The organism is Serratia inhibens, assembly GCF_003591175.1.
Classification (GTDB): Bacteria; Pseudomonadota; Gammaproteobacteria; order Enterobacterales; family Enterobacteriaceae; genus Serratia; species Serratia inhibens.
In genome coordinates this window covers 112,233-169,903 of record NZ_QYYG01000006.1, presented here as the reverse complement: position 1 = coordinate 169,903, position 57,671 = coordinate 112,233, and the positions used below count along the sequence as shown (strand labels likewise).

The following is a 57,671-nucleotide window of genomic DNA, read 5'->3' as shown; positions in this document are numbered from 1 at the left end:
GCTTTTTCTTCGCCTCCTGGGGCGTGCTTAATCTTGGCATTATCTGGCGACTGGATGATGTCATGCTGATCGTGCTGATGCTCAATTTGCTTTATGGGTTCGCCATTTACCGGCACGCATTAACCTCGCATGCCTTTTTTATTCAGCAAGCCCTGCTTGAAGAGAAAAGCTCGCGCCTTGCGGAACAATTTCGGCAGGCCAAAGAAGAGGCGGAACAAGCCTTACTGGATAAAAACCAATTCCTGACCACCGCCAGCCATGATTTGCGCCAGCCGGTACACGCGATGGGTTTTCTGATCGAGGCCATCATCCATAAGAATCGCGACGCCACGCTGATCCCTCAGTTGTTGGATCTGCAACAAAGCGTGCGATCGGTGCACCTGATGTTCAATTCGCTGCTCGATCTCAGCAAGATTGAATCCGGCAACGTCAGCACGGCGACCACCCATGTGGACATTGGAACGCTACTGGATTCGGTGATTACGCTGTTCCGCGAAGAGGCCAACAGCCGGGCATTATCATTGCGCACATGGCGGCCCAAACGGCGGGTTTGCGTGATGGGCGATCAATTACTCATCCGGCAATCGCTGATCAACCTGATACAAAATGCGCTGCGCTATACGCAAGCAGGCGGCGTATTGATCGCGATCCGCCCACGGGGCGAGGAATGCTTGATCGAAGTGTGGGACACCGGCGTCGGTATCGCCGACGAAGAGAAAGGTAAAATCTTTTCCCCTTATTATCGCCCCGAGCTGGCGTGGAAAATCGACAGCGCCGGCCATGGATTGGGGCTGGCGGTGGTGGCGCGCTGCGCCAAATTGATGAAGGTGAAATACGGCATGCGCTCTATTGAAGGCAAAGGATCGCGTTTCTGGATGCGCTTTGCCCTGTATACCGGCGAAGAGCACCCGCCGGAAAGCGTTAATACCTACGCCAACACCGGTGCCCCAACCCGCTATGAGTCATTGCGCGGCGCCTGCCTGGTGGTGGACGATGACCCGCTGGTGACCTCCGCCTGGGAGAGTTTGATGAGCACCTGGGGGATCACCGTGCGCTGTGCGGCTTCCGCAGAGGAGGCTTTTGCGATTATCGACGAAGGCTTCACGCCTTTCGCAGTGCTGTGCGATCAACGGCTCCGCTCCGGCGAGAGCGGCTTCGATATCTTGAAAGCGCTGTTTGAGCGCCTGCCGGATACCAGCGGCGCCATGGTCAGCGGGGAATTCAACTCGCCGGTTCTGCAAGAGGCCGAGCAGGAAGGTTACCTGGTATTGAGAAAGCCGCTGGAGCCGGCGAAATTGCATGCGTTGTTGAGCCAGTGGGCGAGTAGTTAGCGAACACAAACTGGCCCCCGGCCCCGTCGCCAAAACGCCTTAAACGCCAAGCCCGCGCAGCAGGCCCTCGAGGTTGCGCTCACCCTCTTTAGTCTGGGCACCGGCCTTAAGCCCACCGCGAATCAGCTGCTCCGCTGCCGGGCGGGCAAACAAACCCGCCCAGGCTGCGTGCTCGCGCTGAAAGCCCGCCCGCAGGTCCGGCGCGGGCATCGCCTGCTTGGCCGCCGCGATAACCCCGCAGGCAATGCCGCGATGTTGCGCGCTAGCCGATCGACAAACTCATCAAGCTCGGCGGCGGGCAATGCGCGATTAATCCAACCGTAGCGCTCTGCGGTTGCCGCGTCGATAAGATCGGCACCCAGGATCACTTCAAGCGCGCGGCCGCGCGTCATGCGGCTCGTCAGATATTGGGTCGCGCCGCCGCCGGGCGTAATGCCCATCAGGGCTTCGCACTGGGCAAGCCCCGCCCGCCCTTCTGCGGCGAAGGCCATGTCGGCCGCCGCAACAAATTCTGCGCCGCCGCCGCGTGCCAGCCCGGCCAGCTTAACGATGGTGACCTGCGGTTGACTGCGCATCAGTTCGCCAAAGGCCTGGAACGGATTAAGCCCCTCCGGCACGTTGCGCGCCAGTTCATCGAAGGCGTGCGGTTCATCGATTAAGGCCATGTCGACATGCGCAATGAAGAACTCGGGATCCGCACTCTGGAAAACCAGCACGCGCGTGTTCGGATCCTCGCACACGGCATGCAGTAAACGGCTAACTTCCGACATCAGAGCCACATCAAGCACGTTTACCGGCGGATTATCGATAGCGATCGTCAATACGCCATTTGCGTGAGACAGCCTGAGCTTGCTGAAACCTGTATCTGTCATATCAATGTCCTTTCTGCCTGGGGATAGCGGTGCTGGATTTTCGCGCCGTTCGTCGAATGGTATACTTTGCATACCTGGCGTCAATTACGCACCTTAAGCATCCCAGGGATGCTGGAGAATACCTATGGACAAGACTGACCCGATCTACCGCGCAGACTGCCCGAGCCGCATCGTTCTCGACCAGATCGCCGACAAATGGTCAATGATGGTGCTGGAGGTGCTGCGTGAGCCGCAGCGTTTTAACGCCATCAAGCGCCGCCTGGATGGCGTCACTCAACGCGTACTGACCCAGACGCTGCGCAAGCTGGAACGCAACGGCATGGTGAAACGCAAGGTGTTGGATGGGCGGGTGCTTGGCGTCGAGTATTCACTGACACCGCTTGGCGAATCCTTGCAGGAGCCGTTCTCGATACTGTTCAACTGGACGCTGGGAAATATGGAGGCGATTCAGGACTGCCAGCGGAGGTATGATGAGCAAAACGAGTGATGCTATTGCCATAAAAATAGAAAAGATAATTAAGGAATGATTTAAATAAAAATATTATTTAGCATATCAATTAGATGACCGTCTAAACGGCCATCATAAAAAATTCTTATAGAACAGAAAGCATCACCGCACATACTTGGAATTAACAAATTTTTTTATGAAAGCATTAAGCCCATCACCATTTTCGGCAAGCCTCTTCATCGCCTCTACATTTTCAGCACCAGCACTTGCGTAACTATCAATTCAATTACCAAGATAATTAATTAAATTTAAACTTATAACCTATCAAAACGCATTCACACGATTGATTAAAAATATGAGAATAAAGAAATATGACACTAGTCAATTCCTGACTGGATTTTTATCCCTCATAAACCCAGTCAGGAACACTGATACATGTTAATAACGAGATGGCCAGATTTCATCAGGGCGTTTATCTAACGCCGCGGCTATGAGCCGCTCCCCCTTAGGCCAGTGCCTAACTAATGCATTTGCTAGTGTCGAGGAAGCGAGCCCTGCCTCTCTGGATACAGCTGCCAATGAAGTCCCTTTCTTCCTCAAACTTGCAATAATATCAGCCGGATGCCAGTCATTTGTTTCCATACAAACCTCACCTTTAGTTGACTATGAGTCACAGTTATAGCACAAAAACTAACGATTGTGACTAATAGTCCGTGGACCTATAGTCATCAAAGAAGAATCATTGCTGGATGAAAGCATCCGATTCCATCAAAGTCCACTTAGGACAGCGTGTTAAGTTACTCAGATTGCAGGTAGGCCTGTCCCAGGAAGCTTTTGCCGATAGGTGTGGGTTAGATCGAACCTATATCAGTGGTATCGAACGCGGGGTCAGAAACCCTACGCTGGAAGTGCTCTATATCATTGCCACTGGTTTAAGTATTGATCTGCCTACACTGTTTGCATTTGATCATTCCGTCTAATTTTTAGACTTTTAACCCCATCAACAAAAAAACATCATTTGTGACTCATCGTCCGTGGTCTGATAGGCAACAAAGAACAATGCTTATCGACATGAAAAAATCAAAAGAAATTACAGTTCTCTTTGGACAGCGAGTAAAAGCATTACGCTTACAGGCAGGGTTATCACAAGAAGCCTTTGCCGATAAGTGTGGGTTAGATCGCACTTATATTAGTGGCATTGAACGAGGGGTTAGAAATCCTACTTTAGAAGTGATTGGGGTTATTGCTGATGGGTTGGAAATAGATTTTAAAACTCTGTTTAATTTTTAAAGTTATACATGACACCCCCCAGAAAAATGGTGCGCTTATTATTATTTGGTTGTAAAATAAAAATATGAAATTTGAATTATCAGATTTTCTATCTTTAGCAGCCTTAGCAGTATCCACATTAAGTATGCTTTATACTAGAAGGCAATGTGACCTAGTGAATAAATCATTACACAATGATTATCGCTCACACCTATCAGAACATCATCCTTCATATATGAAATCGTTTAAAGATGGCATCCAAGGCTTTAATCAAAACTTTGACCATTAAGAGGTAGATTTTGGTAGCCTAAAGATAAACGTATAGCGTGGAGAAAAGGATATGCGATTTTTAGCCGACGGACCATCAATCCCTGATGACCTCCTGCTTGCACGAGATCAGGGCCGAGTAATTTTTTTTTGCGGGGCGGGTGTATCCAGAGCTCGCGCTCAATTACCTGATTTCTTTGGCTTAGCGAGTAAAGTAGTTACTAAACTTGGTGTCGTTCAAAACAGCCCTGCCTATAGACTTATCCAAGAAGCTAGAGAAATTGACCAACGTGTTGGTATCCCCGGTGTTATATCTGCTGACCGTGTTTTCGGACTTCTGGAAAGAGACTTTGCCTCACGCGACATCGAGGAGGCGGTGGCATCTGCCTTAAAGCCACCTGCGGATTGCGATCTGACCGCACACAGGATTTTACTGGACTTGGCGACAACGCCAGAAGGCACTGTTCAATTAGTCACGACGAACTTCGATAGATTGTTTGACGATTGCGGACGCAAACTTCAAGTATGGCAACCGCCAAGACTACCGGACCCTTTACGTCCAAATGAGATCAATGGAGTAGTATACCTGCATGGCCGATCTACGCCGGCTTATACCGGCGCTGAGGGTGATGGCTTTGTTCTCTCAAGTTCCGAATTTGGTCGCGCATATCTGTCTGACGGATGGGCAACTACATTCATTCGTGAAATACTTGGCAAGTACGTCGTTGTATTCGTTGGGTATACAGCTGACGACCCACCGGTTCAATATCTTCTTGAAGCTTTGCGTAGAACGTCGGGGAACCGCGAAAACGCTTACGCTTTTCAATCTGGTGACCACGACGACGCTGCTGCACGATGGCGGCATAAAGGTGTTGAGGCCATCCCATACAGTCCAGACAATGCACACGCTGCTTTATGGCAATCTCTTGAGGCTTGGGCAGCGCGAGCACGTGATCCTGATGCCTGGTACACAAAAGTTATTGAAGCATCCCAAAAAGGACCGGCAACACTTCAGCCCCATGAGCGGGGTCAGGTGACACATGTTATTTCAACCTACGAAGGCGTAAAGAAGTTCTGCGAGGGGGAGGTTCTCCCCCCTGCTGAATGGCTTTGTGTGTTCGACAAATACCGACGATTCGCGAGGCCGGGTAATTCAGTCTCACTTAGTAGCAAAGGGCCCTATGTTGATCCATTCGATCTATACGGCCTTGATTCAGACCCCTTGCCAACTAAACCTGACCCTGAAGGTAATTATGCCAAACGAGAAACACCTTCCAATGCGTGGGATGCCTTTGAACTTAATCATCTTGATAGATCAGCGATCCGTGATGAAAACCTTACTGCGTTTCGCGGATATTGGGCTAACCATTCCCCACGTATTGTCCCGCGGATAGATCAACTGGGAATATGGCTCGCAAAGGTCTGCGACCAGCCTGCCGCTGTATGGTGGGCAGCCCACCAGTCGTCACTTAATCAGAACATTCAACGGCACATCTCTTGGGGGCTAGAGCGAAGCAATCGCCCAATACGTCAGAACATTCGCAACTCTTGGCGGTTACTTTTTGAAACCTGGAACCACGTCGAAGACTTTCATCAAGAGTGGTATACCCTGCAAGGTGTCATTAAAGTTGAGGGATGGAGTAGCGCTATCGTTCGGCGGTTTGGAGAGGTGCTCCGGCCTCACCTTTTTGCGAGGCCCGCTTCTAGGAATACACCAAAGCAGCCCGAAGCAGAGACCGATCAAGAAGATGAAGATCACTTTCTGTGGATGGACGTGAAATATCCTGAAACGCACGAAACAATTGCTGTTCCTGACGAATGGTGTTCGGCAGTTGTTAAAACCCTACGACAAAATCTCCAACTGGCTCTTGCACTTGAACAAGAAATTGGTGGCTATGGACTTAGCAATATAAGCCCCTTAGTCCATGATAATATTGAAGATACCGACGACTATCATCGAACCCATGGGCTTTCAGCTTTAGTGATCCAATTTGCAGAGCTGTTCACACAGCTAGTTCAAATTAATAAATCAGCTGCTAAACGCGAATTTTTATCATGGCCTACGGAAGATGACACCATTTTTTCTCGGCTACGAATATGGGCATCAGGAAAACGAAGTACTGTCTCAGATAGTGAATTTGGACAATTCATATCGTCTTTAAGCAATACCGCATTCTGGGATAGTTATCATCAACGAGACCTATTACTGATCATTGCAGAGCGGTGGAAAAAACTCAGTGGTATATCACGAAAGTTAATCGAAAAAAAACTGTTGAGCGGGCCAAAGCGATGGCCACGGGAAAAAATTACAGCCTTCAAAAGAAGACATGCCTGGTCGATTCTGATTCGTATTCAGTGGCTTCAAAAATCAGGATGCAAACTTTCTTCCTCCACTCGTGGGTACATGAAATTATTCCGTACTACCGTACCTGACTGGAAAGAAGATTATGCCGAGAAGGCTGCTGATTCACTGGAAGGTCGCACAGGATTTGTAAGGACTAACACCAGCCATGAAGTACTGACGAACATACCCATTTCACGCGTGTTATTACAAGCCAAGGAACAAAGCGGTCGATCTGACGATTTTCTTGTCGAAAATGATCCTTTTGCCGGTTTTGTCACGCAACGCCCTATACGTGCACTTGCGGCATTGACTTATGCGGCTAAACAAGGGAATTTCCCAGAATGGGCATGGCAACGTTTCCTCAGTTCAGAAGCACGGAAGAACGATAAAGTTCGATTGGTCAGGTTAATCGCCGAGCGACTATCTCGTTATCCAAATGAGCAACTTGCAACGATCCTCCACCCTGTGACCGATTGGTGTCGTGATGCCAGTACGAAATTGAACATAGATTGCCTTCCTGTTTTTGATCGCATTTTGAGGAAACTGGTCTGTATCCTACGTGAATCGCCTAGCGAGAGAAATTCGAGTATCGTGCATAGTTCCAAAAAACCAGATTGGGCTATGGAAGCGATCAATTCACCTACGGGTAAAATCTCACAGGCACTTTTTAATGATCCCCGCAAGAATAACCTAATTCCAAACCAAGGATTTCCTTCTGAATGGCTTGCTAATGTTGAAGCTCTGTTGGCACTTTCAGACGACCTGCGAAGACACGCGCTTGTGATCTTGTTTCACAATCTCAACTGGTTCTTTGCTATTGATCCAAACTGGACAACTCAACATTTGTTGCCGGTTCTTCAGGGCAATGATGTAGATGATCACGACTCCGCATGGTCTGGATTCTTGTGGAAGGCTAAAATACCAAATAAAAAACTCTATATGCGTCTCAAGAACGATATGCTGGAATTCGCCACAAATCCTCTCCCGTCGCATCGCTCATATAGTGAAATTATTGCAGGCATGATCCTTGCCGGATGGGGAACTATAGACGAGGCAACAGGTGAACGTTGCATTTCCAATGACGAGATGCGCAGCTTGCTTTTAACGGTCAATGATGAATTTCGATCACGGGTCCTATGGCAAACTCAACAATGGTCTGAAAATAAAGACGAGGACTCACATGGCCGATGGAACAAACAGCTTTCCGAGCTGCTTCAAATTTGGCCTCGCCAACTATCAGCCAGATCGCCCAACACATCAGCTCGTCTTTGCGAGTTGGCTTTCTCCAGCGGAGAGCAATTTCCCACCATTGCAGCATTAGTTTTACCACTCCTAAGCAGAATCGAGCGAGACCATCTCATGTTACCATCACTCCGTAAGTCCGGAGACAACATCATAGACCGGTATCCTGGACAGGCACTGACGCTTCTCTATACGGTTTTGCCGGATAACACATCATCATGGCCGTACGGGATAGAAAAGATATTGAAACGTATTGAGGACGTTGATAGCGCGCTTAAAAGCGATAACAAACTAATCTCACTGAAACGCCAATGGGACGCAAGGTGATGGCTTACCAACGCGCGGTTAACCCACTTATAAGCACATACTGCCGTATAGAGTGTAGCGGAGTCCCTTATGTCATCAATGCTAAACAGATTCTATGAGCGATCTGCTCTTCTCAATACCTTGCTGAACAGTAATCCTGCCGAGGCAGTGAAACAGGCCAGACAGATCAATTTTGATCTTGATACAGGTGAACGATTCAATCTCATGGGACTGCGCGCAGCGATCTTGGTTGATGGCGGAGCGTTGACTGGACAGCAAGATGCGATTGAAGAAGGACTAATGCTATTTCGTGACCTCCACAGCTCATTTCCAACTGCCGAAGTCACCTATAACTTGGCCAATGGGCTAATCGCAGCGACAGGTTTCCCGCCGCGTAATGAAAATTGGTTGAGTCATCAAGAGTTATCCAGGGAACGCCGCGCAGAGGCACGAAGATGCTTCTGGAAAGTCGCTCAGGATGTAAATGCCGATTCAGCACTGAGAACCCAAGCCTGGACGAACCTCGCCAACCAGTTCAGCAACAGCTATCGACTTGGAGAAGCTCAAGATGGATGGCTTGCTGCTTTAAAAATCGATCCGGAGAACGGAGTTGCGGCAAGTTCCGCAGCCCGTAATCTGCTTTGGCTTTATGAGCGCGGTGGTTGCTCAGAATCGACGCGTATCGAGGCGCTCATGCTAGCCAGGATTGCGGATCGGTATAGGGATCGAGTCATCCAATACGCCGGCGTACAGGCTGCAGCACAGATCACGGCGTTTGCATGCGAATTAGAAGATCCGCCACCTCGTGATCCACATAAAAATTCGTTTATCGATTGGCTCGAACGTGAACGCCTGACGCTTGCGCCAGCTGTGGAACTCATCAACCCAGCCATGGACAAGCTAGACTGGCTCATGCTTCCCGGAATTCTAGAACGAGAATCCGGTGCTGCAGGTATACCCCCGCCTGTGTTTGCCATGTTCAACATGTTGAAGAGCGACTTCATTTTAGCTCGTGATTTGTTATGGCGGGTTATCGATGAAAACGACTGGCCTGCAACGGGCCGATTTGGCGATACTCTTGACTATGCTACCTATGGCCCAGATGCATCAGCGCTCATCTTGGCGCACCGGACAGCTCTCGATCTGCTCGACAAGATAGCTGTAACGGCAAATCACTACTTCGAGTTAGGATTGCCGCCAGATAAAGTTTATTTCGGCAAACTATGGCGAGGAATCCCTGACAAGGTGACAGGCACACGACCGCTCAACGCTAAGGTGGAGCAGACAATTCGTGGTGGGGTCAATGCCCTATATGGCCTTGTTGAGCTTGCTGAGGATTATGACAGTATCGCCGGAATCTTGCGTACCCAAAAGGACCTCCGTAACGCGGGCACACATCGATTCGTAGTCCTGCATGACCTTGGTGACCCAGCACAAAGCAGACAAGCACCAGAAATAGAACATCATCAAAGGGAGCCGTTTACTCAAGAGGTATTGCGCGCTTTACGTGTTACCAGGTCGGCAATCCAAATGCTTGCGCTTTCGATTTCACAGCATGAACAAGGTTTAGCACAGCGGACAGCCGGACTTGTTGGATCACTGCTCGTCCCCGACCACGACTTGATTCGCGGGCACGGCGAGGATACTTAAATTGTAGTAGTTTACTGAATTTGGCCACCTGAATAGAGTTGATATGCTCACCTCTATTCAGGTGCCCCAAATGATATAAATTGTATTAGCTCATGCGTGAACTGACAGTTTTCGCGGACAGAGCACAATCTAATCCGACAGTCGGCTTTGAGCGAGGAGCGGAAGTTCGCAATTGAGTCGCCATATATGTTGCTATCAATGCCGTGAATCAATTGGACTGACCCCACCACGGTATAGAATCCTGCTCTATAGTTTGGAGTGCCCCATGACAGTAAGCCTCCTTCGGGTGTTTTTTATTTGCCGCAGGTCTATTTGCGTGACCCAATGAATGGATCAGGTGTTTTATGTGCCTTCAGGGCTTCTTCTACATCGTTGAAGTAGTTTTTTAATATGTCCGTCATCGCCTGGAGAGAGCCAGATTTAAAGTTAACCTGCTCACCATCTTGTACTAATTCCTTAGAATAAGTATGCATCAGGTATTCCAACTCAGGGATGGGCCTACCATCATTTGAGACGAAACGCGCATCGTTGTGCGCACAAGCGTTACGTAACTTAGTTACTTTCTTCACCAAAGAGTAATATCTCGAAGCCTTCATGCCTATGATCTTTCTGGCATACAAGTCACAACGTTCAAAACCATTACCTTTAAGGTCTGACAACTTAACAGGCGCGTTGTGAACCCTTGCAAAGCCATTACATAGCTTCTCGAAATCGTGCTCAAGCATGCCGTATAACGTCAAAAAGACAGAGCGGCGTGTAACGCTGGGATAGTAGGATGTAAACATATCATCTAAATCAACAGATCCGCTATCCAGTCCCATATAGTACTCAACTAAATGATAAGCGTTATCTTCAGCAGAGATTTCATACTCTTCAGTTTCTGGCCCTTCGGTATGGTACTGGCTTACATTAGCTGCGATAGAGGCATCAGTTTGCGCATTTAGAGAGGAAATGATCTCAAACGTTAGGCTTACGTCATAGTGTGAAAATTGCATTGGAAGGTCCAGTAAAGCCTCGAATTTGAACATTTCATATTTCCTGTATAGTTTGTTCTGTTCATAAAACCCGAATGATATGCCCTACCAGTGTTGCTGTAATCATGGCAAACCAAATGTTTCGACCTAGTCCCAATTCATTATTATACCGTGATTTAGCAACGTCCGCTCCTGGCACATAGCTAACTTCCAAACCCAACTTTTCACAGGCCAACGAGAATGTCAGTTCAAATATGAGGCAACACAATCAAAGGCAAATACTCACAGAAATTTTAGCCGCTAAAATTTTCTTCTATCGCAATAAACGATGCCAAAACTTACCAATCACAAAAACAAAAAAACCCGCAATTACGCGGGTTTAGCTATTTTCAGTACCTGTCAGCGCCAGCTTAAGCCGGCAACCGGATCATTCCCACTCAATGGTAGCCGGTGGCTTGCCGCTGATGTCATAAACTACACGGGAAATGCCGTCCACTTCGTTGATGATGCGGTTGGAGACGCGGCCGAGGAAATCGTACGGCAGGTGCGCCCAATGCGCGGTCATAAAGTCGATGGTTTCCACTGCGCGCAGTGAAACAACCCAGTCGTATTTACGGCCGTCGCCCATCACGCCGACCGAACGCACCGGCAGGAATACGGTGAACGCCTGGCTGACCTTGTTGTACAGGTCGGCTTTATGCAGCTCTTCGATGAAGATGGCGTCGGCACGGCGCAGCAGGTCGCAGTACTCTTTCTTCACTTCGCCCAGCACGCGCACGCCCAGACCTGGCCCCGGGAACGGGTGGCGGTACAGCATGTCGTACGGCAGTCCCAGCTCCAGACCGATTTTGCGCACTTCGTCTTTGAACAGCTCTTTCAGCGGCTCGACCAGGCCCAGCTTCATCTCTTTCGGCAGGCCGCCCACGTTGTGGTGCGACTTGATCACGTGCGCTTTGCCGGTGGCGGAAGCGGCGGATTCGATCACGTCCGGATAGATGGTGCCTTGCGCCAGCCATTTCACTTCGTCTTGCTTGCAGGCTTCTTCGTCGAACACTTCAACGAATACGCGGCCGATGATCTTGCGCTTGGCTTCCGGCTCGTCAACGCCGGCCAGCGCGCTCAGGAAGCGGTTTTCCGCCGCGACGTGCACGATGTTCAGGCCGAAGTGGTCGCCGAACATATCCAGCACCTGGTCGGCTTCGTTCAGGCGCAGCAGGCCGTTGTCGACAAACACGCAGGTCAGGCGTTTACCGATGGCGCGGTGCAGCAGCATGGCGGTAACGGAAGAATCCACGCCGCCGGACAGGCCGAGGATCACGTGATCTTCGCCCACTTGCTCGCGGATACGCTCAACCGCATCTTCGATGATGGTCGCAGGCGTCCACAGGGCTTCACACTGGCAGATATCCAGCACGAAACGCTCCAGCATGCGCTGGCCCTGACGGGTGTGGGTCACTTCCGGGTGGAACTGCACGCCGTAGAAGCGTTTTTCTTCGTTGGCCATAATGGCGAACGGGCAGGTATCGGTGCTGGCGACGGTCACGAAGTCGGAAGGGATGGCGGTCACTTTGTCGCCGTGGCTCATCCACACGTCCAGCAGCGGTTTGCCGGCAGCGCTGAGCGCGTCTTCGATGCCGCGAACCAGCGCGCTGTCGGTGGTCACTTCCACCTGCGCATAGCCGAACTCACGCTCGTTGGAACCCTGCACATGGCCGCCCAGCTGCATCGCCATGGTCTGCATGCCGTAGCATACGCCCAGTACCGGCACACCGGCGGTGAACACGTATTCTGGCGCACGCGGGCTGTTATGTTCGGTGGTGCTCTCCGGGCCGCCGGAAAGGATGATGCCGCTTGGATTGAATTCGCGGATTTGCTCTTCGCTAACGTCCCAGGCCCACAGCTCGCAGTAAACGCCGATTTCGCGCACGCGGCGTGCTACCAGTTGAGTGTATTGCGAACCAAAATCCAGAATAAGAATGCGATGCTTATGGATATTATTTGTCATGTGAGGCGAATTCCAGCAACAGAGAAAAAGAGCGAAAAATAAGGTTTCGGGGCGAGGAGCCAAGCCCCCCACCCCGGCCTCTCCCGCAGGAGAGGGTCAAGCATTAACCCATGCGGTAGTTCGGTGACTCTTTGGTGATGGTCACGTCATGCACGTGGCTTTCCTGAATGCCGGCGCCGCTGATACGCACAAATTCAGCCTTGGTGCGCAGATCGTCGATGGTGGCGCAACCGGTCAGGCCCATGCAAGAGCGCAGACCGCCCATTTGCTGGTGCACGATCGCTTTCAGCATGCCTTTGTAAGCCACGCGGCCTTCGATACCTTCCGGCACCAGTTTGTCGGCGGCGTTATCGGTTTGGAAGTAACGGTCGGAAGAGCCTTTGGACATGGCGCCCAGCGAGCCCATACCGCGGTAGGATTTGAACGAACGGCCCTGATACAGCTCGATTTCGCCCGGCGATTCTTCGGTGCCCGCCAGCATGGAGCCGACCATCACGCAGGATGCGCCGGCCGCGATGGCTTTGGCGATGTCGCCGGAGAAGCGGATGCCGCCGTCGGCGATAACCGGGATGCCGGTGCCTTCCAGCGCTTCAACCGCGTCGGCGATAGCGGTGATCTGCGGTACGCCCACGCCGGTCACGATGCGGGTGGTACAGATGGAGCCAGGGCCGATACCCACTTTCACCGCGCTCACGCCGGCTTCGGCCAGCGCTTTGGCGCCGGAGGCCGTAGCGACGTTGCCGCCAACGATCTGCAGATCCGGGTATTTGGCGCGGGTTTCGCGAATGCGCTGCAATACGCCTTCGGAATGGCCGTGGGAGGAGTCGATCAGGAGTACGTCAACGCCTGCAGCGACCAGCGCGTCAACGCGCTCTTCGTTGCCGGCACCGGCGCCAACCGCAGCGCCAACGCGCAGGCGGCCATGTTCGTCCTTACAGGCGTTTGGCTTGCGCTCCGCCTTCTGGAAGTCTTTTACGGTGATCATGCCCAGCAGATGGAAGTTGTCGTCCACCACCAGCGCTTTCTCAACGCGTTTTTCGTGCATTCTTTGCAGCACGACTTCACGCGCTTCACCCTCTTTCACCGTGACCAGGCGCTCTTTCGGCGTCATCACGGCGGTAACAGGCTGGTTCAGATCGGTCACGAAGCGCACGTCACGGCCGGTGATGATACCGACCAGTTCGTTCTCTTCGGTCACTACCGGGTAGCCGGCAAAGCCGTTACGCGCGGTCAGTTCTTTCACTTCTTTCAGCGTGGTGGAGGGGGTCACGGCTTGCGGGTCGGTAACTACGCCGCTTTCATGTTTTTTCACGCGGCGGACTTCTTCAGCCTGACGCTCGATGGACATGTTTTTGTGAATGAAGCCCAGGCCGCCTTCTTGCGCCAGCGCAATGGCCAGGCCAGCTTCGGTTACGGTATCCATGGCTGCGGACAGCATAGGGATATTCAGGCGGATGGTTTTGGTCAGTTGGGTGCCGAGCTCAGCGGTATTAGGCAGAACCGTAGAGTGAGCTGGAACCAGGAGAACGTCGTCAAATGTTAGTGCTTCTTTCGCGATACGTAGCATGGGCAATATCTCACCAGAGTGGGCTGTGAAAAAGATAAAATATTGCCGCGGCATTATACAGAGCGTAATCGGTTGCCTCCAGCACTTTCTCACAAAAACTCTTGATTACCTTTTTCAGCCCTGTAGTATCGACCAATTAAGTGGTTGTTTTGGAATTTGATCTGGGTCACATGTCGCTACCTGTTTCGCCGTCTATTTTTACCGTAAGCCGCCTGAATCAGACGGTTCGACAGCTGCTGGAAATGGAAATGGGCCAGATTTGGCTCTCCGCCGAGATCTCCAACTTCTCCCAACCGGCTTCCGGCCACTGGTATTTCACGCTGAAAGACGACCGCGCGCAGGTGCGCTGTGCGATGTTCCGCAACAGCAACCGCCGCACCACCTTCCGCCCGCAAAACGGCCAGCAAGTGTTGGTTCGCGCCAGCATCACGCTGTATGAGCCGCGCGGCGACTATCAGCTGATTGCCGAAAGCATGCAACCCGCCGGCGACGGCCTGCTGCAACAGCAATTCGATCAACTGAAACAGCGTCTGAGCGCCGAAGGCCTGTTCGACCAACAGTTCAAGCAACCGCTGCCCAGCCCGGCCAAACGCGTCGGGGTGATCACCTCCGCCAGCGGCGCGGCGCTGCACGATGTGCTGCAAGTGCTGCAACGGCGCGATCCTTCGCTGCCCATCGTTATCTACCCGACCTCGGTGCAAGGCGCAGAAGCGCCATTGCAGATCGTGCGCGCCATCGAAACGGCCAACCGCCGCGACGAATGCGACGTGCTGATCGTCGGCCGTGGCGGCGGCTCGCTGGAAGACCTGTGGAGTTTTAACGACGAACGCGTAGCGCGGGCGATATTCGCCAGTCGCATTCCGATCGTCAGCGCCGTCGGCCATGAAACCGACGTCACCATTGCCGACTTTGTCGCCGATCTGCGTGCGCCAACCCCTTCCGCCGCCGCCGAACTGGTCAGCCGCAATCAGTTGGAACTGCTTCGCCAGTTGCAATCCCAGCAGCAGCGGATGGAAATGGCGATGGATTACTATCTGGCCCAGCGTCAGCAGCAGTTCACCCGCATCAACCACCGTTTGCAGCAACAGCATCCGCACCTGCGCCTGGCGCGCCAGCAGACGCTGTTGTTCAAGCTGCAACGCCGGTTGGAAGACGGCATGCAAAACCAGCTGCGCCTGTCTTCACGCCGCAGCGATCGGGTGCAACAGCGTTTGGCGCAGGTGCAGCCGCAGGCGCGCATTCACCGTTATCAGCAACGCGTGCAGCAACAGGAATACCGTTTGCAGCAGGCGCTGGAGCGCCGGCTCAATGCGTACCGCCAGCGTTTCGGCGTGGCCTGTAGCCAGCTCGAAGCGGTCAGCCCGCTGGCGACGCTGGCGCGCGGCTACAGCGTGACGCAAACCCCGCGCGGCGAATTGCTGAAAACCACCAAACAGGCACAAATTGGCGAACTGCTGAAAACCCGTCTGCAGGATGGCTGGGTGGAAAGTGAAGTGAAAACCGTCACTGTCGCCAAGAAGCCGCGCAAAAAGCGCGCGGCCGAATCTACCCGTCATACTTGAAGTTGCATCTGTGTTGGCTGCACCCGCTCACCCGAATCACTTACCTGAGTAAGCTCATCGGGATGAACGTTCTGGCCGCCTTGATGCAACTCCAATTATTTAGGGTATATAACGTTACCTCAGCGTAAAACTCTCGCCCGGCTCACCGTTGATCCACAGTTCCCGCGTTTCTCCGGCAGGCAGGCTGACCGTCAGCGTCCGCCATGCCGGTTTGAACTGCCCTTCGGTGGTGATGTTCAGCATGACGCGCCGATTATCGCTGTGCATCTCCCAGCGCAGCCACAGCGCGTTGCCCTGCTGCCAGCCATAACTTTCCCCGTCGTCTTCGAACAACAGCCCAGAAGCGCTGCCACAGCCTTTAAACGGGTACAGCTGCAACTCGCGCCGATCGTCGGCGGCAACGTCGACGTGCGCCAAGCGTGATGACAGCGGCAACGCCGCCCCGGCACGCACCAACAGCGGCAAACGCTCCAGCGGCGCATCCAGCACCACCGTCTGGCCACCGCTGAACCACTGGCCGCTGTGGAAGCAGTACCAGCCTTCGCCGTTATCCGGCAGATAGACCGAACGCGCACGCTGCCCCTGCTCCACCACGCTGGCCACCAGCAAATCGCGGCCAATCATAAAGTCATCGGTTTCGTTCAGCGTGCGTTCATCATGCTCGTGATCGAGGAAGGTCGGGCGCAACATCGGCTCATCGTCGGCGCTGGCCTGCCACAGCAGGGTGTAGAAATAGGGCATCAGGCGATAGCGCAGGTTGATCGCCTCGCGCACGGCCGGCGTGGCGGCCGGATACATCCACGGCTCGTTAACCGTCGCGTCGTCGTTCCAGGAGTGAATGGTGAAACGCGGGTGCATCACGCCGTTTTGCACCCAGCGCACCAACAGTTCGGCGTCCGGTTTGTCGCCGGAAAAACCGCCGACGTCGTGCCCCAGGTTATACAACCCGGACAGGCTCATGCCCAACCCCATACGGATGTTGTAGCGCAGGGTTTGCCAGTTGGTGCGGTTGTCGCCGCTCCAGGTCTGCACATAGCGCTGCATGCCGGCACAGCCGGAACGGGAGATCAGATACGGCCGCAGGTCGGGCGCGAAGCGCTGCTGGGCTTCCATCGAAGCGCGCATCATCAGCAACGGCATCACCGGGCGGATATGCTTGATGGCGATCGGCCGGCCAAAACCCTGGCAGCGCGCTTCCGCGTCCCACACTTCGTATTCGTTGTTGTCGTTCCAGGTTGAATCTATGCCCATCTCGAGCAGTTGTTGAGTGACACCCTGCTGCCACCAACGCACCGTAGCCGGATTGGTGAAATCGAGGTGCGAGCCTTCGTCGTCCCAAAAGCTGGAACGCTCCGGCTGGTCGCTTTCCGAATCGCGGATAAACAGCCCCTGCTCCGCTGCTTGCCGGTACTGAGGATGATCCTGCAACAGACAGGGTTTGATGTTGGCCGCCAGCTTCAGCCCGGCGGCATGGAATGCCTGGCTCAGTAGCTTCGGTTGCGGCACCTTGTCGTAATTCCAGTTGAACACATAACGCTTGTTGCCGATCGAGGTGTAACCCGAAGACAACTGGAACGAATCGCAGGGAATATCGTGCTGCTTGCACAAGGCGATGAACTGCTGCAGCTGTTGCTGGGCGTCCGGCGCGTCGGTGTAATGCATGGTCGATCCGCTGTACCCCAGGCTCCATTTCGGCCCGAAGTGGGTCTTGCCGGTAAGGCGCACAAAGGCTTTGGTCACGTCCAGCACCTGCGGCCCCAGGAACAGGTAATAATCGAGATCCCCCGCCTCGGCCTGATAACGGCGGTAGGCCAGATGGTAGTTATCGATCTCGTTGCCCAAATCCAGCCAACAGCTGCTCAGATTGTCGTAAAACAGCCCGAAACTGGCCTCTGCACCGCGGGTGATGGTAAAGGGCACATGTTTGTACAACGGATCGGTGCTGGCGGCGTTGTAGCCCATCGCATCCAGATTGCGCATTTCAAAGCGGCGGCCGCTACGCTCCAGATCGCCGGCCTTCTCGCCCAGGCCATAATAGCGCTCGCCGGCAAAGCGGCGCTGGTAGTGCGCCACGCCGTCCCCCTGCGGGTTGAGCAGGTAGGCGCTGGTTGGCCGATCGGCCGCCAGCGGCCGCCATTCACCGGCAGCGTTACAGTGCTCCCACTCCAGCCACAGCGGCTGATGCACGGTAACGCGCAGTGCGGCGCTGGTCACCACCAGCCGATCCTCATGCTGTTGCAGTTGATAACCCGGCAAGCTAAAACCGGCGACGCTCAGGCGATCGCGCCCTTCCCAGGGCACGTCAGCCTGCGGCGCAATGCTCCAGGTGCGATCCAGCGCCAGCTCGCCGTTGCGCTTGATCAGCACGCGGAACAGGTTGTCTTCCAGCACGTACAGGCAAAACAGGTGACGCTCGTCGACCAACAGCTCAATGCGATCGGCATACTCGCCAGCCAGAGTCCATTTTTTTAACGTTTTCATAGGTATCCAACTTAACTATTCAGTGTTTTTTTACCGCCGCGCTCGGCGATCAAGGCAATCAGGAACACGGCGCCGATCAGATCGAAGAAGCCCATGGCGATAAACAGCGGGTTGAAGCCGACGGTGTCGGAAACCGCACCGATCAGCAGCGTAAACAGGAAGCTGGCGATCCAGGCACTGGAGCCGCGCATGCCGTTGACCGTCGCCATCTGGTTTTTATCGAACGACTCCACCACCAGCGCGCTGAGCATGCAGGAGATCACCTGATGGCCGAAACCGCCGATCGAGATCAACGCGATCGCCACATAGGGATCTTTGGTCACCGCGACAAACGCCAGCGAAACCATCATGAAGGCACCGGTGACCGAGCTGGCGACCACCGAGTTGACGCGGCTGCAGCCGAACCATTTGCGGTACAGGGTGGTGAGATAACCGCTGGCGACGCTGCCGATATCCGCCGCCAAAAACGGCAACCAGGCAAACATGGCGATATGCTTTAAATCCATGCCGCGTTCGGTGGCCAGGTACAGCGGCACCCAGAAACTGAACACCGCCCAGGCCGGTTCGGCGAGAAAGGCCGGGATGGCGATGCCGTAGAACTTTTTGTTTTTACACAAGATTGCCAATGATTTTAAAAACGGCAGCCTCGGCAATACCGGCTCGTTATCTTCGCGGATCAGATCCAGCTCTTGTTGGCTCAGATTAGGGTGCTTTAACGGCTCGTGGTAGAACAGCCACCACAGCACCACCCAGACCAACGCCAACGCGCCGGAGAACAAGAAGGCACCCTGCCAGCCAAAAGAGACGTGGGCGATGACGATGATTGGCGGGGCCAGCATCGCGCCGATAGAAAAACCTACGCCCGCCCAACCGGCGGCAATCGGCCGTTCCTTTTTCGGGAACCAGTCGGAAATCGCCTTGGCGTTGCCCGGCGTGGCCGCCGCTTCCGCCCCGCCCATGAAGAAGCGCAGGATCGCCAACTGCAGCCAGCTCCCTGCCCCGGCATGCAGCATGCACACCACCGCCCAGATGCTGGCGCAGATCAAAAAGCCCATCTTCAGGCCGATAACATCGATCAGCCAGCCGCAGATCGGCTGAAATACCGTATAGGCCAGCTGGAATGACGCCACCACCCAGGAATATTGCTCGGTGGTCATGTTCAGGCTGGTTTTCAGCTCCGGCGCCAGGATACCCAGCGAATTGCGGGTAATGTAGTTGACCGTAACGCCGAGCAGAAACAGCGCCAGCATCCACCAACGCAGCGATTTAAACTTGCGCCGACTGCTGTGCGCGACCGTCTGATTAATTTCAACACTCATCTGTCTTCTCTCCACGGCGGCTGCCCGGTGAAACAGCTCGCTTTTTGGTAGGGCACGTTTTGGTATCGAAGGTATGGGTTGCGAAAATTTGGGATAGCGATCACGAAAAACCACTTATCACTCTCACAACCGCATGATTTATTTTCATTTTATTTATAATTCAGCCGGTAAATTGGACTGATAAGTCTATAAAATTGGTGTACCAATGCAGACTAGCCAGCCGGGAGCGTGAGCGAAACGTGGTTTTTTGCAAGAATTTTCATATGCAGCCTAAAAGCTCGCCATAATGGCGGCTCAAGCCAGACACTACGCTGAAAAAACGCGGTGAAAATATTTTCACCGGCAAATTTGAAGGAGATCACAGAATGAACGGAAAGCTGAAAATACAGGAAATCGCCCGCCAAACAGGGTTGTCGATCAGCACCGTTTCACGCGTACTCGCGGGCAAGTCCAATACCAGCGCCGAGGCACGCCACAGAGTATTGGCCTGCGCCCAGCAGAACGGTATCTTGCAAGGCCTGTCCAACGGCCGGCTGATGCTGAACAACGTCATGGTGTTTGCCCCGCAACGCGCCTTCGACGTGCGCACCGACATCTTTTATCACAAGGTGATCCAGGGGATCACCGCCGCGCTGGCGGAACATGAGGTGCGCATCCGCTATTGCGGGCTTGAAGAACAGCACAGCGACGGTGCGCTGTTCCTGGAAAAAATGAGCGATCCGCAGACCGAGGCGGCGCTGATTATCGGCATCGACGACGAACACATTCACCAGTTGGCCGCCGATCTGCACAAGCCCTGCGTGCTGATCAACTGTACCGATCGCCAGATGCGGCTGGACAGCGTCTCCCCCGACCATCAGCTGATCGGCGAGTTCTCCGCCAATTATCTGATCCAACAGGGCCACAGCCATATTCTGAACCTGCAATGCCTGCGCCGACACACCATGGAGCTGCGGCTGGCGGGCATCAGGCAGGCCTATGCGCAGCACAACATCGCCTTTGACGAAGGCCGCCATCTGGTCACCACCTCCGGCTTTGGCAGCGAAGAAGCCGAGCAGGCGCTGACCACCTTTATCAATCAGGTCAGCCAGCGCTCGCAGCTGCCGACGGCTATTCTCGCCGGGGGCGACTATATGGCGGTCGGTGCGGTCAAGGCACTGAACAAGCTGGGGCTGAACGTACCGGCAGATATCTCGGTCATGAGCACCGACGGTTTTAACCTGGCGGAAATTCATGATGTGCCGCTCACCTCGGTACATGTGCCGCGAGACGAGCTGGGCCATGAGGCGATCCAACTGTTGCAGCGCCGGATGCTGCGCGCCGATGCGCCGCCGTGCAACCTGCTGCTGCACGGGAAACTGGCGGTACGCGCCTCGGTCAAGCGCATCAGCCCGCACAAGACCAGCCCGGCGGTCAGCACCCACGATCATCGTCTTTACGATGTCTGAACTACACTTAGTGGTGGAATATTGACTTATTGAGGGTAATTTTTTGCCTAAGGAGAGCGACTATGCCGACCCTGACCGCACGTTCAGTCATCCCCCCGTATATGCTGCGCAGGATTATTGAACACGGCAGCGTACCGCAGCGCGACTGCGCATTGCACACCCTGAACCACGTCCAAAGCCTGCTCGGCAACAAACCGCTGCGTGCGCCCGGCGCGCAAACCGCCAGCGGCGGCGAAGTCATCCGCGATATCTACGACGCTCAAAACGGCACTCAGCTTCCCGGCAAGCAAGTGCGCAACGAGGGCCAGGCCAGCAACCATGACGTGGCGGTGGACGAAGCCTATGACTATCTTGGCGTAACCTACGATTTCTTCTGGCAGGCGTTTGAGCGCAATTCGCTGGACAACAAAGGCCTGCCGTTGACCGGCAGCGTCCACTACGGCCATGAATATCAGAATGCCTTCTGGAATGGCCAGCAGATGGTATTTGGCGACGGTGACGGCGAGATCTTCAACCGTTTTACCATCGCTATCGATGTCGTCGGCCACGAACTGGCGCACGGCGTAACCGAAAGCGAAGCCGGGCTGATTTACTTCCAACAGGCCGGCGCGCTGAATGAGTCTATGTCTGACGTCTTCGGTTCGTTGGTCAAGCAGTTCCACCTTCGGCAAACCGCCGACAAGGCCGACTGGCTGATTGGCGCGGGTCTGCTGGCCAAGGGCATCAACGGCAAGGGCCTGCGCTCGATGTCTGCGCCCGGCACCGCCTACGACGATCCGCTGCTGGGTAAAGATCCGCAGCCGGCCGACATGAAGGATTACATTCAGACCAAAGAGGACAACGGCGGCGTGCACCTCAACTCCGGCATCCCCAACCGTGCCTTCTATCTGGCGGCCACTTCACTCGGCGGCTTCGCCTGGGAGAAAGCCGGCTACGTCTGGTATGACACATTGTGCGACAAAGCGCTGCCGCAGGATGCCGACTTCGCCACCTTCGCCCGTACCACGGTGAAACATGCGCAGCAGCGTTTTGACCGCACCGTGGCGGACAAAGTGCAGCAAGCCTGGCATCAGGTGGGGGTGGAATAATGAAACCCTTGCCGTCGCTCAATCAGGACACGGTCATTGAGCTGGCGCGTGAAGGCGGTTTCGCCTTTATTCCCAAACTGGCGGGCCAGCGGCGCATTGCGCTGGCCGATATTACGCCGGAGCAGCGCCAACGCCTGAGTCAGTTATTGAATCAAACGCTACCCTACGCGCAGGAAGAGGGAAAACCGGGTTCCCCCGGCTGCGGCGACCAACGCTACTTCCGCGTTCAAATCAGCTATTACAGCCAGAATCTGTGCAGTGAAATCGTCTTGCTGATCCCGGAGACCAGCGCACCCCAGGCCTTGATCGATTTATGGAAAACCGGTCAGGTGGATGAGTGAAGGCTTACAACGGCTGATAATCAAATAGCACGCGCTTTTTGGATATCAGCCCGTGGCCGTTCTGACACAGGTAATCCACTGCGCCGCACGCCTTCAGCTCCTGCAACGGCTGCCCGCAATCCGGGCAATGGGCCAACTGCCGATAATCGCGTGCACAGGCTGTGCAATGGTAGTGACCATTCACCCACTCCATCGTTTGATCGCATTGCGGACAGTGCGCTTCCATACTGACTCCTGAATTAAATGACGCCCCACGAGCGCAAGAAGTAGATCCCCAGCGCGGTGGTAAAAAACGAACCGACGGTGGTGATGGCAATAATATTCGCTGCCAACGTGGCGTTGCCGCCCATCGCGCGCGTCATGACATAGCTGCCCGAGGCGGTCGGCGTGGCGGAAAACAGGAAGATAATCCCCAGCGCCGCGCCGTGAAAGCCCCACAGCCAGCCACCCAGCGTCATCAATACGGGTACCAGGAACAGTTTGGCCGAAGAAGACAGCGCAGCAACGTTGGATGAACGGAACATGGCACGCAGATCCAGGCTTGCGCCGGTGCACAACAACGCCAGCGGCAGCGACAGCCCGGAGATATAGCTGCCGGTCTGCCGGATCACCTGCGGGATTGCCAGGCCGGTTTGCGCGAACAGCAACCCGCACACCAGGCCGATAATCAGCGGATTGGTGACGATGCTGCGCAGCAGCGACAAACGGCCGATCTTCTTGCCGTGCCCGCCCTGCAGACTGCGCGTCAGGGTGATCACCGACAGCACGTTAAACAGGATCACCGTGACCGTCAGGTACAGCGAACCCAACGCCACCCCTTCGTCGCCATAGGCCGTCATGGCGTACGCGAGGCCGACAATCGCGGTATTGGCGCGGAACCCGCCCTGCACGAATACGCCCCGTTCACGCGGTTCCTTAACCAACCAGACCGCCGCCACCTCCAGCAGCAGGAAGGTGGCGATGGTGCCGATCGCGCCATAGAGAACCAGCGGCAGGTTGCCCAGCAGTTGCGGATGATTGGTGGCGATACTGAAGAACAGCAGGCAAGGCAGCGCCAGATTGAACACCAAGCGTGTGGCGCCATCAATAAAACGATCGTCCATCAGCCGCCAGTGGCGCAGCAGTATGCCCAGCAGCATCATTAAAAGATTAGGTACGGTGACGCTGAACGCAAAACTCCAGGTTTCCCAGGACATGGTGTTCCTTCAACTGGCGGTGACAATATGCAGATAATAGAACGACTTCGGGTCAATAAAAAAGAGCGCGGTATTGCTACCGCGCTCTTTTTGAAGATTATTTGCTTTTCTTCAGGTGGCTCATCAGGCGTTTACGCTTGCGCATCTGGTTTGGCGTCAACAGGTTGCGCTTGCCGGCGAACGGGTTGTCACCCTCTTTGAACTGGATGCGGATTGGCGTACCCATTACCTTCAGTGAACGACGGAAGTAGTTCATCAGATAACGTTTGTACGAGTCGGCCAGATCGCTCACCTGGTTGCCGTGGATCACCACAATCGGTGGGTTATAACCCCCGGCGTGCGCGTATTTCAGCTTCACGCGGCGGCCACGCACCAACGGCGGCTGGTGGTCTTCGGCAGCCATCTGCATGATTTTGGTCAGCATGGAGGTGTTCACGCGACGGGTCGCGCACTCGTAGGCTTCCTGCACGGATTCGAACAGGTTGCCGACGCCGCTGCCGTGCAGCGCAGAGATGAAGTGCACGCGGGCGAAATCGACAAAGCCCAGGCGCAGATCCAGCATCTCTTTCACATGCTCGCGATCTTCCTCGCTCATGCCGTCCCACTTGTTGACCGCAATCACCAGTGAGCGCCCACTATTGAGGATAAAGCCGAGCAGCGACAGATCCTGATCGGAAATGCCTTCGCGCGCGTCAACCACCAACAGCACTACGTTGGCGTCTTCGATCGCTTGCAGGGTTTTGATTACCGAGAATTTCTCTACGGTTTCCGTTACCTTGCCGCGTTTGCGCACCCCGGCGGTATCAATCAGCACGTATTCGCGCTCGTCGCGTACCATCGGGATATAGATGCTGTCGCGGGTAGTGCCCGGCATGTCGTACACCACCACACGCTCCTCGCCGAGGATGCGGTTAGTCAGTGTGGACTTACCCACGTTAGGACGGCCAACGATCGCCAGCTTGATCGGCAAATCTTGCGGGTTGAAGTCGTCTTCCGGCTCTTCGTCCTCCGGGATTTCGTCTTCCTGCTCAGCCCAGTAAGCGGCGTTGGCCTCTTCTTCGGTCAGCTCGACTTCTTCGGGTTTTTCACCGACAAACGGCACCAGCACGTGTTCGATCAGCTGTGCTACGCCACGGCCGTGCGAAGCGGCGATCGCATACACGTCGCCCAGGCCCAGCGAGTAGAAATCGGCGGTGGCCATGTCCGGATCCATGCCGTCGGTTTTGTTGGCGACCAGGAAGGTAGCCTTCTGACGGTTGCGCAGATGCTGGGCAATGCCCTGATCGGCCGGCATCAGGCCGGCACGAGCGTCGACCATGAACAGCACGATGTCCGCTTCTTCAATCGCCAACAGCGATTGGCCGGCCATGCGCGTTTCAACGCCGTCTTCGGTACCGTCAATGCCCCCGGTATCGACGATAATAAATTCATTACCCTCAACTTCGGCACGACCATACTTGCGGTCTCGCGTTAGCCCGGGGAAATCCGCCACCAGCGCATCGCGCGTATGTGTTAAACGGTTAAATAAGGTGGATTTACCCACATTCGGGCGCCCAACCAGCGCGACGACAGGTATCATTGTGAAGCCTCATTACTTAATAATCAATGCGTTACTACACCATGGATAGACACCAGAAGTGCAGCTTATAAAAATACGAAACGGCCCCTGAACACTCAGGAGCCGTTTGCAAACCGTGCGATGACCGGCAGCGTTAGCGGGTGAAAGCGTAAACTTTTCCGCCTTTAGCCTGGATAACCAGCTTATCGCCGGCCACCATCGGTGCAGACAGGAAGCCGGAGCTATCCACTTCCTGCTGGGCAACAAAACGGCCGTCCGTGGTGTTAATCCAGTGCAGGTAACCTTCGGAATCGCCGGTCACCAGATAACCATTATACATCACCGGCGGGGTCAGGTTGCGGTGCAGCAGATCGCTCTGCGTCCACACTGTTACGCCGCCTTCGGTGCTCAGCGCTACAACGCGATCGTTCTGATCCACCAGATAGATGCGGCCCGCGTCCACGATGAAGTCGTTCACGGAACCCAGTTCACGCTTCCACATGATCTGGCCGGAACGCAGATCCAGCGCCGTCAGGTTGCCATTGTAACCTAATGCGTAGACAACGCCTTCAACAATCACCGGCGTCGTGTCCACATCGTTCAGGCGATCGATCTCGGTCGCGCCGCTCGGCTGGGAAATACGCTGTTGCCAGATCAACTGGCCCTGCTGCATCAGCACTGCGCTGACGCGGCCGTTATCACCGCCGACAATCGCCGCGCCAAAGGCAACGGCCGGTGCGGACTCACCGCGCAGTGACAGCGATGGCATGTCCAGGTTAACCGTCCACTTCACCGCGCCATCAGATTCGTTCAGCGCCTGCAGCAGGCCATTGGAGGTATGGATCAGCACCATGCCGTCGCTGATTACCGGGCGAGAAATCGCTTCGCCGGCGACCTTGGTCTGCCACGCCACTTTACCGTCTGCGGTATTCAACGCGTAAACCACTGCTTTTTCACTGCCGACGTAAACCTTGTCGCCTGCAACCGCCAGGCCGCCTGACAGCAGTGCCGGCCGGTTGCTGGAGAGGAAGCCGGTTTTCTCGGAGAGATCGACCTTCCACTTTTCGTCACCGCTGTCGGCATCCATCGCTTTCACGACGCCGTGGCGGTCAGCAGCATAAATGGTGCTGTCCTGGAAAGCGGGACGCAGATGAGAATAAAACTCACCGACACCGTCGCCTACCGATGTGCTCCACGCCTTGTTCGGCGTGAACTGATTTTCAACTTTTGGCAGCGGCGACATGGTAACCACGTCTTCTTCACTGTTAAACAGCGAGCAACCACTCAGCAAGGCGACGGAAACCAGTCCGACCAAGAGTGTTTTACGCAATTGCATGGGAATTCCCCTTAGCTGGACAAGTTATTCAATTTCATGCGCAGCAGAACCTGCAGCGCCTGAGAAGCGTTGGACTCAATGCCTTTGCTGTAAGCCTCACGCGCACCTTTGGTGTCGCCTTTGGCCAGCAACGCGTCGCCGCGTGCATCTTGCGCCATCGCCGCCCAACCTTCGCCTTTCACGCCATCCAGCGTTTTCAGCGCTTCATCCAGCTTTTTTTCCTGCAACTGGACACGCGCCAGACGCAGGTTAATCATCGCCAGCATATTATCGTCTTTGGTCTGGCCCTGAGCCAGTACCAACTGCTGCTCTGCCTTGGCAAAATCATTTTGCTCAACGAAGTGCTTCGCCAGCTCCAGCGAGGCCAATACGCCGTAGCTATTGCTGTTGGCCTTGGCAAACGCCTCCGCAGCGGACACGTCGTCCGGCTTACCGGCCGCCAGACGATCGCTGGCTTCCTGATAAGATTGGGACGCAGCCATCATGTTGGAGTTTTGGTGGCTCTGCCAGAAACGCCAGCCGACCAGGGCACCAATTCCGAGCACCACACCCACCGCCAGCGCTTTGCCGTTCTCGGCAAAGAACCGACGCACGGCGTCGACTTGTTCGTTTTCAGTGGTATAGACTTCCACGGTGTCCTTCTCCTTAACCTAACATCGTTGCCAGACGCACTGCGACTTCGCTTTGCGCCAGCGTTTCTTGTTCACCACTGCGCAGGTCCTTAACCACCACCTGCTGTGCCGCGACTTCGTTCTCACCGAGGATCAAAGCGACGCGCGCGCCCCATTTGTCCGCACGGGTGATCTGTTTCTTAAAGTTGCCGCCGCCGTAGTTGGTCATTAATTTCAACTGGGGTGCCGCATCGCGCACGTTTTCTGCCAACTGCATCGCCGCGCTTTGGGCGCCCGCGCCGGAGGAGATAACATACACGTCAATGGTCGCAGGGGCTTTGAAATCCGGATTAACTGCCTGAACCAGCAATACCAGACGTTCCAGACCCATCGCGAAACCGACCGCCGGCGTCGCACGCCCGCCCAGTTGCTCGACCAGGCCGTCGTAACGGCCGCCGGCACACACTGTGCCCTGAGCGCCCAGACTGGTGGTCACCCATTCGAATACCGTACGGTTGTAGTAGTCCAGACCGCGCACCAGGCGTTCATTGATGGTATATGGGATACCTGCCTGAGCCAAAAGTTCACACAGGCCGTCGAAGTGGGCTTTGGACTCGTCATCCAGATACTCGGACAGGCGCGGTGCGTCATTCAGCAAGGCCTGAACTTCCGGATTTTTGGAGTCCAGTACGCGCAGCGGGTTGCTGTACATGCGGCGCTTGCAATCTTCGTCCAGCTTTTCTTTATGCTGTTCCAGGAACGCTACCAGGGCATCGCGGTAATTGGCGCGCGCTTCCAGCGAGCCGATTGAATTCAGCTCCAGATTAACGTGCTCGGAAATACCCAGCGCTTTCCACCAGCGGGCGGTCAGCAGGATCAGTTCGGCGTCGATGTCCGGGCCTTGCAGGCCGAACACCTCCACACCCAGCTGATTGAATTGGCGATAGCGGCCTTTCTGCGGGCGCTCATAGCGGAACATCGGGCCGATGTACCACAGACGCTGTTCCTGATTGTACAGCAGACCATGTTCGATGCCGGCGCGAACGCAGCCGGCCGTCCCTTCCGGACGCAGCGTCAGGCTTTCGCCGTTGCGATCCTCGAAGGTGTACATCTCTTTTTCCACGACGTCGGTCACTTCGCCGATCGCGCGTTTGAATAACGGGGTCTGCTCTACAATCGGCAACCGGATTTCGCTGTAACCGTAGCTGCCCAGCACCTGTTTCAGTGTGCCTTCAATACGCTGCCATAATGCCGTATCTTCCGGCAGGTAGTCGTTCATGCCGCGAATGGCTTGAATGTTCTTTGCCACGTGATTTCTCTGTCCGTTGTCTATAAAAATGAACCCGATTATAGGGACTTTGCCGCCCCGTATTCAACGCGGGTGCCGCTTTCTGCCTCCCGGGTTCATAAACAAGCGGGCTAATCAGCCCGCCATGTAGCGATAACGCTTATTTTTCCAGCAGATTGACCGAGATGCGATTGCTTTCATCCATCATCGACGCCTTGGCGCGAATCTTCGCCTCCAACTGGTCAATCATCTGTTCGTTGTCAAAACGCTCTTTCTGACGCACGCCGTCTTCGTAAAAACCGCTCTTGTTATGGCCACCGGTCACACCCAGCGTGGAAACCAGCGCTTCGCCCGGCCCGTTGACCACACAACCGATAATCGAGATGTCCATCGGCGTGATGATATCTTCCAGGCGTTGTTCAAGCGCGTTCACCGTGCCGATAACGTCAAACTCCTGACGCGAGCAGGTTGGGCAGGCGATGAAGTTAATGCCGCGCGCACGAATGCGCAGCGATTTCAGGATATCGAAACCGACTTTCACTTCTTCCACCGGATCGGCCGCCAGCGAAATACGCAGGGTATCGCCGATGCCTTCCGACAGCAGCAGACCCAGGCCAATCGCCGACTTCACCGAACCGCTGCGCATGCCGCCGGCTTCGGTGATGCCCAAATGCAGCGGTTGATCGATACGCGCGGCCAGCAGGCGATAAGATTGCACCGCCAGGAATACGTCGGAGGCTTTGACGCTGACCTTGAACTGATCGAAGTTGAGACGATCGAGGATATCCACATGACGCATCGCCGATTCGAGCAGCGCTTCCGGCGTAGGTTCGCCGTATTTTTCCTGAATGTCTTTTTCCAGCGAGCCGCCGTTCACCCCAATACGAATCGGGATGTTTTTATCGCGCGCGCAGTCCACGACTGAGCGGATGCGCGACTCGTTGCCGATATTGCCCGGGTTGATACGCAGGCAGTCCACGCCGTATTCGGCAACCTGCAACGCAATGCGGTAATCGAAGTGGATATCGGCGACCAGCGGCACGTTAACCTGCTGCTTGATCAGCTTGAACGCCTCGGCGGCGTCCATGGTGGGAACTGAAACGCGGACGATATCTACGCCCACGCGCTCCAGCGCTTTGATCTGATTAACCGTTGCTTCAACATCGGTGGTACGGGTGTTGGTCATCGACTGCACGGCAATCGGCGCGCCATCACCAATAGGCACCTTGCCGACGTAAATTCGCGTTGATTTTCGACGGTTGATGGGCGCTTGGTTATGCATTACTTACTCTCCATTGTTGCTCTGGCTTCACGACAATGGCCGCGCAATCACTGCGCGGCAATGGTCAGACGAGCAACACGGTTTGATTTAACAAACCGGCTTAAATCCACCGGCTTACCTTGATATTGAATCTGTACTGCGGCCGGTGCGCCAATAGTCAGTTTATACGGCGCGGTACCTGCCAGGTTCAGCTTGCCACCGCTCTTTTGGGTGCCGCTGAACAACGTCTTGCCGCTGGCGTCGCTAACCTGCAACCAACAGTCAGAGGAGAAGTTCATCACCAACGCATTGGGATCTTCAGCCGGTGCTGCCATGCCCGCTTCGCCGGTCGGCAGCGGCGCTTGCGCCGTCGGAGCCGCAGGCGTGGTCTCTGGCAGCGGAGCTTGGCTTGGCGAAACCACAGCAGGTTGCTGTGCGGTTTCACTGCCGGTTGCGGCCGGAGCCGGTGCTGCCTGTTGCGCAGGTGCAGCGCCGGTATCTACCGGCGTTGAACCATTGTCAACCAAAGGTGCGCTGTTGTCGGCATTGCTGTCGGTCAACGGCACTGATTGGCCTTCATTGTTTTGTGAAAGCTGAGCGGAAGATTGATCGGCCATGGTGGCAATCTCTTCCTGCTGTGCCTTGTGGTTTTGCCACCACCAGGCGCCGGTCAGACCGACTACCACGAAAACAATCAGCCAGGTGAAGCTCATCAGCCAGCCGTCGCGTTTTTTGCGGCGTTTGCCTAACGAGAAACTCTGCATTGGCGCAACTTTTGCCACCTTCAGCGGAGCCTGCTTGGCCAGCATCGGCAGCAGTTCATCTTCCGGCAAATGCACCAGCTTGGCGTAGGAACGGATATAACCACGCACGAAAGTCGAAGCAAGGTCTGCGGAGAGATTGTCTTCTTCTATGTCGCGCACGGTAGACATTTTGAGGCACAGGCGTTCTGCAACGGCCTGTTGACTCAGCCCGAGCTGTTCACGGGCTTGACGCAGGCGTTGGCCTGTCGTCACGGGTACGGTTTTATCTTGGGAGGCTTCAGTATTCATTAGCTAAGAACTGCTGGTACTGTTTGGATTGTGGAAAACTTCGCGCCAGCTGCTTGCCATAGCGTTGAACGCTATCCGGGCGGCCTGCTAACGCGGCGAAACGAATCTGTAACCATAAGCTGTCGGCGCTAGCCGGCAGAACATGTTGATAACTATCCAATAAAAGTTGCGACTGAGCGCGCTTCCCTTCTCCAAATTGCTTTTCTGCCTCCACCAACAGTGGAGTGCCTTTGTCCGGATCGACCTTCAGGGCGCGCGTTAACAAGGTGCGTGCTTCATCGTTCTGTCCGGCCTTGAGAAAACAGTAACCTGCGTTTTCCAGGCTGTCGGCAACCTGACCATAATCCGGTGCCAGGGCCGCGGCGCTAAACTGCTGTTGTGCCGGTACATACTGCCCTAAACCGCAAAGAAACGCACCGTAATTATTCAGTACGGTGCCATTGTTTGGCGCAAGTTTGAGCGCCTGCTGATAACGCTGTTCAGCCGCGCCATTCTCGCCAATCCGCTGCTCGTAAAGCGCCATGCCCAATTGGGTACGGTAATCCTGCGGGGCGGCGTCCGCCGCTTTTTCCAGATTCTGCCGCGCGGCGTTCAAATCGCCCTGCTTCAGATATTCCAGCCCCAGTTGCAAACGCGTCTGGCCCGCTTCAGGTTGCGCGTCTTTTTCCGGTGACGACCCGGAACAGCCTGCCAGTAAACCGGCCGCCAGCAACATGCCCCACAGATTCAGCTTCATGCCCGCATTCATTTCCTTATCTGATGTCATCTTGACGTCTATTCACATAACAGACTGTTAGATAACAAAAAAATCATGCTATAGGATTCAGACCGCACGCACGTTGATAGGTTCCCCGGCCATTTTCTTTTTCAGGGTACGCTTGGTACGGTCGATCACTTCACCTGCCAGTTGCCCGCAAGCGGCATCGATATCATCACCACGGGTTTTACGAACAATAGTCGTAAAGCCGTATTCCATCAACACTTTGGAAAAACGATCCACGCGGCTGTTGGAACTGCGGCCGTAAGGCGCGCCGGGGAACGGGTTCCATGGGATCAGGTTGATCTTGCATGGCGTGTCCTTCAGAACCTCCGCCAATTGGTGCGCATCGTCGGTGCTGTCGTTGATATGATCCAGCATCACGTACTCGACCGTAACCCGGCCCTGATTGGCGTTGGATTTCTCCAGGTAGCGGCGTACCGCAGCCAGGAAGGTTTCGATATTGTATTTGCGGTTGATGGGGACGATTTCATCGCGGATCTTGTCGTTTGGCGCATGCAGCGAGATCGCCAGCGCAACGTCAATCATGTCGCCCAATTTGTCCAGCGCCGGCACGACACCGGAAGTGGACAGGGTAACGCGGCGTTTGGACAAGCCAAAGCCGAAATCGTCCAGCATGATTTCCATCGCCGGCACCACGTTGTTCAGGTTGAGCAGCGGCTCACCCATGCCCATCATCACCACGTTGGTGATCGGGCGTTCGCCGGTGACTTTCAGTGCGCCGATGATTTTCGCCGCACGCCACACCTGGCCAATGATTTCCGACACGCGCAGGTTACGGTTAAAGCCCTGCTGAGCGGTCGAACAGAATTTGCACTCCAGCGCACACCCCACCTGGGATGACACGCACAGGGTCGCGCGATCGCCGTCCGGAATAAACACGGTTTCGACCTGCTGATCACCTACCGTGATCGCCCATTTGATGGTGCCATCGGCTGAACGCTGTTCTTCTGCCACTTCCGGCGCGCGAATTTCGGCGACGCTCTGCAGTTTGTTGCGCAGCACCTTGTTGATATCGGTCATCTGCTCAAAATCATCGCAGCAATAGTGGTATATCCACTTCATGACCTGATCGGCGCGGAAAGGTTTTTCGCCCATTTTGGCGAAGAATTCACGCATTTGCTGACGGTTCAAATCCAGCAGGTTAATTTTGGCCGCAGCCGGGGTTTCCGCATTAACGGATTGAGTAGTCAGCGAATTATTTTCAGACACGATGTGCTCGGACGTGATGGGTTCTAACATGATGATCTCTGGCCTCGTTGTTACACGTTATGGCGCTAAAGAATGGAAAGTAAGTGTGCGTTTAAATCGCACTGAAAAACGCGCCCCTGACAAGACGACTCATCAGGGGCGCGGCATTGTACAAATTTTAGTAGCAGGTTGCCATGACTGAAAGGCATTCAGGGCATTTTTATTGTTTCAGCCGGTGAATGCCATGCCATGCAAACCACGACACGGAATACCCTATGGGTTTCAAGTTGCAGCCAACCACGCGGCAACTTGAAAGACGGCGGGTATTAACGTGGGCAGATTTCGCTTTCGTTGAAGAAATAAGCGATTTCGCGCTGGGCAGATTCTACTGCGTCGGAGCCGTGTACGGCGTTGGCAGTGAAGCTGTCCGCGTAGTCGGCACGCAGGGTGCCGGCCAGTGCGTTGTCCGGGTTGGTTGCGCCCATGATGTCACGGTTGCGCTGTACTGCGTTTTCGGCTTCCAGAACCTGAACCACGATTGGGCCGGAGGTCATGAACTCAACCAGACCGTCAAAGAATGGGCGGCCTTTGTGCTCAGCGTAGAAGCCTTCGGCTTGTTCGCGAGTCAGGCGCAGCATTTTGGATGCGATGATTTTGAAACCGGCACGCTCGAAACGAGCATAGATTGCGCCGATGTCGTTATTGGCTACAGCATTTGGTTTGATGATGGAAAAGGTACGTTCTACGGTCATGATGGCCTCTGTATGGCTTCCAAAACTGGCCGGTCTGCAGTTAAACGCGTGCCGGCCTTCTTAAGTGGCGCAGATTATATGTGCGCCGTTAACGCTTGCCTACGGGAAAATCAACATTTCATTAAAAATTATTATCTTCATTCTTCACTTTGCGCCCTGTGGGCCGAAGGTGAAAAACCGGCTTAGTCGAGGCTAAATCCGCGTAGCGCCACCTGGCCGCTTTCATCCAGCAGGCTGAGCTGATAGCGGCCCGGCTGCGTCAGCGTCTGCAACAGCGACTCCCCTTCCCCCACCAACCGGCCGTTCAGGAACCACCAACGCTGCCCGCTCCCGCCCTGGGCGCTGACCCGCAAATCAAGCGCATTTTTACCCGGCAGGCGCCGCAGTATCGCGCCGTCGCTTACGCCCAGCATCAGCAGAGGCGGTGCCTCTTGTTGTTGCAAGGGCGGGCACTGCGGATCGACGGCCGGCAAACGCTGGGCGCGACGTTCCGCCGGCGGCAACCATGGTTCCAGCGGCGTTGGCCACAACGCCAAACGATGCGCCACCGCCCCCGGGCAATCCGCCGCCACGCGCAGCCCGCGAGTATTCAGCCACACCAGGGGTTGGCTGCCCAACGCGCTTTCCTGGCCCGGTGCAGACAGCGTCGGCGGCAGGGTTCCGTCGAGGATCCAGCTCAGGCGCCGCTGGCGGCAGTTACTGTCACCGGCGGCAAGCGGCTGCCCGCCTGGCCAGCAGATCTCTGCCCGGCTGACGCTCGCGGGCCGCGGATCGGCCGGGATCCCCTGCCCGCGTTGGCGCAAAGAGGCCAGCAGCAAATTATTGACCTGGTTCAGCAGCGGTACCGCCGTGGCGAAGCCGAACTGCCCGGCCACCGGCGTACCGTCCGGTCGCCCAACCCAGATGCCCAGCGTATAACGGGCATTAACGCCAACCGCCCAGGCGTCGCGGTAGCCGTAACTGGTACCGGTTTTCCACGCCAGCGGCACGCTGGCAGGCAGCATGTCATCCGGCAACGGCCGCGCTTCTCCCGCCAAGATGCGCCGCACAATCCAGGCGGCACCCGGCGACAGCAACTGGCGATCGTAAAGCCCTTGCCGAGGCGTAAAACGCAGCGGTGCCACTTTGCCTTGCCGGGCCAATGCGCTGAACCCGGCGACCAACTGATCCAACCGCGCACCGGCTCCGCCCAAAATCAACGCCAGGCTCGGTTCGGCATGGGCCGGCAGCCGCAGTTCCACGCCCACGTTGCGTAAATTGGCGGTGAAGCGTTTTGGGCCGTAAGCCTCCAGCAGTTGCACCGCCGGCAGATTAAGCGAGCGTGCCAGCGCCTCGCTGGCGCTGACAGGGCCGTGAAAACCGGTATCAAAATTGCCGGGCCGGTAATCGCCGAAGCGACGCGGCACATCCTGCAACAGCGATTCAGCGTGGATTAGCCCATCGTCCAGCGCCAGTCCATACAAAAAGGGTTTGAGCGTCGAACCCGGCGAGCGCCAGGCGGCCACCATATCAACATGACCGAAACGGCCGTTGTCATTGAAATCCAACGAACCCAGGTAGGCGCGCACCTTCATATTGGTGTGATCGACCACCAGCACGCCGACCGAGGTTTTTTCGGGCAATTGGCTCTTCCAGCCGCGCGCCAGTTCTTCAAGCCGCCGCTGTAACGTGGCGTCCAGCGTGGTCGTTACGACCTGGCTGCGGTTACCCTGCGTCATGCGCCGCGCCAGCAACGGCGCTAACTGCGGCACCTGACGCGGTGCCAGCCACAGCGCTTCCTGGCGAATTTCATTCACCTGCTGTGCCGGCCAAACGCGGTAATGCGCCAACCGCTCCAGCACTTTGTCCCGTGCGGCCTGTGCCCGTTCCGGATAGCGATCCGGCCGCAAACGGCTGGGCGCTTGCGGCAATACCGCCAGCAACGCCGCTTCTCCACGCGTGAGCGCCGCAGGCGGTTTGCCCAGATAGGTCCAGCTTGCCGCGCCAATCCCCTGCAACGTGCCGCCATAGGGCGCCCGGTTAAGGTAGATTTCGAGGATTTGATCCTTCGATAAATGCCATTCCAACTGCGCGGTACGCCACACCTGCCGTAATTTGCCAGCCAGCGTGCGCGGATGGGGATCGATAAGGCGCGCCACCTGCATCGACAACGTACTGCCGCCGGAAACAATCTGCCCATTGCGCAGGTCTTGCCAGGCGGCGCGGGCCAGCGCCAGCGGGTTGATGCCGGGATGCTGATAAAACCAGCGGTCCTCATAGGTCAGCAACGCTTGCAGATAATAGGGCGACACCTGCTGCAAAGTCACCGGATAGCGCCACACGCCGTCATGGTCGGCATAGCGCCACAGCGGCGTGCCGTCTTCCGCCACCACCACTCGGGCCATCTCGACATCTTTCAGCGGCAGCGGCCACAGCCGGTCCGCCAGCCACAGCAAAGCGGGCGGCAGGAAAATCACCAACAGCCAGATTAACCAGCGGCGGCGCAAATGGGCGAGGAAGAGAGTCATAAGAAAAGCATCGCTCCCTTGCCCCGCCACCGGTTAAACCACCGGGGCGGGACAGGGTAGGTCATCGGGCAATCTCAAGTCGCGGCGGCGTAGTGCCCAACGCGCGCCAGGCGGGCACATACATCGACTCAACCTGCGGAGCCGGCACCAGATAGGCACCCGGCGTCACCGCACGCGCCAGATACAGCAGCGTGGTATGACGGTAGCCGTCGATATTCACCGCCGCCAGGTAGCGATCGTCGCGGAACTCCTGGTGTTTGATATCTGCCTGCTGCATATCCTGCAACAGTTCGGTCACGCTGCTGGCGCTTTCGCCCAGGCTGGCGCTGCTGTCCCCCAGATTCTGATTTTCCAGCTCCAGACCGGCCGGCAGCAAATCCACCACCAGCGCGTCCGGTACCGCGTTATCGCCCCAGACATCCAGATGCACCAGAATCAGCTGTCCGCTTTTCAACTGGGTCAGATCCACAGGTTTGCCGTCCAATCCCAGGAATTCGCGGCGAATGTTCAACACGTTGCTCTGCGGCTGCGGCGCCTGCTCCGGGTAACCCACCAGATCGGCGCGGCTGTACAGCGTGCCGCTGCCGGTATTGGTGAGTTGCAGCCCCGCGGCCGCCTGCTCGGCGGACAGGTTTTGCGTCAGTGCCTGGCTGCCGGACAGCGCCTTGCCCTGTGCCGTTTGCGCCTGCCACGGCGTTTCAGCACTGCCGATCAGGTTACGGGCAGCCAGGAACAGCGCGTTGCTCTCCTGCGTGGACAGATAACGCTCACCGTTAAGCCGTTCAGACAGCGACAGCAAGCGCTGGTCGCGTACCGCCGGCAGCAGATTATTTTCGGTCAGCAGCGCCAGAATCATCGCATCGTCGCGCAGCGGGCTGCCGTAATCTTCCAGCCAATAATCTTTGGCGTTGCGCTGTGTCGCCAGCCCTTGCTCGATCGCCTGGTTGGCGCGCGGCATATCCCCCATCAGTTTCAGCGCGACGCCAAGCTGCACCAGCGGCAAGCCTGAGCGAGCGTCGGCACGGCGTTCATACAGCTGCCGCAACGCGCCAAGCGGTGCCTGTTGTTGACGCGCCAACACCAACCCGGCATAGGCTTGCACCGCAAAACGGGTGTGATCAGGGAACGGGGTATAGGCAACGTCGATCTGGTTGCGGTCCTGTAAATAGCGCTGCAGGCGGTTATTGGCCGCGGTCAATGCCTCGGCCGGTACGCTGTAATTCTGCTCGCTGGCGCGGAACAGGAAGTCTGTGGCATAGGCGGTCAGCCAGAACTCTTCCTGACTGTCGCGGTTCCACAGGCCAAAACCGCCGTTAAAACGCTGCATGCTGAGCAAATGCTCAATGCCGGTATCGATGCTGCTGCGGCGGCTTTCATCACTGCCGGTTTTGATGCCCAATGCGCTCAGTTGCGCCCGATTGGTATACAGCGACGGATAAAGCCCGCTGGTCGTTTGTTCCAGGCAACCATACGGATAGGCGTAAAGTTCGCTGATATAACGCGCCAGATTAATCGGCGGCCGGCTGGTTAACAGCCATTGCCCCTCCAGGGTTGCCGGCACCAGGCCGGCGGCGGCATCTGCCGGCAGGCTCCAGCTTTCACCGGCGCGGATCACACTGGCGAACTGGCGGGTTTGCGCCGGGTAAGCCGGGCGCACGCCAATCTTCCAGGTATGTTGATAATCTTTCAGCGTTTCACCCGGCAGCGTCAGACCACTGACCCTCAGCGCCACCTCACCCTGGCCAAAGCCCACCAGCGCCTGCACCGGTATTTGCAGCGTGGTGCGTTCGCCGTTTGCCAGGCTGACCTGTTGTTCACCCGCACCTTGCAGCGCCACCAATCCGCCGGCGGCCAATTTCACCGTCAGCGTTTGCGGCTGGCCGGACAGATTGCTGACGTCCAGCGCCAACTGGGTGCTGTCGCCCCCGGCCAGGAAACGCGGCGTCGCCAGCTCTGCGACCACCGGTGCGGCGACCTGGGTTTTGGCCTCCGCCTTGCCGAAATCTTCGTCGCTCCACGCTTGCGCCATCAGCCGCAGTTCGCCGTTAAAATCCGGAATGGCGATCTGGATCTCGCCCTCGCCATTGGCGTCCAGTTTAACCGGCTGCGCCTGTTGGGCCACGATGGTCACCGTGGTAATAGGTTTTTTACCGCCGCGCGACAGCGCATCTTCGTCGTCGCCGTCACCGCCGTAACGCAGATTGGCCAGGCGCCCTTTGCCCTCGATCAACTGCCCGTAGACATCGTACTGGTCGGCACTGTAGCGCTTGCGGCCAAAGAATGCCTGATACGGGTCCGGCGTCGCGTAGTCGGTGATATTGAGAATGCCGCTGTCCACGGCGGAGAGCAGTACGTTGATTTGCTGCGGCGGTTTGCCTTCGCTATGGGCCGCCTTGACCTTCACCGTCAGCGTCTGATTCGGCCGCATGCGCTGCGGCGCATCCAGCGTTAACGCCAGTTTGCGCCCTTCATCCACCAGCGGCAGATGCAACAAACCCACTGCCCGCTTCGGCGTCGACTGCTGCTGTTTGTCGCCTGGGCGGATCACCAGCGCGCTGAGATACAGATCGTGGCGCTTCCAGTCCTGGTTAATCGGCACCTCGACATCGGCACCGCCGGCCGGCACCTCCAGCTCCTGCCACCACAAAGGTCCATCGCTGGATTCCACCAGCAGATACCCCTTGCCGGCGGCCGGCGTTTCAATATGCAATTTTACTTTTTCGCCCGGCTTATAGGCCGGCTTGTCCAGCTTCAGTTTCACCTGGTCCGGCCGCACCGCACCGCTGCCGTTGGTGTTGTCTTGCCAGCTGTAACCTGCCCAGAATCGCAGGCTGGTGATCAGGTTGCTCTGCGGATCCACCACTTCAATGCGATACGCGCCCCATTCCACCGGGAAACTCACCTTGGCGCTGCCGTTGGCGGCAATATCCAGGGTCTGTTCCGCCAGCGGCAGATCTTTCTTGTCATACAGCGACTGCCAGCCTTCCCCTTCCGACCATTGCCAGTAATAGTCACGGCGCTCGCGCACCAGCCGGGCCTTTAGCCCGCTGGCCGCCAGCTTCTCGCCGGCGGCATTGGCGTAAACGATATCAAAGCCGGCCTGGGTGTTTTCATCCACGACCGGTTGGGCCTGATAGCTGTCGCTGCGGTAGTCGTAAATCTGTTGTTTGTTGAACAACGGCCGAATGCCGGGCAGCGCATCGGCAGGCCAGATCGCCTGTTCGGCGCGACGCGTTACCGGACGGCCGCCGGATTCCAGCAGGCTGGCCTGCAGGATCGCTTTCAGCGGGGATTTCACCTCGGCCCAGCTGCTGTCTACCGCCACCTGCGCCTTGCCCGCATTGTCCAGCGCCTGATCGAACTCGTCCATGTTGCGCGACAGGCTTTCTTCCGTCACCGAACCAAATTCATAGCCCGGCAGGCTGCCGACCGCCTCACGCTGGGGCCGCAGGAACACCTGCCCTTGCAGGCGATTGCCGGAAGCCGGCGCACCGTACAGATAGCGGCCAGTGACGTCAAACACCAGTTGCGCGTCGGGTTGCAGCGGGGTTTTCTGTGCGGTGATGTCGAGCGCCATGCGCTCCGGCAGGAAATCCTCGACCTTGAAGCCGTAAAGCCGCGGCTGGTTATCCCCCAGGTTAAAGCGCAGCGACCAGTTGCCGGTCGGCCCGCCCTCGGGGATTTGATAGCGGTATTGATACAGACCATCCTGCGGCTGCCAGACAAAGCTACGAGCCACCTGATCGTCCGGCTTGACGATATCCACCTTCACCGGTTGGGCCGGCAGCGGCTTGCCGTCGGCATCGCGCAGCAAACCGTTGACGATCAGCGTTTCGCCCGGCCGATACAGATCGCGCGGGCCAAAAGCGAAGAACTGCTTGCTGTAGCCTTCCGGCCCGGCGATATCAAACTCGGCCAGATCCAGTGCCGGCGTCGAGAGATCTATCATGCTGGTCTGGCCCTGTTGGGTGGCCAGCAACAAACGCGCCTTGCTGCTTTTCGTCAGTTGAGCATGTCCTTGTTTATCGGTCGTGCCCTGCGCCAGGGTTTGGCCTTTTTCATCCAGCAGGCGCAGCTCAACCGCGCTTAGCGCCGCGCCGCCTTCCAGCCCCTGGGTAAAGATGTCCAGACGATCGTGGTAGCTGTGCAGCGAAACGCCGATATCGCTGAGAGTGAACAAGGTCGCCGGATTGGTGTATCCGTAATGACCGGCTTGCTGCATCACCGCCAAATAAACGCCGGGCTGCTGCAACGCCTCGATGCCGTTCAACGGCAGCAGCAGGCGTTCACGGGTGTTGCGTTGCGGGTTGAGATCGAAACGGCCGCTGTAGACCAGGTCGGCCATTTTCAACAGCTCTTCCGACTCCCAGCTGGAAAGCGCGTTGCGATATTCCCAGTTGGCCAGGAACGCCGGTAAGGCATCGGCCTTCACCCGGAAGAAGTTAACGTCCACGTTGTCGACGTTCAGCGCCATCACCGGTAACCCCTGCGCCAGCTTGGTCGGCAGCAGCGAGCCTTTGCCGGCAAAACCGACGCTGGGTTTGATATCGCGGGTGGCGAGGGTTTGTTGCTGTTGTTGGCCCAATTCGGCGCCGTTGACCGCTTTCAGGCCGCCTTCAACGGTCAGCACCAGCTTGCGGTTGGGTTGCAGATGACGCAACCGCAGCTCCATCAGGTTATCCGACAGCTCCCAGGCACCGTCGATTTTACCGCTGACGCTGTCGACCAGGTGCACCCGCGCGGCGAAATCCTGGTTCGGATCCAGCGGCAGAGAAAACGTCAGCACCATAGCGCTGGCGCCATCGAGTTGCAGTTCGGAAGCATCCAGCAACGTCAGCGGCTTGCCTGCGTCGCGTTTCGCCAGCACCGCCAGTGCGGCAGCATCCGGCCGTTTCGCCTGAGTAACGCTGTTCGTCGGCCCATCGGCTGGCACCGCGGTTGTTTTTTGACCGCCATCATCACAGGCGGCCAGCAGCAGCAAGCCCCCCGCCAATGCGATCCCCTGACAAAGTTTCTTGCCTGATGCGAATGCCCCTGAACGGCATGGTTTCATCGTTTAACTCCCTGGCAGCGTTTGCGCGGCTCGTCGGCGCACTATCCGGATATGGATGAATAATAGCAGCGCTGCTCCCCGGGCCGTGAAACATTTCAATCTGTGTCGGGCCTAATGACGAATCGCTATGCAAGGAACTGTTACGCCGATCACACTGCGTAACGTTACTTGTTACCATTAGAGTTATTTGTTTTTAAAACAATAAGATAGATAGATAAGCAACCGCAGCGCTGCTAGCATCAGATTCAACCCGATTGACCCCCGATACGAATAGCAATAATGAGGGCATGCAATGAACAGAGCAGTTAACGTGCTGCAGGATTTTGGCAAGTCGCTGTACGGACCGGTATTGATTCTGCCGATCGTCGGGCTGTTTATCGCCCTCGGCAACCTGTTTGGCAACGGCAATCTGGCGGGCTATATCCCCCTGCTGAATCACCCGCTGGTGCAAGACTTTGGTCAGTTGGTTTCCCGTTCCGCCGTCGCCATTCTGGCCAACCTGGCGCTGGTGTTTGCCGTCGGCATTCCCATTGGGCTGGCGCAGCGCGACAAAGGCTACGCGGCGCTGATCGGCCTGGTGACCTTTATCATTTTTATCAATGCCATGAACATCACCCTGCAGCTGCACGGCAAACTGGTGCCGGCAGAGCAGATGCGCGCGGCCGGCCAGGGCATGGTGCTGGGCGTGCAGGTGCTGGAGATGGGCGTGTTCGCCGGCATTCTGATCGGCGGCGTAGCGGGCTATCTCTATAACCGCTATTCCGGTGTGCAGTTTAACGGGGTGATGGCGATCTATTCCGGCCACTGCTTCGTCACCATTCTGGCGATCCCACTGGCTATTGCGCTGGGTTTTGCCCTCAGTTACCTGTGGCCGTACGCCCAACAGGGCATTACCCATCTGGCCTACGCGATTCACGGTGCCGGTGCGTTTGGCGTGCTGGTTTACGGCTTTCTGGAGCGCATTTTAATCCCGACCGGCCTGCATCACCTGGTCTATACGCCTTTCCTGTACACCGAACTGGGCGGCACGCAGGAGGTTTGCGGCACCGCTTACCAGGGTGCGCGCAATATCTACTTCGCTGAAATGGCCTGCCACAGCGTGAAGCAACTCAGCCCAACTGTGGTGTGGGACGCACGCGGCATCAGCAAAATGTTTGGCCTGACCGCCGCGGCGCTGGCGATGTATGTCACTGCCAAACCGGAACGCAAAAACGCCGCCAAGGCGATCCTGATCCCGGCGGCTTTCACTTCGTTCCTGCTCGGCGTTACCGAACCGCTGGAGTTTTCGTTCCTGTTCGTCGCCCCGCTGCTGTTCGGCGTGCATGCGGTGCTGGCCGGGGTCGGCATGATGCTGTTTTACCTGTTCGGCGTGCATGCCATCGGTGCCAACGGGGTGATCGACTTCGTGTTGTATAACCTGCCGCTCGGCATCGAAAAATCCAACTGGCCGATGTACATCCTGGTCGGGCTGATTATGGCGGCGCTGTATTTCCTGCTGTTCCGTTTCCTGATCCTGAAGTTCGATCTCAAAACCCCCGGTCGCGAGAGCGATGAAACCGAAACCCGGCTGTATTCCAAAGCCGACTACCAAGGCAAAGCCCCCACCGCCACACCGCCAGTTGCGGGTGACAGCATCGGCCAGATTATCATCGCCGGGCTGGGGGGCAAACAAAATATCGAAGTGGTGGACAACTGCTATACCCGCCTGCGGGTCAGGGTTCGCGATATCTCAACCATCAATGAGCAGCAGCTAAAAACCACCGGTGCCAAGGGCGTCATTCGCTCCGGCAACAATGTGCAGGTGGTGTATGGGCTGCACGTCAAGAAAATGCGTGAAGCGGTCGAAACCGCGCTTTAACAGGAGAATTACCATGACCAAACCCCCGTTCATTCTCGCCATTGCCGGTGGCGGCAGCACTTACACGCCGGGCATCGTCAAAAGCCTGATGGTACGTCTCGCTGATTTTCCGCTGGCGGAGATCCGCCTGTACGACATTGACGGCGAGCGGCAGGACATCATCGCCCCGGTGGTAGAGAAGGTGATCCGCGATCACAGCCAGAGCATCAAACTGACGGTCACCACCGACCCGGAAGTGGCATTCAGCCACGCCCACTTCGTGTTCGCGCAAATGCGCGTCGGTCAGTACAAAATGCGCGAACAGGATGAGAAAATTCCGCTGCGCCACGGCGTGGTGGGCCAGGAAACCTGCGGGCCCGGCGGGCTGGCGTACGGGCTTCGCACCATTCTGCCGATGGTCGAACTGATCGATCTGGTCGAGCGCTATGCAGACAACGCCTGGATCGTCAACTACTCCAATCCGGCGGCGATCGTGGCCGAAGGGGTGCGTCGTCTGCGTCCGCAGGCGCGGGTGCTGAACATCTGCGACATGCCGGTGGCGGCGATGCGCAACATAGCGGCGGTACTGGGGGTCGATCGCGAAGCGGTGACCGTAAATTACTTTGGTTTGAACCACTTTGGCTGGTTCACTCAGGTGCTGGTCGACGGCGTCGATCGCCTGCCGCAGTTGCGCGAACACATCGCCAGGTTTGGCCTGCTGACCGAAGATGCGGCAGCCACCGATCCGCAGCATTCGGATCCTTCCTGGGTCAAAACCTGGCGCAACATCAAGCCGCTGATGGATCACTTCCCGGAATACCTGCCGAACCCTTATATGCAGTATTACCTGATGCCAAATCAGATCGTGGAACATCAAAACCCGGACTATACCCGCGCCAACGAAGTGATGGACGGGCGCGAGAAAAAGCTGTTTGCCGCAGCGGCCGAGTACAAACGAACCGGCATTTTGCCCGATGCTTTCCACGTTGGCGTGCACGGCTCGTTTATTGTCGACGTGGCGCGCTCTCTGGCCTTTGATCTGCGTCAGCGTCATTTGGTGATCGTTGAAAATCGCGGTGCCATCGCCAACCTGCCTTACGATGCCATGGTGGAAGTGCCGGCCTACATCACGGCTAACGGCCCGGAAGCGGTGACGGTCGGTAAAATCCCGCTGTTCTACAAGGGGCTGATTGAACAACAACTGGCCTGCGAACAACTGCTGGTGGAAGCTACGCTGGAAGGCAGCTACGAGAAGGCGCTGCAAGCGTTCACTCTCAACCGCACCGTGCCTACCATGCAGCATGCCAAAGCGATTTTGGACGATATGATAGCCGCCAATCAGGATTATTGGCCGCAGTTGGAGCAAGCCTATAAAGAAGGCATCGCGCAATAATTTGTGCCTGGTTGCCGTCATCTTCTGCAGTACCCGGCCGGCCTTTCGGGGCTGGCCGCTCTCTTTTGCATTGAATCGCCGCCCTGCGCCCCCTAGGATAAGGCAACGCTTGCCACCGGAGGCACATTTCTTGGATAACCGTCTGGCTTCTTTGCTGCAACGCGGCGAGGATCTCACCCGCGCCGAATACCGGGTGCTGGCCTTTATCGCCGACCATGCCCTGCAAGTGGGTAAACTCACCGTGCGCGAGCTGGCGCGTGAAACCTTTGTCTCCACCGCTACCGTGATGCGCTTATGTCATAAACTGGGGTTCAGCGGCTACAGCGAGCTGCTGTTCACCATCAAACAGCTGCTGAGCGATAATCCGACGCTGGCGCTCGCCTCCCCTTCGCCCGGCAATCTGCCGGCGGCGTTTCAACAGTTTATCGCCAACTATCAGCGAACCTTTGCTTATGTCAGCGCGGAGAAAATCGCCGCATTCAGCGACCTGTTGCAGCAGGAAGAAAGTTTTTACCTGTACGGCACCGGCTTTTCGCACCTGTTTGCCGAATATCTGGAAAAGAAGCTGCAGATCCTCGGTAAAAGCGCCTTTGTCTCCGGCGGCGGCGACAGCCGCGGTATTTTCCTCAACAACGCGCCTAAATACCGGGTGCTGATCGTGATTTCACGCAGCGGGAAGACCGAGCAAGTGCTGGACAAGACGCGCATCGCGCGCAACATCGGCATGCAAGTGGTGGCTTTTACCCGTGCCTCCATCAACCCGTTAGCGCCGCTGGCGGATATCCACTTTCCGTTGTACGACGACGCCAGTGACGCGGCGGTCGATGCCGGTGAGATAACCTCGTTCGAATCGAATCTGGTGATGCTGATGGATTTATTGTTGTTGAGCGCTACCGGCGGGCTGCACGCCGCACGGTAGCAACAGAAGGGTTACTGCGTTTTGTCTGTGGAGGGAATGATGTTACGCAACCAACTGCCCCAACGGCGCTGATAGAAAGGTTGAGTATGGGTGATCAGATAATGGCTGACCCCACGCTCTTTTTCCGACACCAGACAAAAATCCACCGGTTCGTCGTTGGGCGCCGTTTCGCTGGCCACGCTGCCGGCTTCGTTGATCAAGGCTTCGATATCCCCTTGATCGCCATCCACCTCCAGCCCCACCAGCAGGTTAGGCTTTTCATCCACCGCCTGATCATGCATCAGCGCCAAAAACGCGCGGCGTACCGGTTTGCGCTGGCTGAACAGCGTGGTCAACGCATCCACCATCGCGGACGGATATTCTTCCGGCTGGCCCAGCAGGATCTGGGTATCTTTGTCGATGTAGCGTTCCGCAGGCTTGGCTACGCCGCCGGTAGCCAGCAGCATCGCGACTTCCTCGGGGTAGAACTCTTTGCCGTACTCGGCTTTCGGGTTAAGGAACAGATCCGCACCTTCGGTAATCTCAAACAATACCCGCGCCGGCATGGCGATAAACGGCTGTTCATCTTCGACGGCTTTCTGCAACGCTTCCAGCGAGGAGAAGAACGGAATGATGCTGCCGCCGTCCTGTTTTTCCCAGTGCTGGATATTCACCGGAGTATCGGCATTCAGCGTAATGTCGCCGTCTGGCTGAACCTGATCGCTGTCGCCGAGAATCAATACCGTAGCATCGAGCAATTCGCGGAAAAACGCCGGGCGATGGGCCGGCTCCGTCACCGCCAGCTTCAGCAGACGTTCAAGTTCGTTCTCGCCCGGGGCGGCATCGTGATGATGGGAACTCATGGCAAACTCCAGCAATTAAATAACGGGGCCCAGCATGCTGGGCCCCGACGATAAAACATATTCTACCGCCCGCTGCTGCGGGCTTTCAATTATTTGGCTTTGCTCAGCAGCAGATTAGCCAGAGTTCGCACACCCAGACCGGTCGCGCCGGCAGACCACTGATCCACCGCGCCTTTACGGTAGGTAGCGGAACAGTCGATGTGCAACCAGCCTTGCCGATAGTTTTTCACAAAATGCGACAGGAAGGCGGCCGCGGTGCTGGCACCGGCGGTGTAAGCCGGGCCGGCCACGTTGTTCAGCTCGGCAAAGTTGGACGGCAATTGGCTGCGGTGGAACTCGGCCAGCGGCAGGCGCCAGAAAGGTTCTTGCTCCGCCGTCGCGCTGGTCAGCAGTTCCTGTGCCAGTGCATCGTCAAAGCTGAACAGCGCATGGTAATCGTTACCTACCGCCGTTTTCGCCGCGCCGGTCAGGGTGGCGCAGTCGATAATCAGCTCGGGGTTTTGCTCGGATGCGTCAATCAGACCATCGGCCAGCACCAGACGCCCTTCCGCATCGGTATTCATCACCTCAACGGTTTTGCCGTTGCGGTAGCGGATGATGTCGCCCAGTTTGAAGGCATTGCCGCTGACCATGTTGTCTGCACAACACAGGAACAGCTTCACGCGCTGCTTCAGGCCGCGAGCGGCAGCCAGCGCCAGTGCGCCGGTAATGGTGGCCGCCCCGCCCATGTCGGACTTCATCGAGTCCATAAAAGCGCTTTGTTTCAGGCTGTAGCCGCCGGTGTCGAAAGTGATGCCTTTCCCCACCAGGCAAGCGAACACCGGCGCATCCGGGTTGCCGGTCGGGTTGAAATCCAGTGCCAGCAGCACGGGGGAACGGTCGGAACCGCGACCCACGGTGTGAAGGCCAGCGTAGTTTTGCTCGCGCAGATCTTCACCCTTGGTGATGCGGTAACTGACGGCATCGCAGCCGACATCACACAGCAGATCGACGGCGCGGGTGGCCAGTTGCTCCGGCCCCAGATCTTCAGCCGGCATATTGATGGTGTCGCGTACCCAGTCAACAATCTTCAGGCGCTGTTCCAGTTCTTTACGGTCGGCTTCCGGCAGTTCTGCCCACTCGACGCTGCGTTTGCCTTTCGGCCCACGGAACCCCTGCCAGAATGCCCAGCTGTTTTCCAGATCCCAGCCCTCACCGGCCAGTTTGACGTTTTTGATCCCCTGGCCGTCGATTTTACGCGCGGCGCGCTGAACGCTGCCCAGTTTGTCGTTGCCGGTCAGGTGAATCGTCATCCCTTCCGCATTGGTGCTCAGCAACGCTTTCTCGCCCCAGCGAGCGTCGGCAGGTTGGTGCGACAGCGTTACCAGCATAATTTCAGTTGTCATAGCCTTCTCACTCCGGATGTTCCCTTTATTATTTCATTAGGGCTTTATTGCATACCCTATGGATTTCAAATTGCAGCCAGGCGGCCAGCGATCTCATCCCCAGGAGCTTACTCAGGTAAGTGACCGGGGTGTGATCGTGCAGGTAACAACGCTGCAGTTTGAAAGACGACGGGTATGTCGGATACAAAATAAACGGGCCGCCAAAGGCAGCCCATTACGCTATTTACTCCGCTTCATCTAACCAGACCAGCAGAATCGCTTCCAGTATTTTTTCGTTGGAAGCCTTTGGATCGTCGTCGAACTCTTCCAGATCGCAAATCCACTGATGCATGTCGGTAAAACGTACGGTTTTCGGATCGGTGTCCGGGTATAGGTCGTACAGGGCTTCGCCGATTTCACGGCTGTCTGTCCACTTCAGTCCCATTCCTATAATCCTCTTACCCTTCACGCGCGTGGTTGACGGTATAACGCGGCATTTCTACCACCAGGTCTTCATCGGCGACCAGTGCCTGACAGCTCAGACGGCTTTCCGGCTCCAGACCCCAGGCCTTGTCCAGCATGTCGTCTTCCAGCTCGCTGCTCTCTTCAAGCGAATCAAAGCCTTCGCGCACGATGCAGTGGCAAGTGGTACAGGCGCAGGATTTCTCGCAAGCGTGCTCGATTTCAATCCCGTTGCGCAGGGCAACGTTAAGGATTGATTCCCCTTGTTCGGCTTCCAGTACTGCCCCCTCCGGGCATAAATCTTGATGGGGCAGGAAAACAATTTTAGGCATGATTAAACCTCATCCACAGAATGGCCAGCCAGCGCGCGGCGAATGGAAGCATCCATACGGCGTGCGGCAAAATCTTGCGTTTGTGCATCTAATGTTTTTATTGCGGCTTCAATGGCGGCGGGATCGGTGCCCTGCATCGCCTGTTGCAGGCCTTCCACCGCAGCGCTAATCGCCGTGCTTTCCGCTTCGCTCAACAAGGCGGCATCGCTGGCCAGGGCGCCCTGCAGGCTTTCCAGCACCCGCGATGCTTCTACCCGTTGTTCAGCCAGCATGCGCGCGCCAACGTCGCTTTGCGCATTGGCCATCGAGTCTTTGATCATGTCGGCGATTTCACCGTCGGACAGGCCATACGAAGGTTTCACCTGGATCGAAGCCTCAACGCCGGTGGATTTCTCCATCGCCGTGACGCTAAGCAGGCCGTCCGCATCCACCTGGAAGGTGACGCGGATATGCGCGCCGCCGGCAGGCATTGGCGGTAAGCCGCGCAGCGAGAAGCGCGCCAGCGAACGGCAATCCTGCACCAGCTCACGCTCACCCTGCAACACGTGGATCATCATCGCGCTCTGGCCGTCTTTAAAGGTGGTGAATTCCTGCGCGCGTGCCACCGGAATGGTGGTGTTGCGCGGGATCACTTTCTCTACCAGACCGCCCATGGTTTCCAGACCGAGCGACAGCGGGATCACGTCCAGCAACAGCATGTCGCTGTCCGGCTTGTTACCCACCAGGATATCGGCCTGGATCGCCGCGCCGATGGCGACCACTTTGTCCGGATCGATAGACGTCAACGGCGTGCGGCCAAAGAAGGTTCCCACCTGCTCACGCACCAGCGGCACGCGAGTGGAGCCGCCCACCATCACCACTTCCAGCACCTCTTCCGCACTGACACCGGCGTCTTTCAACGCCCGGCGGCAGGCCATCAGTGTGCGTTTAACCAACGGGGCTATCAGTGAATCGAACTGCGCGCGGGTCACTTCGCCTTGCCAGTTGGCCACGTCGACGCTGACGCTGTCGGCATCGCTCAGCGCAATTTTGGCAGCGATGGCCGCATCCAATAACTGGCGCTGGACGCCGTGATCGCTGCGATCCGCCACGCCGGCCTGCTCGCGCAACCAGTCGGCCAGCAGGTGGTCAAAGTCATCACCGCCCAGCGCAGAATCCCCGCCGGTGGCCAGCACTTCAAACACCCCACGGCTCAGGCGCAGAATGGAAATATCGAAGGTCCCGCCACCCAGATCATAAACCGCAATGGTGCCTTCCTGACCGGAGTCCAGGCCATAGGCAATCGCCGCAGCGGTCGGTTCGTTCAGCAGGCGCAGCACATGCAGGCCGGCCAGACGCGCAGCGTCTTTGGTGCCCTGGCGCTGTGCATCGTCAAAATAAGCGGGAACGGTGATCACTACGCCGTCGAGGTCCCCTTCCAGCGCCGTTTGCGCGCGAGCGGAAAGTGCCCTGAGAATGTCGGCGGAAACGCCTACCGGATTAACCAGGCCGGCGGCGGTGACGATCATTGGCAGACCGTTATCGCTGGACTGGAATTGGTACGGCAGGTTCGGGTAACGCTGCTGAACGTCGGCCAGCGAACGGCCCATCATGCGTTTGATCGAGCTGATGGTATTGGCCGGGTCCTGCGCCGCCTGCCGGCGTGCTTCCCAACCTACGCGTAACCCGTCAGCCTGATAGTGCACCACTGAGGGCAGTAAATCGCGCCCCTGTGCGTCGGCCAGCGTTTCCGCCTGCCCACTGCGTACCGTGGCGACCAGGGAATTGGTGGTGCCTAAATCAATACCGGCAGCCAGACGGCGCTGGTGCGGCGCGGCGCTGAGGCCAGGCTCGCTAATTTGTAATAAGGCCATATTGAAGCTTCCACAATCAGAATGTATTACTCAAAACCCAGCAGTTTTTCTTCGAGTTGTTCAACCTGTTGCTGGAGTTTGTCCAAAAAGCGCAGCTTACGCACGGTGTCGGCGGCATCAGGCCACTGCTGGCTATCCAGCTGCTGCACCATCAGCGCGCTGCGCTGTTTGACCGTCTCGTTCACCCGTGCGCCAAAATCGGCCAGCAGGCTTTCCGCATCCGCTTTGCGTTCAATGGCGTCGAGCTCTTCACGCAGTTCCAGCTGTTCCATCAGGAACGCGGTATCGCGCACAGTGTGCTGCTCGTTGCCCAAATCAAAACCGTGCAAAGATAGCATATACTCCGCACGTTTTAATGGGTGCTTCAGCGTCTGGTAGGCTTCATTGATGGTCGCCGCCTGCTGCAACGCCATCAGGCGTTCGCGCTCTGGCTGGAGGGCGTTGCGATCGGGATGGAATTGGCGCTGCAGATCCTGATAGCGAGATGCAAGCAGGCCGCCGTCCACGGAATAGCGAACTGGCAGCCCGAATAAAGTAAAATAATCCATAGCGTGCTCTGGGCGTTATCGGATGGAGTTCCCCCGCACGCTGCGGGGGAGCACGATGGGCTGTCAGACGTTGAAACTTTCGCCGCAGCCACACTCGCTCGAGACATTGGGGTTGTTGAACTTGAAGCCTTCGTTCAAGCCTTCCTTGACGAAATCAAGCTCGGTGCCGTCAAGGTAGACCAGGCTCTTGCCGTCGATGATCACCTTGACGCCTTTGTTTTCGAAAACGATGTCGTCATCGTTCATTTCGTCAACAAATTCCAGCACGTACGCCATCCCGGAGCAGCCGGAGGTTCTTACCCCCAGACGCAGGCCTAAACCTTTGCCACGGTTATTCATAAAAGCCTGAACACGCTGCGCAGCGCTGTCGCTCATGGTAATTGACATCACAACCTCACACTCAAAATCCCCAACCTCTTGCAAAACCGGTGTTGGGGAGCAAACCGGTGTAGGGGGCGAATAAATTCGCCCCGATCAACGCGGGCGCGGCATGGCGCCCCTACACAAAAACTACTTGGCGCTGTGCTTGCTCTTGTAGTCGGCGATCGCTGCTTTAATGGCGTCTTCAGCCAGAATAGAGCAGTGAATTTTAACCGGCGGCAATTCCAGCTCTTCGGCAATCTGAGTGTTTTTGATCGCTTCGGCCTGATCGAGAGACTTGCCTTTCATCCATTCGGTCACCAGCGAACTGGAGGCGATGGCGGAACCGCAGCCGTAAGTCTTGAAGCGAGCGTCTTCAATGATGCCCTCATTGTTGACTTTGATCTGCAGCTTCATCACGTCGCCACAGGCTGGTGCACCCACCATGCCGCTACCGACGGTAGGATCTTCGTTGTCAAACGAGCCCACATTACGTGGGTTTTCATAGTGATCGATTACTTTTTCGCTGTAAGCCATGACCTTGCTCCTGAATCCTGAGAATTAATGATGTGCCCATTCGATGCTGTTGATATCCACGCCCTGCTTGAACATGTCCCACAGCGGAGACAGGTCGCGCAGGCGGCCGATGGATTTACGCACCAGTTGAATGGTGTAATCGATCTCTTCTTCCGTGGTGAAACGCCCCAGAGAGAAACGGATCGAGCTATGCGCCAACTCGTCGGTCATTCCCAACGCGCGCAGCACGTAAGATGGCTCAAGGCTAGCGGAGGTACAGGCGGAACCTGAAGAAACGGCCAGGTCTTTCAGCGCCATGATCAGCGATTCGCCCTCAACATAGTTGAAGCTGACGTTGAGGATGTTCGGAACGCCGTGTTCCAGATCGCCGTTCAGATACACTTCTTCCATATCTTTCACGCCGTTCCACAAACGATCGCGCAGCGTACGCAGGCGCGCCATTTCCGTCGGCATTTCTTCTTTGGCGATGCGGTAGGCTTCACCCATACCGGCGATCTGGTGCACAGGCAGGGTGCCGGAACGCATACCGCGCTCGTGACCGCCGCCGTGAACCTGAGCTTCGATGCGAATACGCGGTTTACGACGCACGTACAGCGCGCCAATGCCTTTCGGACCATAGATTTTGTGGCCGGAGAAGGACATCAGATCGACTTTCAGCTTGCTCAGATCGATAGGCAATTTGCCCACGCTCTGGGTAGCGTCAACATGGTAAATGATACCGCGCGCACGGCACATTTCGCCGATAGCTTCGATATCCTGCACCACGCCGATTTCATTGTTCACGTGCATGATCGATACCAGAATGGTGTCTTCACGCATGGCGGCTTCGAGAGCCTGCAGACTGATAATTCCGTTGCTCTGCGGCGCCAGGTAGGTCACTTCAAACCCTTCACGCTCGAGCTGACGACAGGTGTCCAGCACGGCTTTGTGTTCGGTTTTGCTGGTGATGATGTGCTTGCCTTTCTTTTGATAGAAATTGGCCGCGCCTTTAATCGCCAGGTTGTCGGATTCGGTCGCTCCGGAAGTGAACACGATTTCACGCGGGTCAGCGCCAACCAGTTCAGCAATTTGGTTACGGGCGATATCTACCGCTTCTTCCGCTTGCCACCCGAAACGGTGGGAACGGGAAGCCGGGTTACCGAAAGTCCCGTCCAGGGTCAAAAACTGCATCATTTTCTCGGCAACGCGCGGATCAACCGGCGTCGTTGCTGAGTAATCGAGATAAATCGGTAATTTCATTGCTCTTGTGCTCCGTACATCACTTCCAAAAACTAAAAAAGTATCGCCAGCTGCTTATGCGCGCAGATTAACGTTGATAGTTTCTTGCGGACGACCGTTGGCCGTGCGACGGGTATCGTTGTTCTGACGGTCCGCCACCACCAGCACTTCCTGGTTGTTCACCAGTTCTGCCAGCGTAATGTTGTTCAGGAACCCGCTGATGCGCTCGCTCAGATCGCGCCACAAGGTATGAGTCAGGCAGCGATCGCCACCCTGACAGCCTTCTTTACCCTGGCAACGGGTTGCATCTACCGATTCATCGACGGCAGTGATGACAGCGCCAACGGCGATCTCACTTGCGTCTTTTCCCAGCAGATAACCACCGCCCGGCCCACGCACGCTGGCAACCAGGCCATTTTTACGCAGACGGGAGAATAATTGTTCCAGATAAGAGAGCGAAATCCCTTGGCGCTCAGAAATATCCGCCAGAGGAACGGGCCCTTCCTGGGAGTGCAATGCCACGTCAAGCATAGCGGTTACGGCATAACGGCCTTTGGATGTCAGTCTCATAGCTAAATGGTTACCTGTTGGTGAAACATGGCCGAAATTCTGACATTCCCGAGTAAATCAGTCAACTATTTAACCTAGTAATTTACTCAAGTATTAGCACGTTTTGGTCTTGGCCAGATCAAAAGCATATAAAATGCATGTTATAACCATTGGATAACTAATACTATTATTACCGGCCGTTACGCCACATCAAATTAATTACCTTGATGTTTATCCTGTTTCTCTATCGACGTCAGCATGCCGCGCAGGATACTCAGCTCTTGAGCTTCCGGGCGCGCACGGGTGAATAAACGGCGCAATCTGCTCATCACCTGCCCCGGATGTGCCGGGCGGATAAAGCCGCTGTGCTGCAGCGTTTGTTCCAGATGTTGATAGAAACGTTCGAGATCGTCCACCAGTGGATACGGCGTCTCTTCCAACGGCGGCACGCCCGCTTGTTGGCGATCGAGATAGGCCACGCGCACTTCATAAGCCAGGATCTGCACCGCCATCGCCAGGTTCAACGAACTGTAATCCGGGTTGGCGGGAATGGCGACGTGATAATGGCACTTTTGCAGCTCATCGTTGGTCAGGCCAACGCGTTCGCGACCGAACACCAGCGCAACCGGCGCATGCTCGCCTTCGTGCACGGCGCGTACGCCGCATTCGCGCGGTTCCAGCATTGGCCACGGCAAAGTGCGTGAACGCGCGCTGGTGCCAACCACCAGGCTACAGCCGGCGATAGCATCATCAAGGGTGTCAACTATAGTGGCGTTGCCGATTACGTCGCTGGCGCCTGCGGCCAGGGCAATCGCCTGCGAATCAGGTTTTATCAGCGGATTAACCAGATAAAGGTTGGTTAACCCCATGGTTTTCATGGCTCTTGCGGTCGAGCCCATGTTACCGGTATGGGAGGTTTCTACCAGAACAATGCGAATGTTGTGCAGCATACAAACTCTGAGCGTAGCGGAAAATCACAGCATCTTAACACAGTCGTAGGCATTTTGCCGAACAGCTGCTATACTTCGCGCCGTTTCCTGTTCTTTAACATCCTAGTTGGAAGATACCCATGCATCCGATGCTGACTATCGCCGTGCGCGCTGCGCGCAAGGCCGGTAACCTGATTGCCAAAAACTACGAAACCCCGGACGCTGTAGAAGCGAGCCAGAAAGGGACCAATGACTTTGTCACTAACGTCGATCGCGATGCAGAGCATCTGATCATCGACGTGATCCGCAAGTCTTATCCGCAACATACTATTGTTACCGAAGAACGCGGTGAGCTGGTCGGCGAAGATCAGGATGTGCAATGGGTGATCGATCCACTGGATGGCACCTCAAACTTCATCAAACGTTTCCCACACTTCTCCGTTTCCATCGCCGTACGCATCAAAGGCCGTACTGAAGTGGCTGTGGTTTACGATCCAATGCGCAACGAACTCTTTACCGCTACCCGCGGCCAGGGCGCACAGCTCAATGGCTACCGTCTGCGCGGCACCAATGCCAAAGATCTGGATGGCACCATCCTGGCCACCGGCTTCCCGTTCAAGGTTAAACAGCACGCGACCCCTTACATCAACGTGGTCGGCAAACTGTTTACCCAGTGTGCAGACTTCCGTCGCACCGGTTCCGCAGCGCTGGACCTGGCCTATGTGGCCGCCGGCCGCGTCGACGGTTTCTTCGAAATTGGCTTGAAGCCGTGGGACTTTGCTGCCGGCGAACTGCTGGTGCGCGAATCTGGCGGCCTGGTGACCGACTTTGTTGGCGGTCATAACCACTTCAGCTCCGGCAATGTGGTTGCAGGCAACCCGCGCGTAGTGAAAGCCATGCTTTCTACCATGCGTGAAGAGCTGAGCGAAGCGCTGAAGCGTTAATAGCGCCAAGTGAATTGAATACGAAAAAGCGCTGCATTTTTGCAGCGCTTTTTTTATGCCTGTCAGCGGGAGAAAGGCCGAATACCGCCACCGAATTCCGGCTGGGCGCTGGCATACAGCAGCAATCCGGCGAACAGCAGAATCAGGCCACCGGCCAATGCCAGTGCTCCCCAGGCAACGGCGCCCCAGGCGGCAGGCGTGCGCGAACGGCTGAGCCTCACTGCCAACCGGCGGCTGTAATGCACCAGCAAGGCCAACAATGAAATGGTCAGCGACGTGCCAAACGCCATCGCCAACGCCGAAATAACGCCCCAGGTGAATACACCAATCACCTTGGAAAACAGCAGCACCAGTATCGCCCCGGAGCAGGGGCGCATACCCATCGCCAGCACGATAGCGGTTTGCGTACGCCAGTCGCTGCCCGCCTGCAGTTCACTGTCGCTCGGTAAATGACGGTGCCCGCAGCCACAGTTTTCGCTGTGGACATGATTTAGCGGCAGCGGTTGCAGGCTGTTGATACGCAACGCCGGTGACGGGCGTAGCACTTTCACCGCGTAATACAGGCGTTTCAGCGCCCGCCAGCCCAGCAGCACGCCGAGCAACATGACCAGAATAAAACTGCCCTTCTCCAACCAGAAACTGCTTTGGTGCAACTGGCGAGAGGATAACTGCAACACCACCAGCATCAGGGTCACCAAGGCGATAGCCACCAGCCCCTGAACCAGAGAGGCGGCGAAGGTCAGTTTCAGGCTGCTTTTCAGCCGCGCCGGGTGAGTGGCCAAATAGGTGGCGATCACCACCTTGCCGTGTCCGGGGCCAAGCGCATGCAGCACGCCATAACTCAGACTAAACAGCATCAACGCCAGCCCGGCCTGCCGGGGGGCGGCTTTTACCTGCTGCAGCAGGCCGGCCAGTTGCTGGTGCAACCCTTTCTGCCACACCACGCTTTGCATCAGCAGTTGCGGCCAATAGTGCCACGCCAGCTGCGCGGCCAACGCCAGCAACAGCGCAAACAGCAGCAGCGGCCACAGGCCGAAGGCCCAATGCCGCTTGCGCGCGGTGTTCTGACTGAGGTTTATTGACATTGCAAAGTCACCCGCTGCGCGAACTGTTGCCCCAGTGCCATATCTTCGCTGGGCGCATCGTTCTTATCGAGGGACAATGCGTAAGCCTGCAAAGAGGAATCCGGCTTCGGCGTCATCAGGCTGAACTTGCACTGCGGGGCCATTTCCGGCGGCAAATGCAGCGCCGTTTTATCCTTGTAGGTCATATCGACAAAATAGCTGGGATCGTAGGTGGAGATTTCAAACGGCTTGCCTGCCAACGGCTGCGGTTCGGCCAGCGGCAGCACAAACTCCAGCACCGCCTGGTGCCCCTGGCGCGACAAATGGTATTCGGTCGGCAGATTCAGGTATTTCACCGGCTTGCCGTCGCGATACACATCGGTGAAATAGTGCTGGCCGAGCACGTTGGCCATGACTTCCGCCGCCAGTTTTTTCCACACTTCCGAGTCGCTTTTCGCGTTCTGCGCATCGTACAGCAGATCCGCCGAGGTGATTTCATCCATTACCCAAACCATTTTCAAACCGACCAACTTTTGATCTTTCGCCACGAAAGTGGTGTTCATATCAATAAAGCTGTGCGGGTGAGCGACAGCGCCGGCGCTGAATAACGCTAAAAAACCGGCCACAATAAAACCTAAGATCATCATCAAATCATACTCATTATTGTTATAAAGTAACATTAACCAATCTTCAACCGCCGTTAATCGGCACAATAATTGTGACGAAAGTTGTAAGCCGAAATAAAACCGGGTGCCGCAGCCACGCCGCTGCACAGCCTTTTGCTATGCTTACTCATAATTTAAACGTTACCTGCCAGAAGGTGATATGAGCCTGGACACTGCTCCTGTGCCTGAGCTCTCCGGTCAACAACGGCGCTGTCATCTGTTACTGATGCTGTATGCGCCGGTGCCCGCAGTACAACTGGAGACTATCAGCCAAGTCAACGGCGTCGCCCCCCCCACTGCCCGGCAAGATATAGCCGAGGTTGCCAGTGAAATCCAGCGTTTCCACCATCTGGAGATCGTCGGCAATTCCGACGAAGGTTACCGGCTCAAGGGAAGCGCGCTCAACCAACGCCTCTGCCTGCTCCATTGGTTGCGCAGAGCCCTGCGCTGCAGCCCGGAGTTTATCGACCAACATTTTGCCCCCTGGCTGCATCAGGCGCTGGCGGTAAACACCGATCCGTCGCCACAGTTGGAAAGTTACATCGGCAGCTGTGAACCGCTGCTCAACCGCCCTCTGGATCAACGCGATCGCCAGTTTCTGCAGCATTACCTGTGTTACTGCGCCTGGGAAAGCCAGCGCCAACGACACCCGCTATTCACCGCCACCCAGCGCGCCTGGCTGCATCAGAAACCTGAGCATCAGGCGGCCAGCTTGCTGCATCAATCGCTGAATCAGCTTTTCGCCCTGCAGCCCGAGA

47 protein-coding genes and 1 pseudogene (2 of these 48 cut by a window edge) are annotated in these 57,671 nt (G+C 56.4%); 15 read left to right on the top strand and 33 right to left on the bottom strand.

Annotated features, from left to right (window positions below):
* A protein-coding gene (locus tag D4100_RS18305; protein ID WP_119804939.1) for a hybrid sensor histidine kinase/response regulator crosses the window boundary here: on the top strand, positions 1-1,331 show its 3' portion. It extends 451 nt beyond the left edge of the window; 1,331 of the gene's 1,782 nt are visible here — the last part of the coding sequence; its start codon lies off the left edge, out of view; the stop codon is at positions 1,329-1,331.
* Between the two features lie 39 nt (positions 1,332-1,370).
* On the opposite strand, the pseudogene D4100_RS18300 reads toward D4100_RS18305, so the two are convergent.
* Positions 1,371-2,203, bottom strand: a pseudogene (locus D4100_RS18300) (enoyl-CoA hydratase/isomerase family protein).
* 124 nt (positions 2,204-2,327) lie between these two features.
* Between D4100_RS18300 and D4100_RS18295 the strand changes: the two are divergent.
* Positions 2,328-2,690, top strand: a complete 363-nt coding sequence (locus D4100_RS18295; protein WP_119804938.1) for a winged helix-turn-helix transcriptional regulator — start codon at positions 2,328-2,330, stop codon at positions 2,688-2,690.
* 399 nt (positions 2,691-3,089) lie between these two features.
* On the opposite strand, the gene D4100_RS18290 is transcribed toward D4100_RS18295, so the two are convergent.
* A complete protein-coding gene (locus D4100_RS18290; protein WP_119804937.1) occupies positions 3,090-3,293 on the bottom strand; it encodes a helix-turn-helix domain-containing protein in 204 nt (67 codons plus the stop codon).
* A gap of 107 nt (positions 3,294-3,400) precedes the next feature.
* On the opposite strand from D4100_RS18290, the gene D4100_RS18285 reads away from it, so the two are divergent.
* From D4100_RS18285 to D4100_RS18270, 4 genes are all read left to right on the top strand, one after another.
* Positions 3,401-3,631 carry a helix-turn-helix domain-containing protein gene (locus D4100_RS18285; protein WP_119804936.1) on the top strand — a complete coding sequence of 77 codons (231 nt, stop codon included), beginning with the start codon at positions 3,401-3,403 and terminating at the stop codon, positions 3,629-3,631.
* A 91-nt stretch (positions 3,632-3,722) separates the two neighbouring features.
* Positions 3,723-3,941: a helix-turn-helix domain-containing protein gene (locus D4100_RS18280; RefSeq protein WP_119805003.1), complete on the top strand. Its 219-nt coding sequence runs from the start codon at positions 3,723-3,725 to the stop codon at positions 3,939-3,941.
* Between the two features lie 319 nt (positions 3,942-4,260).
* The gene (locus D4100_RS18275; protein ID WP_119804935.1) at positions 4,261-8,100 is read left to right on the top strand and encodes an SIR2 family protein; all 3,840 of its coding nucleotides are present in this window, start codon (positions 4,261-4,263) and stop codon (positions 8,098-8,100) included.
* Between the two features lie 69 nt (positions 8,101-8,169).
* A complete protein-coding gene (locus tag D4100_RS18270; RefSeq protein ID WP_119804934.1) occupies positions 8,170-9,729 on the top strand; it encodes an LA2681 family HEPN domain-containing protein in 1,560 nt (519 codons plus the stop codon).
* A gap of 308 nt (positions 9,730-10,037) precedes the next feature.
* Here the strand turns inward: D4100_RS18270 and D4100_RS18265 are convergent, their stop codons facing one another.
* The 3 genes from D4100_RS18265 to guaB form a co-directional block, all read right to left on the bottom strand.
* Positions 10,038-10,757, bottom strand: a complete 720-nt coding sequence (locus tag D4100_RS18265) for a hypothetical protein (protein ID WP_119804933.1) — start codon at positions 10,755-10,757, stop codon at positions 10,038-10,040.
* Positions 10,758-11,130: 373 nt separating this feature from the next.
* Positions 11,131-12,708 (bottom strand): glutamine-hydrolyzing GMP synthase, encoded by a 1,578-nt coding sequence (gene guaA / locus D4100_RS18260; protein WP_119804932.1) that lies wholly within the window; start codon positions 12,706-12,708, stop codon positions 11,131-11,133.
* Positions 12,709-12,811: 103 nt separating this feature from the next.
* Positions 12,812-14,275 carry an IMP dehydrogenase gene (gene guaB, locus D4100_RS18255; protein WP_006318111.1) on the bottom strand — a complete coding sequence of 488 codons (1,464 nt, stop codon included), beginning with the start codon at positions 14,273-14,275 and terminating at the stop codon, positions 12,812-12,814.
* Positions 14,276-14,445: 170 nt separating this feature from the next.
* Here guaB and xseA point away from each other — a divergent pair, with 170 nt between their 5' ends.
* The gene (gene xseA / locus D4100_RS18245; RefSeq protein ID WP_119804931.1) at positions 14,446-15,837 is read left to right on the top strand and encodes an exodeoxyribonuclease VII large subunit; all 1,392 of its coding nucleotides are present in this window, start codon (positions 14,446-14,448) and stop codon (positions 15,835-15,837) included.
* A 114-nt stretch (positions 15,838-15,951) separates the two neighbouring features.
* Here the strand turns inward: xseA and D4100_RS18240 are convergent, their stop codons facing one another.
* Both D4100_RS18240 and D4100_RS18235 read right to left on the bottom strand, forming a co-directional pair.
* Positions 15,952-18,318: a glycoside hydrolase family 31 protein gene (locus D4100_RS18240; RefSeq protein ID WP_119804930.1), complete on the bottom strand. Its 2,367-nt coding sequence runs from the start codon at positions 18,316-18,318 to the stop codon at positions 15,952-15,954.
* A gap of 11 nt (positions 18,319-18,329) precedes the next feature.
* Entirely contained in the window at positions 18,330-19,637 is a 1,308-nt protein-coding gene (locus D4100_RS18235; RefSeq protein WP_006318135.1) for an MFS transporter, read from the bottom strand.
* Between the two features lie 365 nt (positions 19,638-20,002).
* On the opposite strand from D4100_RS18235, the gene D4100_RS18230 reads away from it, so the two are divergent.
* The 3 genes from D4100_RS18230 to D4100_RS18220 all read left to right on the top strand — a co-directional run bounded on the left by D4100_RS18230 (position 20,003) and on the right by D4100_RS18220 (position 22,514).
* A complete protein-coding gene (locus tag D4100_RS18230) occupies positions 20,003-21,085 on the top strand; it encodes a LacI family DNA-binding transcriptional regulator (RefSeq protein ID WP_006318137.1) in 1,083 nt (360 codons plus the stop codon).
* A gap of 62 nt (positions 21,086-21,147) precedes the next feature.
* A complete protein-coding gene (locus tag D4100_RS18225; RefSeq protein ID WP_006318139.1) occupies positions 21,148-22,173 on the top strand; it encodes a M4 family metallopeptidase in 1,026 nt (341 codons plus the stop codon).
* On the top strand, positions 22,173-22,514 hold the full coding sequence (locus D4100_RS18220; protein WP_119804929.1) for a protealysin inhibitor emfourin: 342 nt from the start codon (positions 22,173-22,175) through the stop codon (positions 22,512-22,514). Before D4100_RS18225 ends, D4100_RS18220 begins: the two co-directional genes overlap by 1 nt.
* A 4-nt stretch (positions 22,515-22,518) precedes the next feature.
* Here D4100_RS18220 and D4100_RS18215 read toward each other — a convergent pair whose 3' ends face one another.
* The 13 genes from D4100_RS18215 to D4100_RS18155 form a co-directional block, all read right to left on the bottom strand.
* A complete protein-coding gene (locus D4100_RS18215) occupies positions 22,519-22,740 on the bottom strand; it encodes a zinc ribbon domain-containing protein (RefSeq protein ID WP_119804928.1) in 222 nt (73 codons plus the stop codon).
* 13 nt (positions 22,741-22,753) lie between these two features.
* Positions 22,754-23,710: an AEC family transporter gene (locus tag D4100_RS18210; protein ID WP_006318145.1), complete on the bottom strand. Its 957-nt coding sequence runs from the start codon at positions 23,708-23,710 to the stop codon at positions 22,754-22,756.
* A 97-nt stretch (positions 23,711-23,807) separates the two neighbouring features.
* On the bottom strand, positions 23,808-25,289 hold the full coding sequence (gene der / locus D4100_RS18205) for a ribosome biogenesis GTPase Der (protein ID WP_119804927.1): 1,482 nt from the start codon (positions 25,287-25,289) through the stop codon (positions 23,808-23,810).
* A 133-nt stretch (positions 25,290-25,422) separates the two neighbouring features.
* Positions 25,423-26,604, bottom strand: a complete 1,182-nt coding sequence (bamB, locus tag D4100_RS18200; RefSeq protein WP_006318151.1) for an outer membrane protein assembly factor BamB — start codon at positions 26,602-26,604, stop codon at positions 25,423-25,425.
* An 11-nt stretch (positions 26,605-26,615) separates the two neighbouring features.
* Positions 26,616-27,236: a YfgM family protein gene (locus D4100_RS18195; protein ID WP_006318152.1), complete on the bottom strand. Its 621-nt coding sequence runs from the start codon at positions 27,234-27,236 to the stop codon at positions 26,616-26,618.
* A 13-nt stretch (positions 27,237-27,249) separates the two neighbouring features.
* Positions 27,250-28,524, bottom strand: a complete 1,275-nt coding sequence (gene hisS / locus D4100_RS18190; protein ID WP_006318153.1) for a histidine--tRNA ligase — start codon at positions 28,522-28,524, stop codon at positions 27,250-27,252.
* A 139-nt stretch (positions 28,525-28,663) separates the two neighbouring features.
* Positions 28,664-29,785 carry a flavodoxin-dependent (E)-4-hydroxy-3-methylbut-2-enyl-diphosphate synthase gene (gene ispG, locus D4100_RS18185; protein ID WP_004952070.1) on the bottom strand — a complete coding sequence of 374 codons (1,122 nt, stop codon included), beginning with the start codon at positions 29,783-29,785 and terminating at the stop codon, positions 28,664-28,666.
* A 47-nt stretch (positions 29,786-29,832) separates the two neighbouring features.
* Positions 29,833-30,816 (bottom strand): cytoskeleton protein RodZ, encoded by a 984-nt coding sequence (gene rodZ / locus D4100_RS18180; RefSeq protein ID WP_006318155.1) that lies wholly within the window; start codon positions 30,814-30,816, stop codon positions 29,833-29,835.
* Positions 30,806-31,552, bottom strand: coding sequence for a type IV pilus biogenesis/stability protein PilW (pilW, locus tag D4100_RS18175; RefSeq protein ID WP_006318156.1), 747 nt, complete (start codon positions 31,550-31,552; stop codon positions 30,806-30,808). The genes rodZ and pilW overlap by 11 nt, the downstream gene beginning before the upstream one ends.
* A gap of 87 nt (positions 31,553-31,639) precedes the next feature.
* Positions 31,640-32,836, bottom strand: coding sequence for a dual-specificity RNA methyltransferase RlmN (gene rlmN / locus D4100_RS18170; protein WP_004952075.1), 1,197 nt, complete (start codon positions 32,834-32,836; stop codon positions 31,640-31,642).
* A gap of 275 nt (positions 32,837-33,111) precedes the next feature.
* Positions 33,112-33,537 carry a nucleoside-diphosphate kinase gene (gene ndk / locus D4100_RS18165; protein ID WP_004952077.1) on the bottom strand — a complete coding sequence of 142 codons (426 nt, stop codon included), beginning with the start codon at positions 33,535-33,537 and terminating at the stop codon, positions 33,112-33,114.
* A 182-nt stretch (positions 33,538-33,719) separates the two neighbouring features.
* Positions 33,720-36,044, bottom strand: coding sequence for a peptidoglycan glycosyltransferase PbpC (gene pbpC, locus D4100_RS18160; protein ID WP_119804926.1), 2,325 nt, complete (start codon positions 36,042-36,044; stop codon positions 33,720-33,722).
* A gap of 61 nt (positions 36,045-36,105) precedes the next feature.
* Positions 36,106-41,097, bottom strand: coding sequence for an alpha-2-macroglobulin family protein (locus D4100_RS18155; protein ID WP_119804925.1), 4,992 nt, complete (start codon positions 41,095-41,097; stop codon positions 36,106-36,108).
* A gap of 292 nt (positions 41,098-41,389) precedes the next feature.
* On the opposite strand from D4100_RS18155, the gene D4100_RS18150 reads away from it, so the two are divergent.
* From D4100_RS18150 to D4100_RS18135, 3 genes are all read left to right on the top strand, one after another.
* Positions 41,390-42,955, top strand: coding sequence for a PTS transporter subunit EIIC (locus D4100_RS18150; protein ID WP_119804924.1), 1,566 nt, complete (start codon positions 41,390-41,392; stop codon positions 42,953-42,955).
* Positions 42,956-42,968: 13 nt separating this feature from the next.
* The gene (locus D4100_RS18145; protein WP_006318171.1) at positions 42,969-44,327 is read left to right on the top strand and encodes a 6-phospho-alpha-glucosidase; all 1,359 of its coding nucleotides are present in this window, start codon (positions 42,969-42,971) and stop codon (positions 44,325-44,327) included.
* Between the two features lie 130 nt (positions 44,328-44,457).
* On the top strand, positions 44,458-45,246 hold the full coding sequence (locus D4100_RS18135) for a MurR/RpiR family transcriptional regulator (RefSeq protein WP_006318173.1): 789 nt from the start codon (positions 44,458-44,460) through the stop codon (positions 45,244-45,246).
* Positions 45,247-45,257: 11 nt separating this feature from the next.
* Here the strand turns inward: D4100_RS18135 and sseB are convergent, their stop codons facing one another.
* The 11 genes from sseB to trmJ form a co-directional block, all read right to left on the bottom strand.
* A complete protein-coding gene (gene sseB / locus D4100_RS18130) occupies positions 45,258-46,088 on the bottom strand; it encodes an enhanced serine sensitivity protein SseB (protein ID WP_006318178.1) in 831 nt (276 codons plus the stop codon).
* A gap of 89 nt (positions 46,089-46,177) precedes the next feature.
* The gene (pepB, locus tag D4100_RS18125; protein WP_006318180.1) at positions 46,178-47,473 is read right to left on the bottom strand and encodes an aminopeptidase PepB; all 1,296 of its coding nucleotides are present in this window, start codon (positions 47,471-47,473) and stop codon (positions 46,178-46,180) included.
* Positions 47,474-47,696: 223 nt separating this feature from the next.
* On the bottom strand, positions 47,697-47,897 hold the full coding sequence (gene iscX / locus D4100_RS18115) for a Fe-S cluster assembly protein IscX (protein ID WP_006318182.1): 201 nt from the start codon (positions 47,895-47,897) through the stop codon (positions 47,697-47,699).
* 13 nt (positions 47,898-47,910) lie between these two features.
* Positions 47,911-48,246 (bottom strand): ISC system 2Fe-2S type ferredoxin, encoded by a 336-nt coding sequence (gene fdx / locus D4100_RS18110; protein WP_006318184.1) that lies wholly within the window; start codon positions 48,244-48,246, stop codon positions 47,911-47,913.
* Between the two features lie 2 nt (positions 48,247-48,248).
* On the bottom strand, positions 48,249-50,099 hold the full coding sequence (gene hscA / locus D4100_RS18105; protein ID WP_119804922.1) for a Fe-S protein assembly chaperone HscA: 1,851 nt from the start codon (positions 50,097-50,099) through the stop codon (positions 48,249-48,251).
* Between the two features lie 26 nt (positions 50,100-50,125).
* Positions 50,126-50,647, bottom strand: a complete 522-nt coding sequence (gene hscB / locus D4100_RS18100; protein ID WP_006318192.1) for a co-chaperone HscB — start codon at positions 50,645-50,647, stop codon at positions 50,126-50,128.
* A gap of 63 nt (positions 50,648-50,710) precedes the next feature.
* A complete protein-coding gene (gene iscA, locus D4100_RS18095; RefSeq protein WP_004952089.1) occupies positions 50,711-51,034 on the bottom strand; it encodes an iron-sulfur cluster assembly protein IscA in 324 nt (107 codons plus the stop codon).
* Between the two features lie 123 nt (positions 51,035-51,157).
* Complete coding sequence (iscU, locus tag D4100_RS18090) at positions 51,158-51,544, bottom strand: Fe-S cluster assembly scaffold IscU (RefSeq protein WP_004952090.1); 387 nt, start codon at positions 51,542-51,544, stop codon at positions 51,158-51,160.
* Between the two features lie 24 nt (positions 51,545-51,568).
* A complete protein-coding gene (locus D4100_RS18085) occupies positions 51,569-52,783 on the bottom strand; it encodes an IscS subfamily cysteine desulfurase (protein ID WP_006318199.1) in 1,215 nt (404 codons plus the stop codon).
* 54 nt (positions 52,784-52,837) lie between these two features.
* Positions 52,838-53,332: a Fe-S cluster assembly transcriptional regulator IscR gene (gene iscR / locus D4100_RS18080; RefSeq protein ID WP_006318200.1), complete on the bottom strand. Its 495-nt coding sequence runs from the start codon at positions 53,330-53,332 to the stop codon at positions 52,838-52,840.
* A 194-nt stretch (positions 53,333-53,526) separates the two neighbouring features.
* Entirely contained in the window at positions 53,527-54,261 is a 735-nt protein-coding gene (trmJ, locus tag D4100_RS18075) for a tRNA (cytosine(32)/uridine(32)-2'-O)-methyltransferase TrmJ (protein ID WP_006318201.1), read from the bottom strand.
* 119 nt (positions 54,262-54,380) lie between these two features.
* On the opposite strand from trmJ, the gene suhB reads away from it, so the two are divergent.
* A complete protein-coding gene (gene suhB, locus D4100_RS18070) occupies positions 54,381-55,184 on the top strand; it encodes an inositol-1-monophosphatase (RefSeq protein ID WP_004952100.1) in 804 nt (267 codons plus the stop codon).
* A 62-nt stretch (positions 55,185-55,246) separates the two neighbouring features.
* Here suhB and D4100_RS18065 read toward each other — a convergent pair whose 3' ends face one another.
* Both D4100_RS18065 and D4100_RS18060 read right to left on the bottom strand, forming a co-directional pair.
* Positions 55,247-56,269: a nickel/cobalt transporter gene (locus D4100_RS18065; RefSeq protein ID WP_119804921.1), complete on the bottom strand. Its 1,023-nt coding sequence runs from the start codon at positions 56,267-56,269 to the stop codon at positions 55,247-55,249.
* Positions 56,260-56,895, bottom strand: coding sequence for a DUF1007 family protein (locus tag D4100_RS18060; RefSeq protein ID WP_237141075.1), 636 nt, complete (start codon positions 56,893-56,895; stop codon positions 56,260-56,262). Before D4100_RS18060 ends, D4100_RS18065 begins: the two co-directional genes overlap by 10 nt.
* Before the next feature lie 178 nt (positions 56,896-57,073).
* Here D4100_RS18060 and csiE point away from each other — a divergent pair, with 178 nt between their 5' ends.
* Positions 57,074-57,671 carry the 5' portion of a stationary phase inducible protein CsiE gene (gene csiE, locus D4100_RS18055; RefSeq protein ID WP_119804920.1) on the top strand. It continues 668 nt past the right edge of the window, so the window shows 598 of its 1,266 coding nt (coding positions 1-598); the start codon lies at positions 57,074-57,076; the stop codon falls past the right edge of the window.

Coding starts and splice junctions, on each gene's coding strand:
- D4100_RS18295 (WP_119804938.1), top strand. CDS start 2,328: ATGGACAAGACTGACCCGATCTACCGCGCAGACTGCCCGAGCCGCATC.
- D4100_RS18290 (WP_119804937.1), bottom strand. CDS start 3,293: ATGGAAACAAATGACTGGCATCCGGCTGATATTATTGCAAGTTTGAGG.
- D4100_RS18285 (WP_119804936.1), top strand. CDS start 3,401: ATGAAAGCATCCGATTCCATCAAAGTCCACTTAGGACAGCGTGTTAAG.
- D4100_RS18280 (WP_119805003.1), top strand. CDS start 3,723: ATGAAAAAATCAAAAGAAATTACAGTTCTCTTTGGACAGCGAGTAAAA.
- D4100_RS18275 (WP_119804935.1), top strand. CDS start 4,261: ATGCGATTTTTAGCCGACGGACCATCAATCCCTGATGACCTCCTGCTT.
- D4100_RS18270 (WP_119804934.1), top strand. CDS start 8,170: ATGTCATCAATGCTAAACAGATTCTATGAGCGATCTGCTCTTCTCAAT.
- D4100_RS18265 (WP_119804933.1), bottom strand. CDS start 10,757: ATGTTCAAATTCGAGGCTTTACTGGACCTTCCAATGCAATTTTCACAC.
- guaA (WP_119804932.1), bottom strand. CDS start 12,708: ATGACAAATAATATCCATAAGCATCGCATTCTTATTCTGGATTTTGGT.
- guaB (WP_006318111.1), bottom strand. CDS start 14,275: ATGCTACGTATCGCGAAAGAAGCACTAACATTTGACGACGTTCTCCTG.
- xseA (WP_119804931.1), top strand. CDS start 14,446: ATGTCGCTACCTGTTTCGCCGTCTATTTTTACCGTAAGCCGCCTGAAT.
- D4100_RS18240 (WP_119804930.1), bottom strand. CDS start 18,318: ATGAAAACGTTAAAAAAATGGACTCTGGCTGGCGAGTATGCCGATCGC.
- D4100_RS18235 (WP_006318135.1), bottom strand. CDS start 19,637: ATGAGTGTTGAAATTAATCAGACGGTCGCGCACAGCAGTCGGCGCAAG.
- D4100_RS18230 (WP_006318137.1), top strand. CDS start 20,003: ATGAACGGAAAGCTGAAAATACAGGAAATCGCCCGCCAAACAGGGTTG.
- D4100_RS18225 (WP_006318139.1), top strand. CDS start 21,148: ATGCCGACCCTGACCGCACGTTCAGTCATCCCCCCGTATATGCTGCGC.
- D4100_RS18220 (WP_119804929.1), top strand. CDS start 22,173: ATGAAACCCTTGCCGTCGCTCAATCAGGACACGGTCATTGAGCTGGCG.
- D4100_RS18215 (WP_119804928.1), bottom strand. CDS start 22,740: ATGGAAGCGCACTGTCCGCAATGCGATCAAACGATGGAGTGGGTGAAT.
- D4100_RS18210 (WP_006318145.1), bottom strand. CDS start 23,710: ATGTCCTGGGAAACCTGGAGTTTTGCGTTCAGCGTCACCGTACCTAAT.
- der (WP_119804927.1), bottom strand. CDS start 25,289: ATGATACCTGTCGTCGCGCTGGTTGGGCGCCCGAATGTGGGTAAATCC.
- bamB (WP_006318151.1), bottom strand. CDS start 26,604: ATGCAATTGCGTAAAACACTCTTGGTCGGACTGGTTTCCGTCGCCTTG.
- ispG (WP_004952070.1), bottom strand. CDS start 29,785: ATGCATAACCAAGCGCCCATCAACCGTCGAAAATCAACGCGAATTTAC.
- rodZ (WP_006318155.1), bottom strand. CDS start 30,816: ATGAATACTGAAGCCTCCCAAGATAAAACCGTACCCGTGACGACAGGC.
- pilW (WP_006318156.1), bottom strand. CDS start 31,552: ATGAAGCTGAATCTGTGGGGCATGTTGCTGGCGGCCGGTTTACTGGCA.
- rlmN (WP_004952075.1), bottom strand. CDS start 32,836: ATGTTAGAACCCATCACGTCCGAGCACATCGTGTCTGAAAATAATTCG.
- ndk (WP_004952077.1), bottom strand. CDS start 33,537: ATGACCGTAGAACGTACCTTTTCCATCATCAAACCAAATGCTGTAGCC.
- pbpC (WP_119804926.1), bottom strand. CDS start 36,044: ATGACTCTCTTCCTCGCCCATTTGCGCCGCCGCTGGTTAATCTGGCTG.
- D4100_RS18155 (WP_119804925.1), bottom strand. CDS start 41,097: ATGAAACCATGCCGTTCAGGGGCATTCGCATCAGGCAAGAAACTTTGT.
- D4100_RS18150 (WP_119804924.1), top strand. CDS start 41,390: ATGAACAGAGCAGTTAACGTGCTGCAGGATTTTGGCAAGTCGCTGTAC.
- D4100_RS18145 (WP_006318171.1), top strand. CDS start 42,969: ATGACCAAACCCCCGTTCATTCTCGCCATTGCCGGTGGCGGCAGCACT.
- sseB (WP_006318178.1), bottom strand. CDS start 46,088: ATGAGTTCCCATCATCACGATGCCGCCCCGGGCGAGAACGAACTTGAA.
- pepB (WP_006318180.1), bottom strand. CDS start 47,473: ATGACAACTGAAATTATGCTGGTAACGCTGTCGCACCAACCTGCCGAC.
- iscX (WP_006318182.1), bottom strand. CDS start 47,897: ATGGGACTGAAGTGGACAGACAGCCGTGAAATCGGCGAAGCCCTGTAC.
- fdx (WP_006318184.1), bottom strand. CDS start 48,246: ATGCCTAAAATTGTTTTCCTGCCCCATCAAGATTTATGCCCGGAGGGG.
- hscA (WP_119804922.1), bottom strand. CDS start 50,099: ATGGCCTTATTACAAATTAGCGAGCCTGGCCTCAGCGCCGCGCCGCAC.
- hscB (WP_006318192.1), bottom strand. CDS start 50,647: ATGGATTATTTTACTTTATTCGGGCTGCCAGTTCGCTATTCCGTGGAC.
- iscA (WP_004952089.1), bottom strand. CDS start 51,034: ATGTCAATTACCATGAGCGACAGCGCTGCGCAGCGTGTTCAGGCTTTT.
- iscU (WP_004952090.1), bottom strand. CDS start 51,544: ATGGCTTACAGCGAAAAAGTAATCGATCACTATGAAAACCCACGTAAT.
- D4100_RS18085 (WP_006318199.1), bottom strand. CDS start 52,783: ATGAAATTACCGATTTATCTCGATTACTCAGCAACGACGCCGGTTGAT.
- iscR (WP_006318200.1), bottom strand. CDS start 53,332: ATGAGACTGACATCCAAAGGCCGTTATGCCGTAACCGCTATGCTTGAC.
- trmJ (WP_006318201.1), bottom strand. CDS start 54,261: ATGCTGCACAACATTCGCATTGTTCTGGTAGAAACCTCCCATACCGGT.
- suhB (WP_004952100.1), top strand. CDS start 54,381: ATGCATCCGATGCTGACTATCGCCGTGCGCGCTGCGCGCAAGGCCGGT.
- D4100_RS18065 (WP_119804921.1), bottom strand. CDS start 56,269: ATGTCAATAAACCTCAGTCAGAACACCGCGCGCAAGCGGCATTGGGCC.
- D4100_RS18060 (WP_237141075.1), bottom strand. CDS start 56,895: ATGATGATCTTAGGTTTTATTGTGGCCGGTTTTTTAGCGTTATTCAGC.